At 68.9% G+C, this 57,008-nt stretch carries 51 protein-coding genes (2 of these 51 only partly in view); 18 read left to right on the forward strand and 33 right to left on the reverse strand.

The window, feature by feature from the left end; genetic code table 11:
- From EDF69_RS04320 to EDF69_RS04345, 6 genes are all read right to left on the reverse strand, one after another.
- Positions 1–211 carry the 5' portion of an argininosuccinate synthase gene (locus EDF69_RS04320; RefSeq protein WP_132882334.1) on the reverse strand. Its footprint begins 1,007 nt before the window's first position, so 211 of the gene's 1,218 nt are visible here — the first part of the coding sequence; its start codon is at positions 209–211; its stop codon lies off the left edge, out of view.
- A 91-nt stretch (positions 212–302) separates the two neighbouring features.
- The gene (locus tag EDF69_RS04325; protein WP_239555290.1) at positions 303–1,646 is read right to left on the reverse strand and encodes an MATE family efflux transporter; all 1,344 of its coding nucleotides are present in this window, start codon (positions 1,644–1,646) and stop codon (positions 303–305) included.
- Between the two features lie 281 nt (positions 1,647–1,927).
- The gene (locus EDF69_RS04330) at positions 1,928–3,166 is read right to left on the reverse strand and encodes a class I SAM-dependent methyltransferase (RefSeq protein ID WP_132882335.1); all 1,239 of its coding nucleotides are present in this window, start codon (positions 3,164–3,166) and stop codon (positions 1,928–1,930) included.
- A 62-nt stretch (positions 3,167–3,228) separates the two neighbouring features.
- Positions 3,229–4,590, reverse strand: a complete 1,362-nt coding sequence (locus EDF69_RS04335; RefSeq protein WP_132882336.1) for a dihydrolipoamide acetyltransferase family protein — start codon at positions 4,588–4,590, stop codon at positions 3,229–3,231.
- Positions 4,590–5,594 carry an alpha-ketoacid dehydrogenase subunit beta gene (locus EDF69_RS04340; RefSeq protein ID WP_132882481.1) on the reverse strand — a complete coding sequence of 335 codons (1,005 nt, stop codon included), beginning with the start codon at positions 5,592–5,594 and terminating at the stop codon, positions 4,590–4,592. The genes EDF69_RS04335 and EDF69_RS04340 overlap by 1 nt, the downstream gene beginning before the upstream one ends.
- Before the next feature lie 50 nt (positions 5,595–5,644).
- Positions 5,645–6,931 carry a thiamine pyrophosphate-dependent enzyme gene (locus tag EDF69_RS04345; RefSeq protein WP_132882337.1) on the reverse strand — a complete coding sequence of 429 codons (1,287 nt, stop codon included), beginning with the start codon at positions 6,929–6,931 and terminating at the stop codon, positions 5,645–5,647.
- Positions 6,932–7,124: 193 nt separating this feature from the next.
- On the opposite strand from EDF69_RS04345, the gene EDF69_RS04350 reads away from it, so the two are divergent.
- Positions 7,125–7,694 (forward strand): lysozyme inhibitor LprI family protein, encoded by a 570-nt coding sequence (locus EDF69_RS04350; RefSeq protein ID WP_132882338.1) that lies wholly within the window; start codon positions 7,125–7,127, stop codon positions 7,692–7,694.
- Positions 7,637–7,939, forward strand: a complete 303-nt coding sequence (locus tag EDF69_RS04355; RefSeq protein ID WP_132882339.1) for a hypothetical protein — start codon at positions 7,637–7,639, stop codon at positions 7,937–7,939. The genes EDF69_RS04350 and EDF69_RS04355 overlap by 58 nt, the downstream gene beginning before the upstream one ends.
- 4 nt (positions 7,940–7,943) lie before the next feature.
- Here the strand turns inward: EDF69_RS04355 and EDF69_RS04360 are convergent, their stop codons facing one another.
- The 7 genes from EDF69_RS04360 to rpmI all read right to left on the reverse strand — a co-directional run bounded on the left by EDF69_RS04360 (position 7,944) and on the right by rpmI (position 14,740).
- Entirely contained in the window at positions 7,944–8,918 is a 975-nt protein-coding gene (locus tag EDF69_RS04360) for a glycosyl hydrolase family 43 (protein ID WP_132882340.1), read from the reverse strand.
- A 124-nt stretch (positions 8,919–9,042) separates the two neighbouring features.
- The gene (locus tag EDF69_RS04365) at positions 9,043–9,915 is read right to left on the reverse strand and encodes an aldose 1-epimerase family protein (protein ID WP_339538004.1); all 873 of its coding nucleotides are present in this window, start codon (positions 9,913–9,915) and stop codon (positions 9,043–9,045) included.
- The gene (pheT, locus tag EDF69_RS04370; protein WP_132882342.1) at positions 9,908–12,286 is read right to left on the reverse strand and encodes a phenylalanine--tRNA ligase subunit beta; all 2,379 of its coding nucleotides are present in this window, start codon (positions 12,284–12,286) and stop codon (positions 9,908–9,910) included. The genes EDF69_RS04365 and pheT overlap by 8 nt, the downstream gene beginning before the upstream one ends.
- Positions 12,283–13,359: a phenylalanine--tRNA ligase subunit alpha gene (gene pheS / locus EDF69_RS04375; protein WP_132882343.1), complete on the reverse strand. Its 1,077-nt coding sequence runs from the start codon at positions 13,357–13,359 to the stop codon at positions 12,283–12,285. The genes pheT and pheS overlap by 4 nt, the downstream gene beginning before the upstream one ends.
- A gap of 73 nt (positions 13,360–13,432) precedes the next feature.
- Positions 13,433–14,053: a LysE family translocator gene (locus EDF69_RS04380; RefSeq protein WP_132882344.1), complete on the reverse strand. Its 621-nt coding sequence runs from the start codon at positions 14,051–14,053 to the stop codon at positions 13,433–13,435.
- Positions 14,054–14,157: 104 nt separating this feature from the next.
- A complete protein-coding gene (rplT, locus tag EDF69_RS04385) occupies positions 14,158–14,523 on the reverse strand; it encodes a 50S ribosomal protein L20 (RefSeq protein WP_125961809.1) in 366 nt (121 codons plus the stop codon).
- 13 nt (positions 14,524–14,536) lie between these two features.
- Complete coding sequence (gene rpmI / locus EDF69_RS04390) at positions 14,537–14,740, reverse strand: 50S ribosomal protein L35 (RefSeq protein ID WP_125961808.1); 204 nt, start codon at positions 14,738–14,740, stop codon at positions 14,537–14,539.
- Between the two features lie 184 nt (positions 14,741–14,924).
- Between rpmI and EDF69_RS04395 the strand changes: the two genes are divergently transcribed.
- From EDF69_RS04395 to EDF69_RS04405, 3 genes are all read left to right on the forward strand, one after another.
- Positions 14,925–17,081, forward strand: a complete 2,157-nt coding sequence (locus EDF69_RS04395) for an AsmA family protein (protein ID WP_132882345.1) — start codon at positions 14,925–14,927, stop codon at positions 17,079–17,081.
- A 124-nt stretch (positions 17,082–17,205) separates the two neighbouring features.
- A complete protein-coding gene (locus EDF69_RS04400; protein ID WP_165889971.1) occupies positions 17,206–17,346 on the forward strand; it encodes a hypothetical protein in 141 nt (46 codons plus the stop codon).
- A gap of 90 nt (positions 17,347–17,436) precedes the next feature.
- Positions 17,437–18,546 (forward strand): lactonase family protein, encoded by a 1,110-nt coding sequence (locus EDF69_RS04405; RefSeq protein ID WP_132882346.1) that lies wholly within the window; start codon positions 17,437–17,439, stop codon positions 18,544–18,546.
- 136 nt (positions 18,547–18,682) lie between these two features.
- Here EDF69_RS04405 and EDF69_RS04410 read toward each other — a convergent pair whose 3' ends face one another.
- The 3 genes from EDF69_RS04410 to groES all read right to left on the reverse strand — a co-directional run bounded on the left by EDF69_RS04410 (position 18,683) and on the right by groES (position 22,827).
- On the reverse strand, positions 18,683–20,557 hold the full coding sequence (locus tag EDF69_RS04410) for a M3 family oligoendopeptidase (protein WP_132882347.1): 1,875 nt from the start codon (positions 20,555–20,557) through the stop codon (positions 18,683–18,685).
- A gap of 237 nt (positions 20,558–20,794) precedes the next feature.
- Entirely contained in the window at positions 20,795–22,432 is a 1,638-nt protein-coding gene (groL, locus tag EDF69_RS04415; RefSeq protein ID WP_125961799.1) for a chaperonin GroEL, read from the reverse strand.
- Between the two features lie 107 nt (positions 22,433–22,539).
- Positions 22,540–22,827: a co-chaperone GroES gene (gene groES, locus EDF69_RS04420; protein ID WP_125961798.1), complete on the reverse strand. Its 288-nt coding sequence runs from the start codon at positions 22,825–22,827 to the stop codon at positions 22,540–22,542.
- Between the two features lie 256 nt (positions 22,828–23,083).
- On the opposite strand from groES, the gene sppA reads away from it, so the two are divergent.
- Both sppA and EDF69_RS04430 read left to right on the forward strand, forming a co-directional pair.
- Entirely contained in the window at positions 23,084–24,976 is a 1,893-nt protein-coding gene (gene sppA / locus EDF69_RS04425) for a signal peptide peptidase SppA (protein WP_132882348.1), read from the forward strand.
- The gene (locus EDF69_RS04430) at positions 24,973–25,548 is read left to right on the forward strand and encodes a GNAT family N-acetyltransferase (RefSeq protein WP_132882349.1); all 576 of its coding nucleotides are present in this window, start codon (positions 24,973–24,975) and stop codon (positions 25,546–25,548) included. Before sppA ends, EDF69_RS04430 begins: the two co-directional genes overlap by 4 nt.
- A gap of 69 nt (positions 25,549–25,617) precedes the next feature.
- Here the strand turns inward: EDF69_RS04430 and EDF69_RS04435 are convergent, their stop codons facing one another.
- Complete coding sequence (locus EDF69_RS04435) at positions 25,618–26,241, reverse strand: trimeric intracellular cation channel family protein (protein WP_125961858.1); 624 nt, start codon at positions 26,239–26,241, stop codon at positions 25,618–25,620.
- A gap of 87 nt (positions 26,242–26,328) precedes the next feature.
- On the opposite strand from EDF69_RS04435, the gene EDF69_RS04440 reads away from it, so the two are divergent.
- Positions 26,329–26,973 (forward strand): DUF1275 family protein, encoded by a 645-nt coding sequence (locus EDF69_RS04440; protein WP_132882350.1) that lies wholly within the window; start codon positions 26,329–26,331, stop codon positions 26,971–26,973.
- A gap of 341 nt (positions 26,974–27,314) precedes the next feature.
- Here EDF69_RS04440 and lpdA read toward each other — a convergent pair whose 3' ends face one another.
- From lpdA to sdhC, 12 genes are all read right to left on the reverse strand, one after another.
- Positions 27,315–28,709, reverse strand: coding sequence for a dihydrolipoyl dehydrogenase (lpdA, locus tag EDF69_RS04445; protein WP_132882351.1), 1,395 nt, complete (start codon positions 28,707–28,709; stop codon positions 27,315–27,317).
- Positions 28,710–28,838: 129 nt separating this feature from the next.
- On the reverse strand, positions 28,839–30,071 hold the full coding sequence (gene odhB / locus EDF69_RS04450) for a 2-oxoglutarate dehydrogenase complex dihydrolipoyllysine-residue succinyltransferase (RefSeq protein WP_132882352.1): 1,233 nt from the start codon (positions 30,069–30,071) through the stop codon (positions 28,839–28,841).
- Positions 30,072–30,120: 49 nt separating this feature from the next.
- On the reverse strand, positions 30,121–33,096 hold the full coding sequence (locus tag EDF69_RS04455) for a 2-oxoglutarate dehydrogenase E1 component (protein WP_132882353.1): 2,976 nt from the start codon (positions 33,094–33,096) through the stop codon (positions 30,121–30,123).
- 105 nt (positions 33,097–33,201) lie between these two features.
- Complete coding sequence (gene sucD / locus EDF69_RS04460; RefSeq protein ID WP_132882354.1) at positions 33,202–34,086, reverse strand: succinate--CoA ligase subunit alpha; 885 nt, start codon at positions 34,084–34,086, stop codon at positions 33,202–33,204.
- A complete protein-coding gene (locus EDF69_RS04465; RefSeq protein ID WP_132882355.1) occupies positions 34,083–34,565 on the reverse strand; it encodes a hypothetical protein in 483 nt (160 codons plus the stop codon). The genes sucD and EDF69_RS04465 overlap by 4 nt, the downstream gene beginning before the upstream one ends.
- Complete coding sequence (gene mdh / locus EDF69_RS04470) at positions 34,558–35,520, reverse strand: malate dehydrogenase (RefSeq protein WP_132882356.1); 963 nt, start codon at positions 35,518–35,520, stop codon at positions 34,558–34,560. The genes EDF69_RS04465 and mdh overlap by 8 nt, the downstream gene beginning before the upstream one ends.
- Positions 35,521–35,769: 249 nt before the next feature.
- Positions 35,770–36,894, reverse strand: coding sequence for a cell division protein ZapE (zapE, locus tag EDF69_RS04475; RefSeq protein WP_132882357.1), 1,125 nt, complete (start codon positions 36,892–36,894; stop codon positions 35,770–35,772).
- Positions 36,895–37,024: 130 nt separating this feature from the next.
- The gene (locus EDF69_RS04480; protein WP_125961780.1) at positions 37,025–37,810 is read right to left on the reverse strand and encodes a succinate dehydrogenase iron-sulfur subunit; all 786 of its coding nucleotides are present in this window, start codon (positions 37,808–37,810) and stop codon (positions 37,025–37,027) included.
- 245 nt (positions 37,811–38,055) lie between these two features.
- Positions 38,056–38,619, reverse strand: coding sequence for an ATP-dependent Clp protease proteolytic subunit (locus EDF69_RS04485; protein ID WP_125961778.1), 564 nt, complete (start codon positions 38,617–38,619; stop codon positions 38,056–38,058).
- Between the two features lie 114 nt (positions 38,620–38,733).
- Complete coding sequence (gene sdhA / locus EDF69_RS04490) at positions 38,734–40,536, reverse strand: succinate dehydrogenase flavoprotein subunit (protein WP_125961776.1); 1,803 nt, start codon at positions 40,534–40,536, stop codon at positions 38,734–38,736.
- Positions 40,536–40,922 carry a succinate dehydrogenase, hydrophobic membrane anchor protein gene (gene sdhD, locus EDF69_RS04495; RefSeq protein WP_132882358.1) on the reverse strand — a complete coding sequence of 129 codons (387 nt, stop codon included), beginning with the start codon at positions 40,920–40,922 and terminating at the stop codon, positions 40,536–40,538. Before sdhD ends, sdhA begins: the two co-directional genes overlap by 1 nt.
- Positions 40,922–41,335 (reverse strand): succinate dehydrogenase, cytochrome b556 subunit, encoded by a 414-nt coding sequence (gene sdhC / locus EDF69_RS04500; protein WP_125961772.1) that lies wholly within the window; start codon positions 41,333–41,335, stop codon positions 40,922–40,924. Before sdhC ends, sdhD begins: the two co-directional genes overlap by 1 nt.
- 210 nt (positions 41,336–41,545) lie before the next feature.
- On the opposite strand from sdhC, the gene EDF69_RS04505 reads away from it, so the two are divergent.
- The 4 genes from EDF69_RS04505 to EDF69_RS04520 are packed head-to-tail and all read left to right on the forward strand — an operon-like array spanning position 41,546 to position 44,630.
- Positions 41,546–42,244 carry an SDR family NAD(P)-dependent oxidoreductase gene (locus tag EDF69_RS04505; RefSeq protein WP_132882359.1) on the forward strand — a complete coding sequence of 233 codons (699 nt, stop codon included), beginning with the start codon at positions 41,546–41,548 and terminating at the stop codon, positions 42,242–42,244.
- 54 nt (positions 42,245–42,298) lie between these two features.
- Positions 42,299–43,237 carry a 50S ribosomal protein L11 methyltransferase gene (locus tag EDF69_RS04510; RefSeq protein ID WP_132882360.1) on the forward strand — a complete coding sequence of 313 codons (939 nt, stop codon included), beginning with the start codon at positions 42,299–42,301 and terminating at the stop codon, positions 43,235–43,237.
- A 59-nt stretch (positions 43,238–43,296) separates the two neighbouring features.
- Complete coding sequence (locus EDF69_RS04515) at positions 43,297–43,926, forward strand: TIGR02117 family protein (protein WP_204991313.1); 630 nt, start codon at positions 43,297–43,299, stop codon at positions 43,924–43,926.
- Entirely contained in the window at positions 43,914–44,630 is a 717-nt protein-coding gene (locus EDF69_RS04520) for an esterase/lipase family protein (protein WP_132882361.1), read from the forward strand. Before EDF69_RS04515 ends, EDF69_RS04520 begins: the two co-directional genes overlap by 13 nt.
- On the opposite strand, the gene EDF69_RS04525 is transcribed toward EDF69_RS04520, so the two are convergent.
- From EDF69_RS04525 to EDF69_RS04540, 4 genes are all read right to left on the reverse strand, one after another.
- Entirely contained in the window at positions 44,624–44,917 is a 294-nt protein-coding gene (locus EDF69_RS04525) for a hypothetical protein (protein WP_132882362.1), read from the reverse strand. The two genes, EDF69_RS04520 and EDF69_RS04525, sit on opposite strands and share 7 nt — an antisense overlap.
- Before the next feature lie 86 nt (positions 44,918–45,003).
- Entirely contained in the window at positions 45,004–45,732 is a 729-nt protein-coding gene (locus EDF69_RS04530) for a DsbA family protein (RefSeq protein ID WP_132882363.1), read from the reverse strand.
- A gap of 8 nt (positions 45,733–45,740) precedes the next feature.
- Positions 45,741–47,102, reverse strand: a complete 1,362-nt coding sequence (locus EDF69_RS04535) for a M48 family metalloprotease (RefSeq protein WP_132882364.1) — start codon at positions 47,100–47,102, stop codon at positions 45,741–45,743.
- Positions 47,103–47,226: 124 nt separating this feature from the next.
- Positions 47,227–50,016, reverse strand: a complete 2,790-nt coding sequence (locus tag EDF69_RS04540; RefSeq protein ID WP_239555294.1) for an Rne/Rng family ribonuclease — start codon at positions 50,014–50,016, stop codon at positions 47,227–47,229.
- A 478-nt stretch (positions 50,017–50,494) separates the two neighbouring features.
- On the opposite strand from EDF69_RS04540, the gene EDF69_RS04545 reads away from it, so the two are divergent.
- The 6 genes from EDF69_RS04545 to EDF69_RS04570 form a co-directional block, all read left to right on the forward strand.
- A complete protein-coding gene (locus EDF69_RS04545) occupies positions 50,495–51,382 on the forward strand; it encodes an N-acetylmuramoyl-L-alanine amidase family protein (protein ID WP_132882365.1) in 888 nt (295 codons plus the stop codon).
- Positions 51,383–51,463: 81 nt separating this feature from the next.
- Entirely contained in the window at positions 51,464–53,974 is a 2,511-nt protein-coding gene (locus tag EDF69_RS04550) for a penicillin-binding protein 1A (RefSeq protein ID WP_132882366.1), read from the forward strand.
- 122 nt (positions 53,975–54,096) lie between these two features.
- On the forward strand, positions 54,097–55,224 hold the full coding sequence (gene prfB, locus EDF69_RS04555) for a peptide chain release factor 2 (RefSeq protein ID WP_125961761.1): 1,128 nt from the start codon (positions 54,097–54,099) through the stop codon (positions 55,222–55,224).
- Between the two features lie 23 nt (positions 55,225–55,247).
- Positions 55,248–56,009, forward strand: coding sequence for a class I SAM-dependent methyltransferase (locus tag EDF69_RS04560; RefSeq protein WP_132882484.1), 762 nt, complete (start codon positions 55,248–55,250; stop codon positions 56,007–56,009).
- 32 nt (positions 56,010–56,041) lie between these two features.
- Complete coding sequence (locus tag EDF69_RS04565) at positions 56,042–56,836, forward strand: thymidylate synthase (RefSeq protein WP_132882485.1); 795 nt, start codon at positions 56,042–56,044, stop codon at positions 56,834–56,836.
- Positions 56,833–57,008: the start of a dihydrofolate reductase gene (locus EDF69_RS04570; protein ID WP_132882367.1), read on the forward strand. Its footprint extends 292 nt past the window's final position; only the first 176 of its 468 coding nucleotides appear in the window; the start codon lies at positions 56,833–56,835; the stop codon falls past the right edge of the window. The genes EDF69_RS04565 and EDF69_RS04570 overlap by 4 nt, the downstream gene beginning before the upstream one ends.

Below are 57,008 nucleotides of genomic sequence, written 5' to 3' on the forward strand. Positions count from 1 at the left end.
CTTCGCGCAGGTCGTCGATGAAGATGTGCTCGGGCTTCACGCCCATCAGCTCGGCCTTCTTGCGGGCGGGCTCGAGCTCCTCGCCCTGGCCGAGGTCGGCGGTGAAGGTCACCACCTCGCACTGATATTCGGTCTGCAGCCATTTCAGGATCACGCTCGTGTCGAGGCCGCCCGAATAGGCGAGCACCACGCGATTGATCTTGTCGGCCATCAGCTCATTCTCCGAAATGCCCTCACCGGGGCCCGCGTGCCGGTGGCAGGGCGGGCCGGCGCTTCTCACGCGGGCAGGTTGCGCGCGCGCTCTATGCCTCGCGCGGCGCTTCCGCAAGCGGCTGGCCGACGGATTGCACCAGCCGCGGGAGCGCGAGGCCGAGGCCGGCGGCGCGATAGAGGTAGCTGGCGAGCAGCGCGACCCACATGCCGACCGCGCCCAACGGCCTCAGCAGCAGATCGGTCGCGAGGTAGAGCAGGGTGGCGGCGACGGCGGCGTCGCGCAGGCTCTTGCCGGCGGTGGCGCCGATGAACACGCCGTCGAGCAGCCAGGCGGGGGCGCCGACCAAGGGCACCAGCGCGGCGAAGGGCAGGAGCGCGATCGCGTGGGCGCGGACCTCGGCATTGTCGGTGACGGCGGCGATCAGCGGCACGCCGGCGACGTGGATCAGGAGCGCGAAGGCGGCGCCGGCGGCGAGCGTGAACTCGCCCGTCAAGCGGGTGGCGCGCAGAAGCTCCGCACGCGCGCCGCGGCCGATCGCCTCGCCGATCCGCGACTCGGCGGTGAAGGCGAAGCCGTCGAGCACGAAGGCGGAGACGGAGACGAACTGCATCAGCACGTGGTTGGCCGCGAGCGGGACTGCCCCCAGCCGCGCGCCCGCATTGGCGAACCAGCCGAACAGCACCAGCAGGGCGACGGTGCGGACCATGATGTCGGCGTTGACCGCGAACAGCCGGCGCAGCTTGTCGCGATCGAACAGCCGCGCGCCGAGGCCAGTGAGGGCGCCGGGGCCGAGGATGCGCAGCGCGAGGAAGATGCCGAGCAGCAGCGCGCTCCACTCGGCGCAGGCGGTGCCGAGGCCGACGCCCCGTGCGCCGAGGCCGATCCCCCAGACGAACCAGATGTCCAGCACGGCATTGACGAGGTTCATCGCGATCTGGAGCAGCAGCGCCGCGCGCGTGCGGCCGAGCCCGAGCAGCCAGCCGTTGAGCGCGAAGACGCCGAGGCTGGCGGGCGCCCCCACGAAGCGGCCGCTGACATAGCCGCTCGCCGCCGCATCGAGCGCGCCGCCGCCTGCCAAGAGCGCGAAGGCGAGCGGGACCAGCAGCAGCTGGAGCGCGAACAGCGCGACGCCGAGCCCGAAGCCGAGCGCCAGGCCGCGCAGCAGCATCGCGCGGACCTCCTCGGTATCGCCCGCCCCCTGGGCCTGGGCGGTCATGCCGGTCATGCCCATGCGCAGGAAGCCGAAACTCCAGAACAGGAAGTTGATGACGGTGGTGCCGAGCGCGACGCCTGCCAAGGCGGCGGCGTCGCCGGTGCGGCCAATGACGACCGTGTCGACCATGCCGACCAGCGGCACGGTGGTCTGGCCGAGCATGATCGGCCACGCCTGTTGGAAGATCGAGGTACGGGTGAGCGGGGTGGGCGTGGTCATGGGGCTGCCCCTGCTATGGTCGAGCGGCCGGGTGCAAGCGGTGTGAGGCACAGGCCGATGTTCTGCTCCTCCCCGTTTGTCTCGAGTAGGGATCGAGCTTGTCGAGAGCCCGTATCGAGAGAGGTGCGGCAACCGCTTTCTCGATACGCCGTCTCGACAAGCTCGACGGCTACTCGAAACAAACGGGAAGGCTTGGGGGGGGGGGGCTTCGATACGGGGCTTCGACGGGCTCAGCCCCTACTCAGCACGAACGGATGTGGGGGTTGGCATCATCGTCTGCATCAGGCCTCCACCACCTCGTGCAGGCGCCGCTCCTCCTCCAGCATATAGTCGCGGGTGAGTGGCAGCGCGTCGCGGGAGCGGGCGAACTGGAGCTGGTAGTTGACCATGCCGCCATAGTCGAAGCTGACCTGCGACCCGGCGAGATAGAAGGTCCACATGCGGAAGAAGCGCTCGTCGTAGAGGTCGACGATCGCCTGCTTGGCCGCAACCGCGCGGTCGTACCAATGGGCGAGGGTGAAGCCATAGTGGCGGCGCAGCACCTCCACGTCGGTGAGGAACATCTTGTTCCCCTCGTGCGCGCGGACGATCTCCGACAGCGCCGGGATGTAGCCGCCGGGGAAGATGTACTTGGCGGTGAAATGGTCGGTGACGCCGGGCCCGCCGGCGCGGCCGATGGTGTGGAGGAGCATCACGCCGTCGGGGGTGAGCAGCTCGCGGCACTTGGCGAAGAAGGTGCGGTATTGCGGCGGGCCGACATGCTCGAACATGCCGACCGAGACGATGCGGTCGAACTGGCCCTGGACCGCGCGATAGTCGATCAGCTCGAAGCGGACCTTGTCGGCGACGCCCGCTTCCTCCGCGCGGCGGCGGGCGACCTTGAGCTGTTCCTCCGACAAAGTGACGCCCAGCACCTCGGCACCGGTCTTGCGGTGGAGGTAGAGCGCCATGCCGCCCCAGCCGCAGCCGATGTCGAGCACGCGCATGCCCGGGCGCAGCGCGAGCTTGGCGGCGATGTGCGCCTTTTTGTCGACCTGCGCCTGTTCGAGGCTGACCGCGGGATCGGTGAAATAGGCGCAGCTGTACTGGCGGTCGACGTCGAGGAAGAGGTCGTAGAGCCGGTCCGACAGGTCGTAGTGATGGGCGACGTTGCGCTTCGACTGGCGGGCCTGGTTGTAGCGATCGAGCCGGTGGAGCACGGCGTTGGCGACGAGGCGCATGCCGCGCGCCTTGAGCTTGCTTTCCCCCGCCTCCCAGAGGTTGTTCTTCTTGAACAGGACCAACAGGTCGCGGATGTCGCCCTGCTCGATCACTAGGCGCCCGTCCATGAAGGCTTCCGCCGCCCCGAGGCTCGGGTCCCGCACGATCGAGGTGAGGACCTTGCGATCGGTGAAGCGGATCGTGACGTCGGGGAAGCCGGGGTCCGGCGTGCCGAAGCGGCCGGTACTCCCGTTGGCATGGTGGACGGTCAGCTGGCCCTTTTGAACGGCCCGCGCGAAGAACATGTCGATCAGTGCCATGGCGGCGAGGCTAATCGTTTCGGGGGCGGAAAGCTACCGCTCGGTTCGATTATACCTCCCGCTCAGTCGGCGAACAGCAGCACGGGCGTTTCCAAGAGCTTCTTGAGTGCCTGGACGAAGCTCGCCGCATCCCAGCCGTCCACCACGCGGTGGTCGCACGAGATCGACACGTTCATGAGCTTGGCGCGCCGGATCATGTCCCCGCCGCGCCCGTCGTCGACGAACACGGGGCGCTCGACGATGCGGTTGGGACCGACGATCGCGACTTCCGGCCGGTTGATGACAGGAGTGGTGGCGACGCCGCCCAGGGGCCCCAATGAGGTGACGGTGATGGTGCCACCCGACAGCTCCTCCGAGCGCGCCTTGCCGGTGCGGGCGGCCTCGGCCAGGCGGGTGATCTCGGCCGCGAGCTGCCAGACGTTCTTGTCCTGCGCGTCACGGAGGACGGGTACCATCAGGCCGGCATCGGTCTGCGTTGCCATGCCCATGTGCACGCGCCCGTGGCGGGTGACTACCCCGGCCTCGTCGTCATAGCGGGCGTTGAGCATCGGGAAGTCGGGAAGCGTGCGGCAGAGCGCGGCGATGAACAGCGGCAGCAGGGTGAGCTTGGGCCGGTCGCCGCGGTTGGCGTTGAGGTCGGCGCGCATGGCTTCGAGCGCGGTGACCTCCACCTCCTCCACATAGGTGAAGTGGGGGATGTGGCGCTTGGACGCGGCCATGTTGTCGGCGATGCGGCGGCGCATGCCGATGACCTTCACCGGCTGGTCGTCGCGGGCGCGGCTGGCGTTGGGCGCGTGATAGCCCTGGGCCTGGCCGTAGCGGAGGTGCGCGTCGAGGTCCGAGTGGCGGACGCGGTCGGATTCGGTGCGAACCTGGGACAGGTCGATGCCGAGGTCGCGGGCGCGGGCGCGGACTGCGGGGGAGGCGAGGATGGGATGCTTGTGCCCTTGCCCCTCTTCGTACCCCGGCGAAGGCCGGGGCCCAGCATCGTTGGTCTTAGTGGCGGGTGCTGCGCTTTCCTCGCGGGCGTCTCCCAACTGGGCCCCGGCCTCCGCCGGGGTACTGTCGGGGAGCGTGGACGCGGCGCCGTCCGCCTCGGGCGGAGTGAGACAGGCGGGGGTGGCGTCCGTCGCGACTTCCACGCCGGGGTTTTCCGCGACGACGGTGTCGCTTTCGGTCTCCGCCTCGGTTTCGATCACCACCAGCGTCGAGCCGATCGGGATCGAGTCGCCGGGTTCGCCAGCGAGTTCGATCACGATGCCGGCGACGGGGCTCTCCATCTCGACCGTCGCCTTGTCGGTCATCATGTCGGCGATGCGGCCGTCTTCCTCGACGCGATCGCCGATGGCCACGTGCCAGGCGACGATCTCCGCCTCGGAAATGCCTTCGCCGATGTCGGGCAGGCGGAAGCTGAAGCGTGCCATCAGGTCCTCATCACTTTCTTGAGCGCTTCGCCGATGCGAACGGGGCCGGGGAAATAGGCCCATTCCAGGCTGTGCGGGTACGGCGTGTCGAAGCCGGTGACGCGTTCGATCGGCGCCTCCAGGTGGTAGAAACAGCGCTCCTGCACCAGCGCCGACAGCTCGGCGCCGAAGCCGGAGGTGCGGGTCGCCTCGTGCACGATCATGCAGCGGCCAGTCTTCTTCACCGACGCCTCGATCGCCTCGATATCGAGGGGGACGAGGGTGCGCAGGTCCAGGATCTCGGCGTCGACGCCGGCTTCCTCGACCACGGCCTGGCAGACATGGACCATGGTGCCATAAGCGAGGATGGTGAGCGCCTCGCCCGGGCGGACCACCGCCGCCTTGCCGAGCGGGACGCGGTAGTAGCCGGTGGGAACGGTGGCGGCGGAATGCCCCGCCCAGCTTTTCGCCGGGCGGTCCCAATGGCCGTCGAACGGGCCGTTGTAGATGCGCTTGGGCTCGAAGAAGAGGACCGGATCGTTGTCCTCGATCGCGGCGATCAGCAGGCCCTTGGCGTCATAGGGCGTCGACGGGATCACCGTCTTGATGCCGGAGACATGGGTGAAGATGCCTTCCGGGCTCTGGCTGTGGGTCTGGCCGCCGAAGATGCCGCCGCCGAACGGGGAGCGCACTGTCATCGGCGCGATGAACTCCCCGGCCGAGCGGTAGCGCAGGCGGGCCGCTTCCGACACGAGCTGGTCGAGCGCGGGATAGATGTAATCGGCGAACTGGATCTCCGGCACGGGGCGCAGGCCGTAGGCGCCCATGCCGATCGCGACGCCGACGATGCCGGTCTCGGTGATCGGCGTGTCGAAGACGCGAGTCTTGCCGTATTTCTTCTGGAGACCGGCGGTCGCGCGGAACACGCCGCCGAAATAGCCGACGTCCTCGCCCATCACGATCACGTCCGGATCGCGTGCCATCATGACGTCGAGCGCGGAGTTGATCGCCTGGATCATGTTCATGGGCGCGGTTTCGCCCGGAGCGGCGGTGTCCGCCATCGCTGCTTCCTCGCTCACTTGCGCGCCCACGGCCGGCCGGAGGCGGCCTCTTCGGCGAGCATCTGCGCCTGCTGCTCGCGCAGGTGCCAGGGCATCTCCTCGAACACGCCGTCGAACAGGCTGTCGAGCGGCTGGTGCAGGCCGTGGCCGAGCACGCCGTTCTTCTCGGCCTCCTTCTGCGCGGCGCGGACTTCCTCGGCGACCTCGCGGTCCATCGCGGCGTGGCGTTCGTCATCCCATTCGCCGATCGCGACGAGGTGCGCCTTCAGGCGGGCGATCGGATCGCCGAGCGGCCAGGCGGTCGCTTCCTCGGCGGAGCGGTACTGCGAGGGATCGTCGGAGGTGGAGTGCCCCTCGGCGCGATAGGTGAAATGCTCGATCAGCGTCGGCCCCTGGTTGGTGCGGGCGCGCTCGGCCGCCCATTTGGTGGCGGCGTAAACCGCGAGCGCGTCGTTACCATCGACGCGCAGGCCGGCGATGCCATAGCCGATCGCGCGCGCGGCAAAGGTCGTCGCCTCGGCGCCCGCGAACCCTGAGAAGCTGGAGATCGCCCACTGGTTGTTGACGACGTTGAAGATGACGGGCGCGCGATAGACGGCGGCAAAGGTGCAGGCGGAGTGGAAGTCGCCCTCCGCGGTCGATCCTTCCCCGCACCAGGCGGCGGCGATGCGGGTGTCGCCCTTGGCCGCCGATGCCATCGCCCAGCCCACAGCCTGCGGATATTGGGTGGTGAGGTTGCCCGAGATCGAGAAGAAGCCGGTGTCGCGTGCCGAATACATGATCGGCAGCTGCTTGCCGTGGAGCTTGTCGCCGCTGTTCGAGTAGATCTGGTTCATCATCTCGACCAGCGGATAGTCGCGGGTGATGAGGATCCCCTGCTGGCGATAGCTGGGGAAGCACATGTCCTCATAGTCGAGCGCCAGCGTCGCGGCGACGGCGACCGCCTCCTCGCCGGTGCACTTCATGTAGAAGCTGGTCTTACCTTGGCGCTGGGCGCGGAACATGCGCTCGTCGAAGGCGCGGGTGCGGGCCATCGAGCGCAGCATGCGGCGCAGCACCTCTGGCGCGAGGCGCGGGTTCCAGGCGCCGACAGCCTGGTTGTCCTCGTCCAGCACGCGCACCAGCGTGTAGGCGAGCTCGTGGAACTCGGCCGCAGGCGCGCTGGTGTCGGGGCGGCGGGCCGCGTCGGCGGGGGGGATGGCGACCTCCGCGAAATCGACGGGATCGCCGGGGCGGAAGCGGGGCTCCGGCACGTGCAGCGCCAGGGGCGGCAGATTGGGTCGCAGCGACTCTTCGCTCACTCGTCTCTCCTAGGCCTGCCGTCCGGAGCCGGAACCCCGCGCAGACTCGTTTCAAGCGAGTGTTATAAAATTTCAAAGCCCGGCGGAAGCCAGGATCGTCGCTGCGGTGCAGCGTCGCGGCGATCGGGTGGTTTCCGGCGGCAGGTGCACCCGCTTCGCTCGCGCTGGCGGCCATGGCGGCCTATGGAGCGGCATGGCCATGCTCTCCACCCCCCTCCCGACGCGCGGCTTCGGCCTGGCGCTGATCCTGCTCGCCACTGCCTGCAACGGCGGGGGTACGGCCGCACCCGACAATGCGGCGACGGAGCCTGTTCCCGAAGCGATGGCGACGGTCGCGCCGGTACCGACAGCCACCGCGCCCGTCGCTTCGCCCGAGCCGACCGCGACGGCCCTGCCGCAGAAGCTGCCGGCACTCGACATCACCGAGGCGGACGTCGAGGCGCAGCTTTCGCCCGCGTTGGAGGCGTGCCTGAACTCCGGCGATGCGGCCAAGGGCGTGTCGGTGGCGATGGGGGCGTGCGTGCGGGACGAACTGGCGGTGCAGGACGCGCGGCTGAACGCGGCCTACAAGTCGGCGATGGCCAAGCGTGGGCCGGCGGAGCAGGCGAAGCTGCGGGTCGAAGAGCGGGCCTGGATCAAGCGCCGTGACGCGGAGTGCGAAGAGCAGCGGACCGGCGGGACGATCGACATGGTCGAGGTGCCGATGTGCCTGCTGCACGAGACGGTGCGGCGGCGGATCACGCTGCAGCCGATGGCGGGCTGATCGCGGTGCGCGCGCTGTCGAACCTGCTGTTCGTGCTCGCCGCCGGGATCGCGGCCCTGGCGTTCCTGGTCTCGAGCTTCGCGCGTTCGATGGCGTGCGGCTATGCACCCAATTCCACCGGGTGCCGGGCGGCCTGGCCCTGGGAGATGAACGGCGACGACCGATGGTGGCTGTTCGAACTGCCGTTGTTGCTGGTGCTGGGGCTGGTGGCCGGCGCGGTCCTCTTGCGGCGCAAGTCGCGCTGACGCCTCAGCTTGCGGGGAAGGCGGCGCGCAGGGCGTCATACTGCCTGCGGCTGATCGGCAACATCGATCCGTGGCGGGTGCCGGCGGGCATTTCGTAGCGGTTCCATTCGGGAACGCCGCTGTTGCCGGACACCTGGTACCACGGCCCCTGCAGCGTCGGCGCCATCGAGAGGCCGTAGCTGGTGCCGGCATATTGTTCGTAGAAGAGCAGCCAGTCCTTGTCGTCGGGCGAACGGATCAGCGTCGGCGCCTCGCGGAAATTGGGGCTGAGCGGCGCGCCGGGGAGCGGATAGGGGCCGAGCAGGCTCGCGGCGCAGCTGATGCGGATCGTCTTGCCGGTGGTCCATTCATAGGACGGGTAGCGTTCGTCCTTGAGGACCGCGCAGTATCCGCCGCGGGGATCGGGCTGGAGGATGGTGTCGATGGTCGCCATGTCCCAGCTGAACAGGCGCCGGGGCCTGGCGGCGAAGGTCTTGAGGTCCGGGGACTGGACGTAGAGCGTGCGCTGGCTGGCCCAATAGCGTTCCGGATCCTCACGGTTGCCGTCCTCATTTGGGGTGTGCCAGGTCAGCAGGAACTGGCGCGACGGCTTGTCGAACAGGAGCTTGGGCGCGCCGATGCGCTGCATGGCGTGCGGGTGGCCGGGGATGTTCTTCAGGTCGGGGCGGTAGGTGCCGAACGGCTTCCAGCGGACGAGGTCGTCGGAGACCCAGAAGCGGATCAGGGGGTCCTCGTCGCTGTTGTTGCCGACCAGATAGTAGCGCCCGTCGGGGCCCTGGGCGATCGAGGCGTGGCCGTGATAGTCGGCAGAGACGGGCTTGCCGCCGTTGAGGCGGGTCCAGTGGAAACCGTCGAGGCTGACCGAGTAATAGAGGACGCCGTAGCGTTCCTTGGTCATGTGGGCGAAGAGATATGCCTTCGCCGGATCGACGTATGGCGTCACGGGGCCGCCGGGCGCCACCTGCGCGGTTGCGGGCATGGCTGCCGCAAGGACAACTAGCGCCGCGACGACACCGCGCTTCCAGAGGACTCGCATGGCTCTCTCCCGATGATCTTTTGATCATACAAATAGGAGAGGGCCGGCTTTGTCCAGCGTCGCCCGGTCAGGGCAGCAGCGTCACCGACATGACGGCACTGCGGGTAGCGCCGGGGGCCACGCGCATCATGCCGGGCTTGTCCCAGATCTCGCCGGTGAAGCCGACGGGATCGGCGATGCCGTGCCAGGGCTCGACGCAGACGAAAGCGGCGCCGGGCTTGGTCCAGATGCCGAGCATGGGGGTGTCGGGGAAGCCGATTTCGAGCGCAGGGCCTTCGCCGGCGTCGTAGCGGAGCGACTGGCTTTCGAGCTGCTGCCAGACGAGCGCATCCTCGGTGAAGAGGTCGTCGGAGAGGGGCAGCAGGCGGTCCTGGAGCGGGCTCGGGCGTGGGGCGGGGGCGATCAGACCTTCCTCGATTGAGGCGAGGCTTGCCGGCTCGTGCTCCGGGAAGGTGAGGCGGTGGGCGTCGCGCGGGCGGCCATAGGGAAGCGGCCAGGCGAAGGCGTGGTGGAAACCGATGCTGGCCGGCAGGTCGCGGGTGTCGCGGTTGGTGACCGTGACGGTGGTGGTGAGCGTCGCGCCGTCGAGCGCGTGGGTGACGTCGAGGGCGAAGGCGAAGGGGTAGACTTCGCGGCTCTCGGCATCGTCCTCAAGCCGGAAGCGGACGCGGTCGGCTGCCTGCTCCGCGAGCGTGAAGCTGCGGCGGCGGGCGAAGCCGTGCTGGGGCAGCGGATAGTCGCGGCCGTCGAGCCGGTAGCGGTCGCCCGCCAGCCGGCCCACGATCGGAAACAGGATCGGCGCGTGGCCGGTCCAATAGGCGGGATCGGCATCGGTCATCAGCTCACGGCCTTGCGCATCGCGCAGCGACACGAGCTCGGCACCCAGCGGGTGGATCGCCGCCGTGAGCGTGCCGTTGCCGATCTCCACCCGATCAGCCACGCAAGGTGGCTCCCAGCTTGGCGGCGGCGGCGACGACCTTGTCGGCCACGCCCTTGATCTCCGCATCGGTGAAGCTCTTGTCGCCCGGCTGGAGCGTGACTTCGATCGCGAGCGACTTCATGCCTTCGTCGACCCCGGCGCCGGTGAAGACGTCGAACAGGCGCGCGTCGACGATCGCGGCCTTGTCCGCACCGCGCACGGCGCGCACCAGCGCGTCGCCGCTCACGGTGGCGGGGACCAGGAAGGCGAAGTCGCGCGTCACCGCCTGCAAGGCTGGCGGCGCATAGGCCGGGCGCATGAAGCCGGTGCCGCGCTTGCCCGGCAGCGCGTCCAGGAACAGCTCGACTGCGACGACGGAGCCCGAGAGGTCGAATGCCTTCGCGATGCGCGGGTGGAGCGTGCCGAAGGCGGCGAGCACCGTCTTCGGCCCGAGCCGCAGCGTCGCGGACTGGCCGGGGTGATAGGCATCGCCCGCACCGTCCATGACCTGGAGGTTGGCGACCGGCGCACCGGCGGCCTCCAGCAGCGCGAGCGCTTCGGCCTTGGCATCGAACGCGTCGAAGGCGGCTGCCTTGCCCGCCTGCCAGCCGCGGCTGCGCTGCTCGCCGGCGAGGACGACGCCGAGCGTCAGGCGTTCGCCTTCGCCCAGGTAGCGGCGGCCGATCTCGAACAGCCGTACGCCGGTGGCGCCGCGCTTGAGGTTGCGGTTCGCAGCCGACAGCAGCCCCGGGAGCAGCGAGGGGCGCATGACCTTCATGTCCTCGCTGATCGGGTTTGCGAGGCTCCAGGCGCCGCCGCCGAAGGGTGCGGCCGCATCCTCGGCGATGAAGCTCCAGGTGATCGCCTCGTTGAGCCCGCGCGCAGCGGCCGAGCGGCGCAGGCGACGCTCCAGCTTCTGCTCGGGCGTGGCTGTCGGGCGGGCGACGCCGGCGGGGCGGGGCAGCGGCGTCGAGGGGACCTTGTCGATGCCCTCGATGCGGATCACTTCCTCGACCAGGTCGGCCGGGCCGTCGATGTCGCGGCGCCAGCTCGGCACCACCACGTTCCATTCCAGATCCACCACGAAGCCGAGGCGTTCGAGGATCTCCTGCTGACGCTCGGGCGCGACCGCGAGACCGCCGAGCGTCTCGGCGAGGTTCGGGTTATAGGCGACGAGGCGCGGCGCAACCGGCGGCTCGCCGGCGCGGGTGACTTCGCTCGGGGTGCCGCCGCAAAGGGCGAGCACCAGGCGGGTGGCGATCGCCAGCCCCTCGTCGAGGAAGGCGGGATCGACGCCGCGCTCGAAGCGCTGGCGCGCGTCGGAGGTGAGCGCGAGCTTCTGGCCGGTGCGGGCGATCGTCTCCGGCGTGAAATAGGCGCACTCGATCAGCACGTCGGTGGTCGTCTCCGACACGCCCGAATGCTCGCCGCCCATGATGCCGCCGATGTCGTGCACGGCGGCATTGTCGGCGATCACGGTCTCGCCGCCGTCGAGCGTGTAGGTCTTGCCGTTAAGCGCCAGCACCTGCTCGCCCGCGGTCGCATGCCGAGCGACCAGACCGCCCTCGAGCTTGGCGCGGTCATAGACGTGCAGCGGGCGGCCGAGGCCGAGCATGACGAAGTTGGTGATGTCGACCAGCGCCGAGATCGGCTTCTGGCCGACTGCGGTCAGCCGGCGCTGCAGCCAGTCGGGCGAGGGGCCGTTGGTGACGCCGGCGACGGTCTGGGCGAAGAAGGCGGGGCAGCCCTCTGCGTCCTGGGTGGACACGTCGGGGCCGGCGCCCTGCGGCACGATCGCGGGCAGTCCGCCGATCACCGCGTCGAGCGGGCGCAGCGTGCCGAGGCCGGCGGCGGCGAGGTCGCGGGCGATGCCGCGCACGCCCATGCAATCCTGGCGGTTGGGCGTGATCGCCACGTCGATGACGGGATCGTCAAGGCCGGCATAGTCGGCAAAGGTCGTGCCCACCGGCGCATCGGCCGGCAGCTCGATGATGCCGTCATGGTCCTCGCCGAGCTCGAGCTCGCGCGTCGAGCACATCATGCCGTTGGATTCGACACCGCGGATGGCGGCGACGCGCAGCTCCATGCCGTTGGCGGGGACCACCGCGCCCGGCATGCCGAACACGCCCACCAGGCCGGCGCGCGCGTTGGGCGCGCCGCAGACGACCTGGAGCGGGCCGTCGCCGGCATCGACCGACAGCACCTGGAGCTTGTCGGCCTGGGGATGGCGCTCGGCGGTGAGGACGCGGGCGACGCGGAAGCCGTTGAGGCGCGCGGCCGGGTTCTCGACGCCTTCGACCTCAAGCCCGACGCGGGTCAGGCCGTCGAGGATCGCGTCGAGCGCGGCGTCGGTGTCGAGGTGCTCGCGCAGCCAGGAAAGGGTGAACTTCATGCGCCCACTCCCCCCGACAGCGTGGGCACGTCAAGCGCCGAGAAGCCATAGTGCTTCAGCCAGCGCAGGTCGCCGTCGAAGAACGGGCGCAGGTCGTCCATGCCGTATTTGAGCATCGTCAGCCGGTCGACGCCGGTGCCGAAGGCGAAGCCCTGGTATTCGTCCGGGTCGAGGCCGCAGGCGGCGATCACCTTGGGATGGACCATGCCGGAGCCCAGCACCTCCATCCAGCCTTCCGATCCGCCGACCACGCGCTTGCCCTTCTGCATGGTGTAGCCGATGTCGACCTCCGCCGAAGGCTCGGTGAAGGGGAAGTAGCTGGGGCGCAGGCGCAGGACGATGTCCTCGCGCTCGAAGAACGCCTTGAGGAAGGTCTCCAGCGTCCATTTGAGGTGGGCAAGCGTGATGCCCTTGTCGATCACCAGTCCTTCGATCTGGTGGAACATCGGCGTGTGGGTGGCGTCGCTGTCCGAGCGATAGACGCGGCCGGGCGCGATGATGCGGATCGGCGGCTTCTGCGACAGCATGGTGCGGATCTGCACGGGCGAGGTATGCGTGCGCAGCACCATCGGCCGTTCGTGCTCGCCGGCGAGGTAGAAGGTGTCGTGCATCGCGCGCGCCGGATGCGTCTCCGGAATGTTGAGCGCGGTGAAATTGTGCCAGTCGTCCTCGATCTCGGGACCGGTCGCGACCGCGAAGCCGAGGTCGGCGAAGATCTCGGCGAGCTCGTCCATGACCTGGCTGACCGGGTGGACGCTGCCGGGAGCAACGCGGTCGACCGGCAGGGTCATGTCGAGCGTCTCGGAGGCGAGGCGGGCGTCGAGGGCGGCCTGCTCCAGCCCGGCCTTGCGGGTGGCGATCGCCTCCGTCACCGACTCGCGCAAGCTATGGATGCGCGGGCCTTCGGCCTGGCGCTGCTCGGGGGTCATGCCACCGAGCGTCTTGAGGAGGCCGGTGACGGCGCCCTGCTTGCCGAGCGCGTGAACGCGCACCGCCTCCAGCGCGTCGAGCCCGGCGGCCGCGTCGATCGCCGCCAGCAGGTCGGCTCGCAATTGTTCGAGATCGGTGGTCATCAGAATTCCGTTCGCAAGATTGGAAGGTCCGAACCTTAGTCGGCGGCTCAGGTCAAGCCGTTCCGGGCCGGCATCAGGCTCGGGCGGCGAGCAGAAGGCCACCGAAGCCGATGAACAGCGACCCCGTCGCACGGTTGAACAGCCGCTGCCGCCGCGGCGGCGCCAGCCAGCGGGCGAGCGAGCGGCCGCCCAGCGCATAGGCGGCGTACCAGCCGCCCTCGATCACCACGAAGGTCGCGACGAGAATCGCGAGCTGCAGCCAGAAGGGGCGTGTCGGGTCGAGGAACTGCGGGAACAGGGCCGCGGCGAAGACAATCAGCTTCGGATTGGAGAGACCGGTGCCGAGGCCGGCGACATAGAGCCCGCCCGGGCGACTGCGGGGGAAGCCTTCCGCCTTCGCGGCACCGGACACGGGGGCCCGCCAGGCCTTGATCCCCAGCCAGATCAGATAGGCGGCGCCGGCGAAGCGCAGCGCACCATAGAGCCGCGGCGAGGCCTGGAGCAGCGCGCCCAGCCCGAGCGCCGAGGCGACCAGGCACAGCAGCACTGCGCTCATCAGCCCGGCCATCGAGAAGACTGCGCGGCGCGGGCCGTGGTGGATGCTCTGCACCATGACGTGCAGCATGTTGGGACCGGGGGTGCCCGCGATCAGGAACACGGCGGTGACGTAGAGCCACCAGAGGTGCATCGCCATTCGTGCCTCCTCACTTGCCCTGGCCGCCGAATGGCCGCGGGCGAAAACGAAAAGGGCGCCGGTGTTGCCACCGACGCCCCATGTTCGTGCGTGCTGCAGGTCGCTTAGGCGGCCTGGGGCAGCGCCGCCTTCGCCTGAGCGACGATGGCGGTAAATGCCTCACCTTCGTGCATCGCGATATCCGCCAGGACCTTGCGGTCCAGCTGGATGCCGGCGAGCTTCAGGCCGTGCATGAACTGCGAATAGGTCAGGCCCTCGGCCCGGACGCCGGCGTTGATGCGCTGGATCCAGAGGCCGCGGAACGTCCGCTTCTTAACCTTGCGGTCGCGGTAGGCGTACTGACCGGCCTTTTCGACGGCCTGACGTGCGATGCGGATCGTGTTCTTGCGACGGCCATAATAGCCCTTCGCCTGATCCAGAATACGCTTGTGCTTGGTGCGGGTCGTGGTGCCGCGCTTGATACGTGCCATGTGTCAGACCTCCTTAGCGCAGACCGTAGGGCGCCCACGCCTTGACGTGTGCGACGTCGGCGTCGGCGAGCACCGAGGTGCCGCGGTTCTGGCGGATGTACTTGGCATTGTGGCTGATCAGGCGGTGGCGCTTGCCGGCGACGCCGTGCTTCACCTTGCCGGTGGCGGTAAACTTGAAGCGCTTCTTCACGCCGCTCTTGGTCTTGAGCTTGGGCATTTTTTTCTCCTTGTTTGACACGACCCAACAGAATCGCCGCGGCAGCCCTTTTGGCCGGGCGATCCCTCGAGACGGGCTCGAAGAGTCGTGGAAAGACGGCGCGCTTAGCGCAATGGTGGTGCATGCGCAACCGCAGCGGAGGGTGCGCGGGAACTCGTTACGCCGGCGGCGAGTTTTTGGCCGCATGGCTGATCGCGAACTGCCCCCCGTCGCGGACCAAGCGCCGCCCCCGCCCGCCGGAACTCCGGCGGCGCCGCCGCGACGCGGGCGGCCGCGCTGGCTCACCATCCTGCTGCGGGTGGTGCTCGGCATCTTCATCGCCTTGTTCCTGGTGTGGGCGATCCTGTTCATCACCAAGGGACGCTTCCTGAAGGGGACCTTCGAGAAGATCGCGTCGAGCTCGGCCGAGCGGCAGGTACGGGTAGCGGGCGATTTCCAGTTCTATTTCAATCCGATCAACCTGAAGTTCCTGGCGGAGGGGCTGACCGTCTCCAATCCCGCCTGGGCGGGCGGCGGCAATTTCCTGGAGGCGCGCAAGTTCGACGCGCAGATCGCGACCTTCACCTTCCTGTTTGGGCAGAGGCGGATCAACTGGCTGGGGCTGGACGGCGCGCGCGTCGATCTCGCCTGGGACGCCGACCACCGCCGCAACACCTGGACCTTCGGCGACCCCAACGCCAAGGGCGAGCCGTTCGACATGCCGGTGATCCGCCAGGCGGCGGTGAGCAACTCGGGACTGCGCTACAGCGATCCGTCGATGCGGATCCTCGCCAACGTTCGCTTCCGCACGGTGGAGGCGCGCGACAGCAAGGTCGCGAACGCCGTGCGGTTCGACGGCGATGGGCGTGCGCGCGGCATTCCGTTCACGCTGACCGGCGCGCTTCTGTCGCCGAATGCGGCGCTGGCGGGTGGGCAGACGCAGCTGGCGCTGACCGTGCGGGCGGTCGATGCGGTGGGCACCGTCACCGGTACGCTGCCCGAGCCGACCGTGATCGAGGGATCGGACCTGAAGGTCGACCTGCGCGGCCGCAACCTGGCGAACCTGTTCGAGGTGTTCGGGCTGACCGTGCCCGACACGCGGCGCTACCATCTCGCCTCCGCGCTCACCAAGCGAGGCGAGGAGTGGCGCTTCACGGGGCTGCGCGGCACGTTCGGCGACAGTGATCTGAGCGGCGCGTTCAGCGTGTTCCAGCGCGAGCCGCGCATGTATTTGACCGCCGACCTCGCCACCCGCCGGCTGGACATGATCGATGTCGCGCCCTTCATCGGCTACAATCCCGACCGGCTGGACAAGCAGGGCAAGGCGGGCACAGTGACGCGGGTCGGCGGCACGCCTCGGCTGCTGCCGGACACGCCGCTCAACGTCGACGCGCTCAAGAACTTCGACGCCAAGGTCAACTGGACGGTGCGGCAGGTGCGGTCGGAGAACGTGCCGATCTCCAACATCAAGCTGGGGCTGTCGCTCGACGACCGGCTGCTCAAGCTCTCGCCGCTCAACTTCACCATGGCGCGCGGCACGGTGCTGTCGGACATCAGCATCAACGCGCGCCGGGCGCCGGTCTTCACCGACTATGACATCCGCCTGACGCCGACGCCGATGGGCAGGCTGCTCGCGGGCTTCGGCGTGGCGGAGGCGGGCACCAGCGGCACGATTTCGGCGCGCGTGAAGATGACGGGCAGCGGCAACAGCGTGCACGACTCGCTGGCGAGCTCCAACGGGCGCATCGCCTTCATCATGCCCAAGGGCAGCTTCTGGACGCGCAACATCCAGCTGTCGGAAATCGACGTCGGCACGTTCATCCAGAAGATGTTCGAGGACAAACTGAAGGAGCCGGTGCAGATCAACTGCGGGCTGATCGGCTTCACGGTGCGCAACGGCGTGGCGGCGGCCGACCCAATCCTGATCGACACGCAGAAGAACGTCATGCTCGGCCGCGGTGGCTTCAGCTTCAAAACCGAGGCGATCGACCTGGCGTTCCGGGCGGACTCCAAGAAGTTCTCGCTGTTCGCGGGCCAGTCGCCGGTCGGGATCAACGGCTATTTCGCGGAGCCGGGCTTCGACGTGATCAGCCCGGAGCTGGTCGGGCGCGCGGGCATCGGCCTGGGGCTGGCGGCGGTGGCGACCCCGATCGGCGGGCTGCTCGCCTTTGTCGACGTGGGCGATGCCAAGTCCGCCGCGTGCGGGCCCATCCTCGCCGGCGCCACTGCCAAGGCGCAGCGTACCACCAAGGGCAAGCCGCGCGACGACGTCGGCGCGGGCACCACGTCGAAGGACGAGGACGGCAAGGCCTCGGGCGAGGAGAAGAAGAAGCAGCGCAAGAAGTTCCTGGGGATCTTCTGAGGCTGGCCGGGGCTACTCTTCTCCGCCGCTTGACAGTTGGGCTTCACTGCCACGAGAACATGCGAAGAGATCGGATCCTCTTCGAGGACGTTTCTCGAGCGTGACATCGAAAGGCGCGGTTCTCATGAAAAAGCCGCAACCGGCGCAGGCGGTGCTGCTGGGCTTCCTGATCGTCGGGCTGGTCGCGTTCCTGTTCGCGTCGGGGTACGGCATCGGCAGGAACATCGCCACACGGGAGCAGGCGGCCGGGGCAGGCGCCCGCTAAGCCGGCAAGAGGCGTCAGCGGACAGCAATTTCGGATCGAGGCGGTGCAGGGGCTTTGACCTTGCGCATGAACCTGCGCCATCAAGCGGGCATGGCTTCCTCCACGCTTTCCCTGTCGCGACGGACGCTCGTCGCCGCCGCTGCCGCTGCTGCGGCGTTTCCGACCCGGCTTCTGGCGCAGCAAAGCCGCAGGGTGCTTGCCGGCACCTATGTGCAGGAGGGCGGCGCCGGGCTTGTGCCGCTGGAGCCGTCGAACGGCGGCTGGACGGCGGGCCGGGCGCTGCCGGAAATCGCCAATGCCTCGTTCGGCGTACGGAGCGAGGCCCACGGCCTGCGTTATCTGGTGGATGAGCAGGCGGAGGGTGCGCTCGGCATCTATGGGCGCGACTTCCGGCGGCTGGCGCGGGTGTCGACGCTGGGCGCCGATCCTTGCCATCTCGCGCTGAGCCCGGACGGTCGTGCGCTGGCGGTGGCGAATTATTCGAGCGGGAGCGTGGCCGTCTGGAAGCTCGACCCCGCGACCGGGCTGCCGATAGACGAGGCGGCGCGCATCGTCCATGCGGGCAGCGGCCCGGACCGGGAGCGGCAGGCGGGGGCCCATGCGCACTGGGTCGGCTTTGCGCCGGGAGCGCCGCTGCTGCATTCGGTGGACCTGGGCGCCGACGCGATCTTTGCCCACCACCTCGATCCGCGATCGGGCGCGCTGGCGAAGACGACGGTCGCCTATCGTGCCGAACCGGGATCGGGGCCCCGCCACCTGGCGCGGCATCCGCGGCTGCCGGTCGCGTATCTGGTGGCGGAGCTCGCCAACACGGTGACCATCCTCGGTGCGGAGGGGGACGGGAGCTTTCGTCGGCGGGGCGTGGTGTCGACGCTGCCGGCGGGGTTCGCCGGGTCTTCGGCGGCGGGGCACATCGCCCTCAATCGCAAGGGCGACCGGCTCTATGTCTCCAATCGCGGGCACAACAGCATCGCGGTGTTCGCCGTCGCCCGGGACGGCGGGCTGTCGCTGCTCCAGCATGTCGGGTGCGGCGGGGACTGGCCGCGGATGTTCCTGCTGCTGGAAGAGCGGGGCGAGATGCTGGTGGCGAACCAGCGTTCCGGCACGGTGGCGAGCCTGCGGGTCGGGAGCGACGGGAGGTTGCGGGCGGCGGCATCCCAGGGCGTTCCGGTGCCGGGTGTTGCGTATCTGACGGTCTGAAACCGCGAAGCGATAGCGAGGACCCGATCGGAGCTTCTCGCAACTGGGCCCCGGCCTTCGCCGGGGTACTGGTTGGGTCTGGCGTCGAGGCCGCGCCAAAGCGGGCAGGGGAGGCGTCGCCGCCTCCCCTCTAGCCTCAGCCCAGCAGAGCCTCGGCCTGGTCGAGCGTTTCCTTGAAGCTCTGGACGAGCTGGCGGTACGGCTCCGGGCTCGTCATATCGAGGCCGGCGCGCTTGAGGATATCGATCGGATAGTCCGATCCGCCTGCCTTCAGCACCGTCAGGTAACGATCGCGCTCCGCCGCGCTGCCGGTGAGCACCGAGCGGGCGAAATACTCGGCCGCGGTGATCGAGGTAGCGTACTGGTAGACGTAGAAGTTGGAGTAGAAGTGGGGGATGTACGCCCACTCGATCGCATAGGCCGGATCGATCGCGACCTTGGGGCCGTGGTAGCGCTTGAGCAGGTCGAGGTAGAGCGCGGTGAAGCGCGCGCCGGAGACACCCTCGCCCTTTTCGGCCAGCTCGTGCGCCTCCAGCTCGAACTCGGCGAACATCGCCTGGCGGAAGAAGGTGCCGCGGATGCTCTCCATGCGCTGGCCGAGGTAGAAGAGCTTCTCCTCGCGGGTCTTGGCGCGCTTGAGCATCATGTCGACCAACAACGCCTCGTTCGCGGTCGAGGCGATTTCCGCGAGGAAGATCGGATAGTCGGCCATGTCATAGGGCTGGGCGCGGTTGGAGAGCAGCGAGTGGATCGCATGGCCCCATTCGTGCGCATAGGTCGACAGCCCCTCGTAGTTCTCGCCGAGGTTGAGCAGCAGATAGGGGTGCACGTCATAGGCGCCGGGGTTCATATAGGCGCCCGAGCGCTTGCCGGTGCGGGGGAAGGGATCCATCCAGCGGGCGGCGGTACCCTGCGCGATCAGCTTGGCGTACTCGGGCCCTAGCGGCTTGGTCGCCTCCAGCGTCAGCGTGCGCATGTCCGACAGGGTGAAGCGGCGGTCGAGCGACACCAGCGGCGGGTAGATGTCGTAGTACGCCATGTCCGGAAGCTTGAGCATGCGACGGCGTAGCTCGAAGTAGCGGTGGAGCTGCGGCAGGCCGGCGTTGGTCTCCTGCACCAGCGTGCGATAGACGCCCTCGGGGATGTTGCCGCCCGACACCGCGGCTGCCAGCGAGCTCGGATATTTGCGCGCGCGGGCGTTGAAGATGTCGCCCTTGATCTTGGCGACATAGGCCGAGCCGAGCGAGCTTTCGAACGCGCCGTAGCTCTTCCAGAAGGCGTCGAACACCTGCTTGCGATCGGCGCGGTTGGGCGCGTCGCGGTTGAGCGAATAGCCCTGGTCGTCGAGCCGCACCGACTTGCCGGTCGAAAGCTGGACGGTCGGGCGCGGCATGTCGGAAGAGCGCAGCTGCTCGGCGGTCTCGCCCGGGCCCGACAGCGCGGCACCGGCGCTGGCGAGCAGTGCCTCGCCCTCGGGGCTGAGCGTGTGCTCGGCCTGACGCAGGACGTTTTTCAGCACCATGCCGAAGCGGGTGCGCAGCGTCGCGTTCTGGGCGGTGAACGCCTCGATCTTCGGGCGGCCGAGCGCGATCAGCTCCGGGCTGGTCCAGGCGGTCGCCTCGCCGAGCGCCATCCACAGGTCGGTCGCCTGGGCGCGGCGTTCCTGGTTGGCGGCGACGCGTACGTCCTCGTCGGCCTTGAGGCTGATGTAGGTGTAGATGCGCGACACGGTGCGGCCGACGTCGGACTGGGCCGAGAGGGCTTGGGCGAGCACGTCGGCGCTTTCGCCGAGCCGGCCCTTCCATTGGGCAAGCGCCTTGGCATCGGCGAGCGCCTTCACGCGGGCGGCGTCCCAGGCGGCATCGGTCGGGTAGAGCTCGGTCAGGTCCCAGGCGGCGGTGGTGCTGCCGGGCGCGGGGGCGGCGGGCTGCTGAGCCCAGGCGGGGGTGGCGGCGGCGAGCCCGGCAAGCGCAGAGGTGGCGAGGGCTTCGCGGCGGCTGAGATCGGTCATGCGGGTTCCCGTGGATGGCTGCGTCGGACGACGCCTGGCTCCGATCATCGGGATTCGCGGGGCGGAAGGAAAGAGGGCGAAAAGAAAAGGGCCGGAAGGTTTCCCCTCCGGCCCTTTCTTTGGGACGGCACCGGCAAAGCCGGTGCTGGCGTCGGACGGACTTCGGCGGGCCGAAGTCCGCCGGCCGATCCGGTGCGGGTCCCGGGCCAGCACAGGCTGACCCGGGCCGCAGCCGGATCAGAAGTCCATGCCGCCCATGCCGCCGCCGGGCATTGCCGGCATTGCGGGCTTGTCCTCGGGCAGCTCTGCCACGGTTGCTTCCGTGGTGATGAGCAGACCCGCGACCGACGCCGCGTTCTGGAGCGCGGTGCGGACGACCTTGGTCGGGTCGATCACGCCGGCCGCAACCAGGTTCTCATAGGTGTCGGTCGACGCGTTGAAGCCGAACGAGGTGTCGTCCTGGTCGAGCAGCTTGCCCGAGACGACCGCACCGTCGTGGCCGGCGTTCTGCGCGATCTGACGGACGAGCGCGGTCAGCGAGCGGCGAACGATGTCGATGCCGCGGGTCTGGTCCTCGTTCGCACCGGTCAGGCCGGCGAGTGCCTTGGTTGCGTACAGCAGCGCCGTACCGCCGCCCGGGACGATGCCCTCTTCGACGGCTGCGCGGGTCGCGTGCAGCGCGTCGTCGACGCGGTCCTTGCGCTCCTTCACCTCGACCTCGGTCGCACCGCCGACCTTGATCACGGCCACGCCGCCGGCGAGCTTGGCGAGACGCTCCTGGAGCTTCTCACGGTCATAGTCGCTGGTGGTGACTTCGATCTGCTGGCGGATCGCGTCGGTGCGGCCCTTGATCGCGTCGGCTTCACCCGCACCGTCGACGATGGTGGTGTTGTCCTTGTCGATCGTGACGCGCTTGGCGGTGCCGAGCATGCCGAGCGTGACGGACTCGAGCTTGATGCCCAGGTCTTCCGAGATGACTTCGCCCTTGGTCAGGATCGCGATGTCCTCGAGCATCGCCTTGCGGCGATCGCCGAAGCCCGGAGCCTTGACCGCTGCGACCTTCAGGCCGCCGCGCAGCTTGTTCACCACGAGCGTGGCAAGAGCCTCGCCCTCGATGTCCTCGGCGATGATCAGGAGCGGACGACCCGACTGAACGACGGCTTCCAGGATCGGGAGCATCGCCTGCAGGTTCGAGAGCTTCTTCTCGTGGATCAGGATGTACGGGTCGTTGAGCTCGACCGTCATCTTTTCCGGGTTGGTGATGAAGTAGGGCGACAGATAGCCGCGGTCGAACTGCATGCCTTCGACGACGTCGAGCTCGAATTCGAGACCCTTCGCCTCTTCGACGGTGATCACGCCTTCCTTGCCGACCTTCTCCATCGCTTCCGCGATCTTTTCGCCGACTTCACGGTCGCCGTTGGCGGAGATGATGCCGACCTGGGCCACTTCCTGCGTGCCTGCGACGGGCTTCGAGCGGGCCTTCACGTCCTCGACGACCTTGCCGACGGCGAGATCGATGCCGCGCTTGAGGTCCATCGGGTTCATGCCGGCTGCGACCGAGCGCATGCCTTCGCGAACGATCGCCTGGGCGAGGACGGTCGCGGTGGTGGTGCCATCACCGGCGACGTCGTTGGTCTTCGAGGCCACTTCGCGCACCATCTGGGCGCCCATGTTCTCGAACTTGTCCTTGAGTTCGATTTCCTTGGCGACCGAGACACCGTCCTTGGTGATGCGCGGTGCGCCGAAGGACTTGTCGATCACGACGTTGCGGCCCTTGGGGCCGAGCGTCACCTTGACCGCGTCGGCCAGGATGTCGACGCCCTTGAGGATGCGCTCACGCGCGTCGCGCGAAAACTTCACTTCCTTGGCTGCCATGTTGGCTATTCCTCTTGCTCAGGCTCCAGCAGACGCAGGAACCTAGGATTCTGGATGCTTGGCTCTGGGCTCCTGCCTGAGCAGGAGCACCGAACCGGGTCAGGAAATCAGCCGACGATCCCCAGGATGTCGCTTTCCTTCATGATCAGCAGGTCTTCGCCATTCACCTTGACCTCGGTGCCCGACCACTTGCCGAAGAGGATGCGGTCGCCGGCCTTGACGTCGAGCGGGGTGACCTTGCCGTCTTCAGCCTTGGTGCCGTTGCCAGCGGCGACGACTTCGCCTTCCTGCGGCTTTTCCTTGGCGGTGTCGGGGATGATGATCCCGCCGGCGGTCTTTTCCTCGGCTTCGACGCGGCGAACGAGCACGCGGTCGTGCAGCGGACGAAAGTTCATGCGCGCTTTCCTTTCTGTGAACAGTGATTGGCACTCACCCGCAGCGAGTGCCAGCAGCCCGCATATGCGATCGCCCTCGCACCTCGTCAACGGGTCGCCGACCCGAAAAAATGCGGTCCGCGCCAGTGCGTGGTGGAAACGCGAGCGGCACCTGCGGAGCGGCAGGTTCGTCCTCCCCCGAACTCGGGAGACGCGCGGTTTACTCGCCTCTGGCGCTGCTTTAGCACCGCCATGACCTGACAAGGGGAAGATGCGCGTGAGACTGGTTCGGGGTGCCTGGAAGTTGCTGGTCGCGGTCAAGGACGGGCTCGTCCTGCTGGCGATGCTGCTGTTCTTCGGCCTGCTGTTCGCGGCGCTGGCCGCCAAGCCCAACCCGGCGATCAAGCCCGGCGCGCTGCTGGTGGCGCTGGACGGCACCGTCGTCGAGCAGCCGAGCGAGATGGACCCGTTCGCGACGCTGAGCGGTGCGAGCGTGGCGCGCGAACACCGGCTGCGCGACGTGGTGCACGCGCTGGACAAGGCGCGCGACGACAAGCGGGTGACGGCGGTGGTGCTGGACCTGGACCGGTTCGTCGGCGGCTATCCCTCCGTGGTGGCGGAGGTCGCCGCCGCGGTCGGTCGCGTGCGGGCAAGCGGCAAGCCGGTGCTCGCCTATGCGACCGGCTACACCGACAGCAGCTATCTGGTGGCAGCGAACGCCAGCGAGATCTGGGTCAACCCGATGGGCGGCGCGATGTTCACCGGGCCGGGCGGGGCGCAGCTCTATTACAAGGGGCTGATCGACAAGCTGGGCATCAACGCCCACGTCTATCGCGTCGGCGAGTTCAAGTCGGCGGTGGAGCCCTATACCCGCGCCGACCAGTCCGAGCCGGCGCGCGCCGCCAACCAGGCGCTCTATGGCGCGATCTTCGGACAGTGGCGCGAGGCCGTGGCAAAGGCCCGTCCCAAGGCGAAGGTCGCCGACTTCCTGACCCAGCCGGACCGGCTGGTGGTCGCGGCCGGCGGCGACATCGCCAAGGCCAATCTGGCGGCGGGGCTGGTCGACCGCCTGGGCGACCGCGTCGCGTTCGGCAAGCGCGTGGCCGAGCTGGAGGGCGTCGGGATCGGCGACAAGAAGATCGCCGGAAGCTTCAAGGCGATCCCGCTCCGGAACTGGGTGGCGGCCAACCCGCTGCCCCAGACGGGCGACGCGATCGGCATCCTGACCATCGCGGGCGAGATCGTCGACGGCGACTCCGGCTCCGGCACCGCCGGCGGCGACACGGTGTCGAAGCTGCTGCTCAAGGGTCTGGCCGAGAAGGAGCTGAAGGCGCTGGTGGTGCGCGTCGATTCGCCCGGCGGCTCTGCGCTCGCGTCCGAGCAGATGCGCCAGGCGATCCTGCAGGCCAAGCAGAAGGGCCTGCCGGTGGTCGTCTCGATGGGCGGCCTGGCCGCCAGCGGCGGCTACTGGGTGTCGACGCCCGGCGACGTGGTGTTCGCCGAGCCGAACACCATCACCGGCTCGATCGGCATCTTCGGGCTGATCCCGACGTTCGAGAACACGCTCGCCAAGATCGGCGTGACGACGGACGGCGTGCACACGACGCCGCTGACCGGCCAGCCCAACGTGATGGGCGGCACCAACGCCACCTTCGACGCGCTGGTGCAGGCGACGATCGAGAACGGCTATCGCCGGTTCATCGGCCTGGTGTCGCAGGCGCGGCGGATGAGCCCGGAGCGGGTCGACCAGATCGGCCAGGGCCGGGTGTGGGACGGCGGCACCGCGCGACAGCTGGGGCTGGTCGACCGGTTCGGCACGCTTTCCGACGCGGTGGCCGAAGCCGCGCGCCGCGCCAAGCTCGACCCGGCCAAGGTCCATGCGGAGTATCTGGAGAAGGAGCCGGGTGCGCTGGAGCAGTTCCTGGCGGCGATGAACGCGGGCGAGGAGGACGAGGATCGCGTCGGATCGGCCTCCACCGACCTGGTCTCGCGTCTGGCGGGCGAGCGGCGTGCGCTGCTGGCGCAGGCGCTGGGCGACGCCCGGCGGCTGGTAAAGGGTGGCGCCGCGATGCAGGCACGCTGCCTGGAGTGCGCCGGATTGGGGCCGGTGGTGCCGGCGCGCGAAGACGTGCGGCTGATGGACCTGATGCTGGCGCGGTTCGGCCTGTGATCGCAATCCGCGCGGCGACTTCCGACGATGCCGAGGCGATCGCGCAGATCTACGCTGCCTATGTGACCGGCAGCACGATCAGCTTCGAGGAGCAGCCGCCCGATGCAGCCGCCATCGCCGAGCGGATGGCGGAGCACGACGGCTTCTATCCGTGGCTGGTCGCGGCCGGCACCGATCCGCTGGGCGAAACCGGCCCGGGCAAGATCCTGGGCTATGCCTATGCCGGGCCGTTCCGGTCGCGCGCCGCCTATCGGTTCTCGGTCGAGACGACGATCTACCTTGCGGGTGGCGCGCACGGGCAGGGCGCGGGGCGGCTGCTCTACGAGGCGCTGATCGTGACGCTGCGTGCGCAGGGCTTCACCCAGGCGATGGGGGTGATCGCGCTGCCGAACGGGCCGTCGATCTCGCTGCACGAGGCGGTGGGGTTCCGCCGCGCCGGCGTGATCCGCTCGATCGGCTACAAGCAGGGTCAGTGGGTCGACATCGGCCTGTGGCAGTGCGAGTTGGCGCACACCAGCATGCCGCCCGCCGAGCCGCGGCCGTTCCGCGATGTCGGCGTCGTGCGGGGCTAGGCTTCGTTCCAGGAGCAGAGGCCCGCGCCCGCGGCCCTGGGCTCCTGCCTTCGCAGGAGCACGGAGGCGTCAGTGTCGGCCGCGATAGGTCGGCAGGCCGAGCTTCCAGTGGATGGCGGCGGCGCGAAGCAGGAAGCCGGCGGCGGAGGCGCAGAGCGCCGAGGCGAAGCTCGGCAGTCCGAGCGAGACCAGCACCACGTAGAGGCCGGAGGCGAGCGCTGCGGCGGTGACGTAGAGCTCGGGGCGCATGAGGATCGACGGCTCGCCTGCCAGCATGTCGCGCAGGATGCCGCCTGCGCAAGCCGTCACCACGCCCATGATCGCGGCCGGGATCGGCGGTACGCCGAACTCCAGCGCCTTGGCGACGCCATAGACCGCATAGGCGGCGAGCCCTGCCGCATCGAGCCACTCCAGCGCCTGCTGGCGCCACCAGCGTTGCGGGGTGATCCAGATCAGCACCGCCACCGACAGGCACAGCGCCGCGGTCTGCGCGTCGCGGACCCAGAAAACGGGCGCGCCGATCAGCAGATCCCGGATCGTCCCGCCGCCGACGCCGGTGATGAGCGCGAAAAAGGTGGCGGTCACCAGCGTCTGCGCGCGCTGCGCCGCGGCGAGCGCGCCGGTGGCGGCGAAGACCGCGATGCCGAGCAGGTTGAGAACCTGCAGCACGGGCCCGAGCGAGAGGGTTTCCATCGGCACGACCTCCGCTCGCTAGCGGTTCGTCGCAGATTGCGGAAGCCCGGGGGTTGGCGATGGCGGACGAAGGAGGGAAAAGGGGCCATGCAACGTCTTCCGCTCTCCGTCCTGCTGGTCGCCGTGCTGCTCGCGGCGCTGGCCGGCTTCGTCGACGCCATCGCCTTTTCGGCGTTTGCGGGCTTCTTCGCCTCCTTCATGAGCGGCAACACCACCCGGCTCGGCGTGGCGATCGCATCCGGGCTCCAGGCCGAACTGCATACGGCGATCTCGCTGATCCTGGCGTTCGTCTCCGGCGTGATGGGGGGTGCGATCGTGGCGCGCGCGGGCGGCGTGCGGGGGCGCGAGGCGGTGATGCTGCTGGTGACGGCGCTGCTGGCGCTGGCGGCGCTGTGCCTGGGGTTCGGGCCGCGGCAGCTCGCGCTGGTGCTGCTGGCGGGTGCGATGGGGGCGGAGAATGCCGTGTTCAGCCGCAACGGCGAGGTGCAGGTGGGGCTCACCTACATGACGGGCACGCTGGTGCGCTTCGGCCAGCGGCTGGCGGACGCCCTGATGGGCGTGGGGCCGCGCACCGGCTGGTGGCGCGACCTGCTGTTCTGGGGCGGGTTCCTGTTCGGCACGCTGGGCGGCGCGGGGGCGTACCAGCTGGCAGGCGACGGTGCGGTGTGGATCGCGGCGGTGCTGGCGGGGCTGCTGACGCTGCTGGTGGGGCGGATGCCGGCGGGGGAGTGAGGGCGATTAGGCTGTTCGGGCGGGGACAGGGCAGGTTCGCTCCGGGCGCCGTTTTCCTTCTTCGTACCCCGGCGGAGGGCGGGGTACGGGTGGTCTGTAAGTATGCTTAGGCCGCCAGGATAGCGCTGGTGGCCCTGGGCTCCTGCCTGCGCAGGAGCACGCGAGAGAAAGCGGGCGGGCGTCTCCCCCAGCCGTGCTCCTGCGCAGGCAGGAGCCCAGGGCGGGGGGGCGGGGCGCTTGTTGTCTTGGACTGCTCCCCGCTCAACGGCACAGGGCCGGATTCGAAAACGGCGCCGGTGGGGTGCCACCGACGCCGTTTCGCTAGGCCAGAGGCCGGCCGATCACATGTGGATCGGCTTGCCCTGCACGGCCATCGCCGCTTCCTTGATCGCTTCCGAGTGCGTCGGGTGCGCGTGGCAGGTGTAGGCGATGTCCTCGCTGGTGGCGCCGAACTCCATCGCCTGCGCCGCCTGAGCGATCATGGTGCCGGCGACCGAGGTGATGATCCACACGCCCAGCACGCGGTCGCTCTTGGCATCCGCGATCACCTTCACGAAGCCGGCGGTGTCGTCGATCGCCTTGGCGCGGCTGTTGGCCATCATCGGGAACTTGCCGACCTTGATCTCGCCGCGTTCCTTGGCCTGCTCTTCGGTCAGGCCGACGCCGGCGATCTCCGGGTGGGTGTAGACGACGCCGGGGATGACGTCGTGGTTTACGATGCCGGTAAGGCCGGCGATGTTCTCGGCCACCGCGACGCCCTCGTCCTCGGCCTTGTGCGCGAGCATCGGGCCCGGGATCACGTCGCCAATCGCCCACACGCCGTCGACGGCGGTGCGGAAATCATGGTCGGTCTCGATCTGGCCGCGCTGGTTCAGCTGAAGCCCGATCTTGTCGAGGCCAAGCCCTTCCGTGTTCGGGCGACGGCCGATCGCGACGAGCACGGCGTCCGCTTCCAGGGTTTCGGCAGCGCCGCCGACTGCCGGCTCGACCGTCACGGTCGCGCGGCCGCCGTCGACGGCAACGCCGGTGACCTTGGTCGAGAGCTTCAGGTCCATGCCCTGCTTCTTGAAGATCTTGGCGGCTTCCTTGCGGACTTCGCCGTCCATGCCCGGCAGCAGCTGGTCGAGATATTCGACCACGGTCACCTTGGCGCCCAGGCGCTTCCACACCGAGCCGAGCTCCAGGCCGATTACGCCGCCGCCGATCACGACGAGGTGCTCGGGGACCTTCTCGAGGGTCAGCGCGCCGGTCGAGTCGACGACGACCTTCTGGTCGATCTGGACGCCCGGCAGCGGGGTCACCGACGAGCCGGTGGCGATGACGATGTTCTTGGCGGTGACGGTGCGGTCGCCGACCTGGACGGTGTGCGCGTCCTGGAAGGTGGCGAGGCCCTTCACCCACTCGACCTTGTTCTTCTTGAACAGATACTCGATGCCGCCGGTGAGGCCGCTCACGGCCTTGTCCTTGTCGGCCATCATCACGGAAAGGTCGAGCTCGACGCCCGAGAGCTTCACGCCATGCTTGGCGAGGACGCCCGAGACCGCTTCGTCGAACTTCTCGGACGCGTTCAGGAGCGCCTTGGAAGGGATGCAGCCGACGTTGAGGCAGGTGCCGCCCAGCGTCTCGCGGCTTTCCGCGCAGGCGGTCTTGAGACCGAGCTGTGCCGCGCGGATCGCGGCGACATAGCCGCCGGGCCCGGCACCGATCACGAGAACGTCGAAGTCGTATTCAGCCATTGTTCTCTTCCTTGTACCCCGGCGCCGGCCGGGGCCCAGTTTCGAGACGTATCTGGGGGCCGTCTCGTGTCGTTACAAACAGCGGCGCAACTGGACCCCGGCCTTCGCCGGGGTGCCGATTGCGTGTTCTTACAGGTCGATCAGCAGGCGGGTCGGGTCCTCGATCGCGTTCTTGAGCGCGGCGAGGAAGGTCACTGCCTCACGACCGTCGATGATGCGGTGGTCGTAGCTGAGGGCGAGGTACATCATCGGGCGGACGACGACCTGGCCGTTGCGGACGACCGGGCGCTCCTCGATGCGGTGGAGGCCCAGCACCGCCGACTGCGGCGGGTTGATGATCGGGGTCGACATCAGCGAGCCGAACACGCCGCCGTTGGAGATGGTGAAGGTGCCGCCCTTCATCTCGTCCATCTTGAGCGTGCCTTCCTTGGCGCGCTTGCCGAAGTCGCCGATCGTCTTTTCGACCTGCGCCACCGACATCTGGTCGGCCGAGCGGATCACCGGCACGACCAGGCCCTGCGGCGCGGAGACCGCGACCGAGATGTCGGCATAGTCGTGATAGACGATCTCATCGCCCTCGATATAGGCGTTGACCGAGGGGATGTCCTTCAGGGCCATGCACGCGGCCTTCACGAAGAAGCCCATGAAGCCCAGGCGCACGCCGTGCTTCTTTTCGAACAGGTCCTTGTACTTGGTCCGCGCCTCCATGACGGCGGTCATGTCGACGTCGTTGAAGGTGGTCAGCAGCGCGGCGGTGTCCTGCGCTTCCTTCAGGCGGCGGGCGATGGTCTGGCGCAGGCGCGTCATCTTGACGCGCTCCTCGCGACGCTCGCCACCGGCAGCGACGGGCGCCGCTGCAGGAGCGGCCGCCGGGGCCGCGGCGGGGGCTGCGGCCGGCTTGTTCGACGCGGCGGCGACGATGTCTTCCTTGGTCAGGCGACCGTCCTTGCCGCTGCCCTTCACGGTCGCCGGATCGACGCCATGCTCGAGGATCGCGCGGCGCACCGACGGCGACAGCGCAGCGGCGTCGACGTTGCCGCCGGCCTCCTGCGGGGCGGCTGCCGGAGCCGGAGCCGCGGCGGTGCTGCCGGCCTCGGGCGCGGCCGTCTTCGCCGGGGCGCCGTCGCCCGCGTCGATGGTGGCGATCATCGCGCCGACCGAGACGGTGTCGCCCGGCTGGACGGCATGCGCGCCCATCACGCCCGCGACGGGCGAGGGCACTTCGACCGAGACCTTGTCGGTCTCAAGGCTGGCGATGGGCTCGTCGGCCTTCACGGGGTCGCCCGGCTGCTTGAGCCATTCGCCCAGCGTCGCTTCGGTGATCGATTCGCCCAGTACGGGAACAAGGACTTCGGTTGCCATGGGTCTTCCTCTTGGTTCCCCGCCAGGGGACGCAGACATTGGGTTCGGATCAGGCGGTAGGCTTGCCGACGGGCGCGTCGTCGGTCTTGCGCGTGCGGCGGATTTCCTCGCGCACGTTGTGGCCGAGCGCATCGGCTACCAACGCACCCTGTTCCGCGGTGTGGCGCTTCATGAGGCCGGTCGCAGGCGAGGCGGCAGCGGCACGGCCCGCGTAGCGAGCGCGCGACACGCGGGTGCCCGCCTTTTCCAGCGCTTCCTCGATCAGCGGCTCGACGAAGAACCAGTAGCCGTTGTTCTTCGGCTCTTCCTGAGCCCAGACCACGTCCTGGAGGTTCGGCATGCGCTTCAGGCGCTCGACCAGCGGCTCGCCCGGGAAGGGATAGAGCTGCTCGACGCGCACGATCGCGGTGTTCTTGTCGCCGGCCGCATCGCGTGCCTCGATCAGGTCGTAAGCGACCTTGCCCGAGCACAGCACCAGGCGCGTGACCTCCGTGTCGGCCGGGGCCGAGGGATCGGAGAGCAGGCGGTGGAACTGGCTGTCACCCAGGAACTCCTCGGTCGTCGACACGGCCATCTTGTGGCGCAGCAGCGACTTCGGCGTCATGAGGATGAGCGGCTTGCGGAAGTTGCGATGCATCTGGCGACGCAGCAGGTGGAAATAGTTCGCCGGCGAGGTGACGTTGGCGACCTGCATGTTGTCCTGTGCGCACAGCTGCAGGAAGCGCTCGGGGCGTGCGGAGCTGTGCTCCGGACCCTGGCCTTCATAGCCGTGCGGCAGCAGCATCACGAGGCCGTTGGCACGCAGCCACTTGGCTTCGCCCGACGCGATGAACTGGTCGATCATGATCTGCGCGCCGTTCACGAAGTCGCCGAACTGCGCCTCCCACAGCACCAGCGTCTTGGGATCGGTCAGCGCATAGCCGTATTCGAAGCCGAGCACGCCATATTCGCTGAGCGGCGAGTCGAGCACCTCGAACCGGCCGTGCTCGACCTGCTGGAGCGGCACGTACTTGTGCTCGTCCTTCTGGTCGACCCAGACGGCGTGGCGCTGCGAGAAGGTGCCGCGGCCCGAGTCCTGGCCCGAAAGGCGGACGCCGAAGCCTTCCGACAGGAGCGAGCCGAACGCCAGCGCTTCCGCGGTCGCCCAGTCGAAGCCCTGGCCGGTCTTGAACATCTGCCGCTTGGCCTCGAGCACCCGGCCGAGCGTCTTGTGGATCTCGATGTCCGCCGGGATCTCGGTCAGCGTGCGGCCGAGCGAGTCGAACAGCTTGGCCTCGATGCCGGTATCGGCCGTGCGGCGCGCGGTCTCCGGGTCGGCCGGCATGTGCAGGCCCGACCAGCGGCCGGCGAACCAGTCCGCGCGATTGGCCTTGTAGCTCTTGGCGCTCTCGAACTCGCCTTCGAGCAGCGTGGTGAACTCGTGCGTCTTGCCGTCCACGAACGCCTGGTCGACTACGCCTTCCGTGATCAGGCGCTTGGAATAGATTTCCGAGACCGGCGGGTGGGTCTTGATCTTGGCGTACATCAGCGGCTGGGTGAACGAGGGCTCGTCGCCCTCGTTGTGGCCGAAGCGGCGGTAGCACCACATGTCGATCACGACGTCGCGCTTGAACGTCTGGCGGAACTCGATCGCGACCTTGCAGGCGAAGGTAACGGCTTCGGGATCGTCGCCGTTGACGTGCAGGATCGGCGCCTGGACGCCCTTGGCGACGTCCGACGGATAGGGGGAGGAGCGCGCGAACTGCGGGCTCGTCGTGAAGCCGACCTGGTTGTTGATGACGAAGTGGACGCAGCCGCCTGTGTTGTAGCCGCGGATGCCGGAGAAGCCGAGGCACTCCCAGACGATACCCTGGCCGGCAAAAGCCGCGTCGCCGTGGATCAGCACCGGCAGCACCTGCTCATGATCGGCGAGGTCGTTGCGCACCGTCTGGATCGCGCGCGACTTGCCGAGCACGACCGGGTTCACCGCCTCGAGGTGCGAGGGGTTGGCGACCAGCGACATGTGGACGGTGATGTCGTCGAAGCTGCGGTCGGTGGAGGTGCCGAGGTGATACTTCACGTCGCCCGAGCCGCCGACGTCCTCCGGGTTGGCCGAGCCGCCCGAGAATTCGTGGAAGATCACGCGGAAGGGCTTTGCCATCACGTTGGCGAGAACGTTCAGGCGGCCGCGGTGGGCCATGCCGTAGACGATCTCGCGGACGCCCATCTGGCCGCCGTACTTGATGACCGACTCGAGCGCCGGGATCATCGATTCACCGCCGTCCAGGCCGAAGCGCTTGGTGCCGACGTACTTGCGGCCCAGGAACTTCTCCCACTGCTCGGCCTCGATGACCTTGGAGAGGATCGCCTTCTTGCCGTCGACCGTGAACTGGATGGCCTTGTCCTTGCCCTCCATGCGGTCCTGAAGGAAGCGGCGCTCCTCCACGTCGGCGATGTGCATGTATTCGAGACCGACGTTGCCGCAATAGTTGGCGCGAAGGATCGTCACCAGCTCGCGGATGGTCGCGGTCTCGAGGCCCAGCGTCCCGCCCAGATAGACCGGACGGTCGATCTCGGCATCGCTGAAGCCGTAATATTCGGTGGTGAGATCGGCCGGCAGCTCGCGATGGGGCGAGAGGCCGAGCGGATCGAGATTGGCGGCCAGGTGACCGCGCACGCGATAGGTGCGGATCAGCATCTGCGCGCGGATCGCGTCGCCGGCTGCCTTGGCGATGTCGGCGGTGGAGGCCTGCGCGGGGGCCGCGGCCGGTGCCGGCGCGGGCTTGCCGCCGCCCTTTGCGGGCTTGAGCGCGGGCTCCATCTGGGTCGGGTCGAGCGCCGCGGTGAGCGCGTCGGTTTCGGTCAGCGGCCAGCGCTTGCTCTGCCAGCTGGGGCCGGAGACCGCACCCTCGAGCCCGTCGAACCACTGGCGCCAGCCAGCGTCGACGCTGGCGGGATCCGCCTTGTAGCGGGTGTAGAGCGTCTCCACGAACGCCGGGCTGACGCCGGCTGCGATATCGGAGAAATCCTGGCCTTCGTAGCCCATGGTGCGTCCTGTCCGTCCGTTCGTCCCGAGAAACCGTCGAGGGACGTGCCGCGCGCTCCGGCGTGTCGCGGGCGACACGCAAGATGGGAACGCGCGGCGGTGTCTTTAACCCTTCAGCACTTCCAGCAGCGTCGAGCCGAGCTCGCTGGGTGAAGCGGCGACCTTGATGCCGGCTGCTTCCATCGCCGCGATCTTGTCCTCGGCGCCGCCCTGGCCGCCGGAGACGATCGCACCGGCGTGGCCCATGCGGCGGCCCGGAGGCGCCGTGCGGCCGGCGATGAAGCCTGCCATCGGCTTCTTGCGGCCGCGCTTCGCCTCGTCCTTGAGGAACTGGGCTGCTTCTTCCTCGGCCGAGCCGCCGATCTCGCCGATCATGATGATCGACTCGGTCGCGTCGTCGGCCAGGAACAGCTCGAGCACGTCGATGAAGTTGGTGCCGTTGACCGGATCGCCGCCGATGCCGACCGCGGTGGTCTGGCCAAGGCCCGCGTTCGAGGTCTGAAACACCGCCTCATAGGTGAGGGTGCCCGAACGCGACACGACGCCGACCGAACCCTTCTTGAAGATCGAGCCCGGCATGATGCCGATCTTGCACTCGCCCGGCGTCAGCACGCCCGGGCAGTTCGGGCCGATCAGGCGCGACTTGGAACCCGACAGCGCGCGCTTCACGCGGACCATGTCGAGCACGGGAATGCCCTCGGTGATGGCGACGATCAGCGGGATCTCCGCGTCGATCGCTTCCAGGATCGAGTCGGCCGCGAAGGGCGGCGGCACGTAGATGACCGAGGCGTCGGCACCGGTCTTCGACTTGGCTTCGGCGACGGTGTTGTAGACCGGCAGGCCGAGGTGCTCGGTGCCGCCCTTGCCCGGCGTCACGCCGCCGACCATCTGGGTGCCGTATTCCAGCGCCGCCTTGGTATGGAAGCTGCCGGTCTCGCCGGTCATCCCCTGGGTGATGACCTTGGTGTTCTTGTCGACAAGGATGCTCATTTCATTCCCTCGGCAATAGGGACGATCGTGGCGCGCACGCCCGTCCTCTTGGTATCTTCTTCGCCGGCGAGCATGACGCCCTTGTCGCCGACGATCCACAGGGTCGCCTCCGAACCGCTTTCGGTCGGTCGTGCCCCAAGTTCCTTGGTGATCCCGTCGACGGTCGCCGCGAGGCTGTCGGTCGATCCGCGCGAAGCGAGGACGTGACAGCCCGATTCCTTCGCAGCGGCGCCGGTGCCGGTCATCAGGATCGGCCCGCGTCCGCGGGCGTAGATCCGAAGCGGCGGTCCGTCGCCGTCGATGTCATACGCATTCCACCCGGCTGCCTTCAGCTGTGCTTCGTCGATCCCGGAGGGAATCGTCGCCTGGAGGCAGGCACGGACCCCGGCGGGGAACGTATCTACCGTGCCCGGCGCCGCAGCGGGAAGCTGCGGCGCCAGCGCCAGGGTCAGTGCAGCGAGGCTGCCGAGATCAGGCAAGGGAGCCGTCGATGCCCTTGCACGCGACCAGCAGTTCCTTGACCGCGTCGACCGACACGGTGAGGTTGGCCTGCGCCTCCTCGGAGAGCTTGATCTCAACGATCTTCTCGACGCCGTCCTTGCCGATGACGATCGGCACGCCGACGTAGAGGTTGTCCACGCCATACTGGCCGGTGAGGTGGGCTGCCGCCGGCAGGACGCGCTTCTTGTCGTAGAGATAGCTCTCGGCCATCGCGATCGCCGAAGTCGCGGGCGCGTAGAAGGCGGAGCCGGTCTTCAGGAGGCCGACGATCTCGCCGCCGCCCGAACGGGTACGCTGAACGATCGCGTCGATGCGCTCCTTGGTCGAGAAGCCCATGTCGATCAGGTCGCTGACCGGGATGCCCGACACGGTCGAATATTCGAGCACGGGCACCATGGTGTCGCCGTGGCCGCCGAGCACGAAGCTGTTCACGTCCTTGACCGAGACGTTGAACTCTTCGGCGAGGAAGTGGCTGAAGCGCGCGGAGTCCAGCACGCCGGCCATGCCGACGACCTTGTTGTGCGGCAGGCCAGAGAATTCGCGCAGCGCCCACACCATCGCGTCGAGCGGGTTGGTGATGCAGATCACGAATGCGTCGGGGGCGTTGGCAGCAATGCCCTCACCAACGGCCTTCATGACCTTGAGGTTGATGCCCAGCAGGTCGTCGCGGCTCATGCCCGGCTTGCGAGCGACGCCGGCGGTGACGATGATCACGTCCGCGCCTGCGATGTCGGCATAGTCGTTGGAGCCGGTGATCTTGGCGTCGAAGCCTTCGACCGGGCCGCACTGGCTGAGGTCGAGCGCCTTGCCCTGGGGAACGCCCTCAACCACGTCGAACAGGACGATGTCGCCAAGGTTCTTGAGCGCTGCGAGGTGGGCGAGCGTGCCGCCAATGTTACCGGCGCCGATGAGCGCGATCTTCTTGCGGGCCATGAATCCTCCCGTGTGGATGCCGCGGTTCATTGGGAACCGCAATCGGGCGGGCATTACTCCCTTTGCGGAGCCCGAACAACCCGGGAAACCCACTATCTTTGCAGCTGCGAAGCAATTGCAATAAGGATCGGGCGCCGCGGAAAACCGAAGCTTGCAGCGGGATGAATAACGCGCTCAAGCGCAAACGGTTGCCCCATTCACGGCACCGCTGGCCGGGTTGGGGAGGCGGCCGGACGCCCCCCGGTCGGGTCAGGCGCCGTCCGCCGCTGCCTCGCCATGGCCGGCGGCGAGATAGTCTTCCGACCGCATCTCGTTGAGGCGCGACACGGTGCGTTCGAACTCGAACGCGCCGTCGCCCTGCTCGTAGAGGTGCTCGGGAAGCGCGTCGGCGGCAGCGAGCAGCTTCACCTTGTGCTCGTAGAGCGCGTCGATGAGGGTGACGAAGCGGGCGGCTTCGTTGCGGTTCTCCGGCCCCAGGCGCGGGATGCCGACCAGGATGACGGTGTGATAGTGGCGCGCGATGGCGAGATAGTCGGGCGCGCCGCGTGCCTCGCGGCACAGCCGCTTGAAGCTGAAGACGGCGACGCCCTTCAGCGACTTGGGCACGTGGAGCGTGCGGCCGCCGTGGACGGCGAGCTCTTCGCTCGGCACATGGTCGCGATCCTCGACCGGATAGTCGGTGAGGCGGAAGAAGGCGGCGGAAAGCTTGGCGGTCGCCTCCGGCCCGTTGGGCACCAGCCAGGTGTCCATCACGCCCAGGCGGTCGCGGCGATAGTCGACGGGCCCGTTGAGCGGCATCACGTCGAGCCGCTCCTTGAGCAGCGCGATGAAGGGCAGGAAGCTCTGCCGCTGGAGGCCGTTCTTGTAGAGGTCGTCGGGCGGGCGGTTGGAGGTTGCGACGACCGTCAGGCCGTGCGTCATCATCTCGCTGAACAGGCGCGAGAGCACCATCGCGTCGGCGGTGTTGTTGATGACCATCTCGTCGAAGGCGAGCAGGCGCAGGCCCTCCGCCATCGCGGCGGCGACGGGCGGCACGGGATTGCCTGCTTCGCGCTTACGCTCGACGTTCAGGCGGTCATGCACCTCCAGCATGAACTCGTGGAAGTGGACGCGGCGCTTCTCGGGAATCGCAACGCAGTGGAACAGCAGGTCCATCAGCATCGACTTGCCGCGGCCGACCCCGCCCCAGAGGTAGACGCCGCGTGGGCTGGGTGCCTGCCGCCCGGTGAGGCGCGCGAGCAGCCCGCGGGACGGCGGTGCCTCAAGTTCTGTGGCGAGGCGGTCGAGGCGGACGGCGGCGGCGCGCTGGTCGGGATCGGCGCGCAGTTCGCCGGCGGCAATTAGCGAGTCGTAACGGGCGAGAACCTGGGACAAGCGGGACACTCCCGCACCGCCGGTTCGCGCAGTCGGCAACGGTGCGTCGGGCGCCGCAGAGGGGCGCTAGGTGTCGCGACTGCGACCGACAAAAAGGAAAGGGGCCGCCCACAGGCGGCCCCGGAAAGGATCAGAGCGTGCGCTCGAGCTCCAGCTTCTTAACCTCGGCGATCGCCTTGGCCGGGTTCAGGCCCTTGGGGCAGACGTTCGCGCAGTTCATGATCGTGTGGCAGCGATAGAGGCGGAAGGGATCTTCCAGCTCGTCGAGTCGCTCGCCGGTCATCTCGTCGCGGCTGTCGGCGAGCCAGCGATAGGCCTGGAGCAGGATCGCCGGGCCCAGGAACTTGTCGCTGTTCCACCAGTAGCTGGGGCAGGACGTCGAGCAGCAGGCGCACAGGATGCACTCGTAGAGGCCGTCGAGCTTCGCGCGGTCCTCCGGCGACTGCAGCCGCTCCTTGCCCGAGGGGGCCGGGGTGACGGTCTGCAGCCACGGCTTGATCGAGCTGTACTGCGCGTAGAAATGGGTAAAGTCGGGGACCAGGTCCTTGATCACATCCATGTGGGGGAGCGGCGTGATGCGCACCTCACCCTTGATGTCCTCGATCGCGGTCGTGCAGGCGAGGCCGTTGCGGCCGTCGATGTTCATCGCGCAGGAGCCGCAGATGCCCTCGCGGCACGAGCGGCGGAAGGTGAGCGAGGGATCCTGCTCGCTCTTCATCTTGATGAGCGCGTCGAGCACCATCGGGCCGCATTCGTCGAGGTCGATCTCGAACTTGTCGTAGCGCGGGTTCTCGCCCGTATCGGGGTCGTAGCGATAGACCTTGAACTTCTTGACCCGGCCGGCGTCAGCCGCCGCCTTGTGCTCGCGGGACTTGCCGGTGATCTTGCTGTTCTTGGGCAGGGAAAATTCGGCCATTGCGCGGATTCCGTCAGCTCTGGATGCGGTGGGGCGACGCAGGCCCCGGGGCGATTTGGGCTTCCGATACATGACCCCTGCCGCTGTCGCAAACGGCAAGCGCGCTTTTCTGGGGGGAGGGCGTTTGCGGCCCCCTCCTTCCGTCATGCTGAACTTGTTTCAGCATCCATCGTGCCGCCAGGACCCCCGTCGCCAATGGAGAGATGGACCCTGAAACAAGTTCAGGGTGACGAAGGCCCCGCGCCTCAGATGACGTCGAGCACCAGGCGGCGGCGCTTGGCTTCCTCCGCCTCGATGTACCAGTTGGAGGGGGCCTTTTCGACCAGCTCCTCGAACGGCACGTCGGAGCCGGCGACGAGATCGCGGAAGCCCTCTTCCTCGATGCGGATCGAATGCTCGATCTCGTGGAGCTTGGCCTTGAGCGTGTAGCTGAGCGTCTTGAGCGGCCCGGAAAGCTCGACGGAGCTGGACATGAGTCGCTCGTGCAGCATCAGGCGCGTGCCCTTGGTGAGGAAGCGCGTCTCGACCGGGAACGCGGCCATGAAGGTAGCGCCGGCCGAATAGACGGCGACCTTGCCGAGGAACAGGATCTCGCGCCCGGAATATTCGCGCAGCAGGCGTACGTCGTCGCCCATCGCGCGCGCGACCTCCGGATCGCCACCCAGGGTGGAGATCGAGATCACCAGCGAGCCTTCGGCAGGGGCGTTGGCCATCTGCTGCCGGAAGTTGGTGTACATGGAATGATCCACCGGCCCGGCAAGGTGGACATGCGGGGCGGCGAGGAGCGGGTACTGGGTGGCGTCGGTCATGGCGCGCTAACCGAGGCGCTGTCCGATGGTTCCGGCGAGGCGCGAGTCGCGCCCAAAGAAAAAGGGGCAGACGTTGCCGTCCACCCCTTTGTCGAGTTCGTCGTTTCGACGGGATCAGTACACGCGCTTCTTGGGCTTGATGTAGTCGATCTCGTCGGTGAGCGTGTAGTCGTGCACCGGACGCGTATCGAGGCTGGTCGAGCCGCCCTTGCCGCCCCAGCCATCGAAGGTCGCGATGGTGTGCTTCATCCAGTTGGCGTCGTCGCGCTCCGGGAAATCCTCGTGCATGTGCGCGCCGCGGCTTTCCTTGCGGTTGATCGCGCCGCGGATCGTCACCAGCGCCTGGCCCACCAGGTTGTCGAGCTCCATGGTCTCGACCAAGTCGGTGTTCCAGATCAGCGAGCGATCGGTGATGCCGATGTCCTGCATGCCCGCATAGATGCCCTCCATCTTGGTGACACCCTCGGCCATCAGCTCGTCGGTGCGGAACACGGCGCAGTGGCGCTGCATCGTCTTCTGCATGTCGAGGCGCAGCTGCGCGGTGGGCGTGCCGCCCTTGGCATTGCGGAAGTGGTCGAGGCGGCCGAGCGCCATTTCTTCCGAGCCCTTGGGCAGCGGGTTGTGCGCGGTGCCGGGCTTGATCGTCTCCTTGATGCGCAGGCCGGTCGCGCGGCCGAACACCACGAGGTCGATCAGCGAGTTGGAGCCGAGGCGGTTGGCGCCGTGCACCGACACGCAGGCCGCTTCGCCCACCGCGAACAGGCCGGGGACGACCGCATCCGGGTTGCCGTCGCGCTTGTGCACGACCTCACCGTGGAAGTTCGTCGGGATGCCGCCCATGTTGTAGTGGACGGTCGGGACGACCGGCAGCGGCTGGCGCGTCAGGTCGACGCCGGCAAAGATCTTGCCGGTCTCGGTGATGCCCGGAAGCCGCTCGGCCAGCACCTTGGGATCGATGTGATCGAGGTGCAGGAAGATGTGGTCGCCTTCCTTGCCGACGCCGCGACCCTCGCGGATCTCCATCGCCATCGAGCGCGACACGACGTCGCGCGACGCCAGGTCCTTGGCCGACGGGGCATAGCGCTCCATGAAGCGCTCACCCTCGGAGTTGGTGAGGTAGCCGCCTTCGCCGCGCGCACCCTCGGTGATGAGGACGCCGGCACCATAGATGCCGGTCGGGTGGAACTGCACGAACTCCATGTCCTGGAGCGGCAGCCCTGCGCGCAGCACCATGCCGCCGCCGTCGCCGGTGCAGGTGTGGGCCGAGGTCGCCGAGAAATAGCAGCGGCCGTAGCCGCCGGTCGCGAGCACCGTCGCATGGCTGCGGAAGCGGTGGATCGAGCCGTCTTCCATGCACAGCGCGATCACGCCGCGGCACTGACCATTCTCCATGATCAGGTCGAGCGCGAAATACTCGATGAAGAAGTCGGCGTCGTACTTCAGGCTCTGCTGGTAGAGCGCGTGGAGCATGGCATGGCCGGTGCGGTCCGCCGCGGCGCAGGTGCGCTGCGCGGGCGGGCCTTCGCCCATGTTCTGCATCATGCCGCCGAACGGGCGCTGGTAGATCTTGCCTTCCTGCGTGCGGCTGAACGGCACGCCGGCGTGCTCCAGCTCGTACACGGCGGCAGGCGCCTCGCGGCAGAGATATTCGATCGCGTCCTGGTCACCGAGCCAGTCGGAACCCTTGACGGTGTCGTACATGTGCCAGGTCCAGTGGTCCGGACCCATGTTGCCGAGCGAGGCGGCGATGCCGCCCTGCGCCGCGACGGTGTGGCTGCGGGTCGGGAACACCTTGGTAATGCAGGCGGTCTTCAGGCCCGACTCGGCGATGCCCATGGTGGCGCGCAGGCCGGAGCCGCCGGCGCCGACCACCACCGCGTCATAGGTGTGGTCGATGATCTTGTAGGCTTCAGACATCAGGCGGGCGTCCCCGTGAAAGCGATGCGCAGGATCGAGAAGATGGCGAGGCCGGCCCCGAGCGCAGTGAGCAGGTTGAGCACGACGAGCAGAACGACTCGCGTCTCGTCATGCTGATAGTCCTCGATCACGACCTGGAGGCCGAGTCGCGCATGATAGAAGAGGGTGGCGATCAGCAGCGCCATCGGCAGCGCCGCCCAGCCCGAGCTCAGCCACTTCGTGAGGCTGGCGAAGTCGTAAGACGGCAGCATCGCGATCGAGAAGAGGAACCACAGGAGCAGCAGCAGGTTCGAACCTGCTGTCAGCCGCTGGTGCCACCAGTGATGGGTGCCCTGCTTGGCGGATCCCAGGCCGCGGACGCGACCGATGCTCGTACCGTTACCCATCAGTGCTTCCCCACCAGCAGCCAGGCCCAGAAGGCGATCGTCGCGAGCGGCGAGAAGACCATGGTGGCCATTGCCGTCATCTTGCCCTTGCGCAGCTCATAGCCGGCGCCGATGTCGAGCACGAGGTGGCGGACGCCGCTCGCCATGTGCTGGAACACGGTCAGGGTCAGGCCGATGCCGACCACATAGCCGATCACGTTCAGCCCGCCGCCCGACACCGTGAAGACGTCGACAAAGGTGGCATAGCTGTCTTCGCCGCCGGCGATCGCCGCCAGCCACCAGACCAGCAGGCCGAGACCCACGGAATTGGCGACGCCGGTGGCGCGGTGCAGAATCGAGACCAGCATGTGCGGGCCCCAGCGCCAGATGCCGAGGTGTGGCGACAGCGGGCGCGCATATGGTTTGGAAGCCAAGTCAGTTCCTTTCGCGAACCGCGCCTATCTACCCGGGGGGCGGTGTGATGCAAGACGCAAGAGCCCGGGTAGGCCGACGTAACCGGCCTGACGGCGAATATCGTGATGCGCCAGTTCTGTACGGCAAGTTGCGCCGGCGCCAAAGCGCCGATGTGGATCGGCGAATTCGCGGCTCTGGCGTGGCGGCCGGCCAGCCTCTATCGCCGGGGCATGACGCACATCCTCCTTACCGGCAGCTCGCGCGGCATCGGCGCCGCGATCGCGGGGGCGCTCGATGCGCCGGGCCTGCGCGTGGTCGGCCACGGCACCGCGAGCGGCATCCCGGCCGACTTCTCCGATCCTGCGGCGCCCGCGCGCCTGTGGGAGCAGGCGCTCGACGCGCTCGACGGGCGCATCGACGTGCTGGTCAACAACGCCGGCGTGTTCGAGGCGACGCCGCTCGACCTGCCGCACGACGACTGGGTCGCCGGCTGGGAGCGGACGATGCGCATCAACCTGACGGCGGCGGCCGAGCTCTGCCGGCTGGCGGTGCGTCACTGGCAGGCGCGCGGCACGGGCGGCCGCATCGTCAACGTCGCCAGCCGCGCCGCCTATCGCGGCGACAGCCCGGCGCACTGGCATTATGCCGCCGCCAAGGCGGGCATGGTGGCGATGACCAAGACCATCGCGCGCGGCTATGCGGCGCAAGGCATTCTGGCGTTCGCGATCTGCCCGGGCTTCACCATGACCGGCATGGCCGACGATTATCTGGAGAGCCGCGGCGGCGACACGCTGCTGGCCGACATTCCGCTGGGCCGAGTCGCGATGCCGGAAGAGGTGGCGACCGCCGCGCGATTCCTGGCGCTGGAGGCGCCGCCGTCGATGACGGGCGCGGTGCTCGACATCAACGGCGCGAGCTACGTGCGTTGAATTTGTTCGGTGCCGCCATGGTCCGGCACCGCCGGACCGCCAAGAAGGACTCCCATGCCTAGCTGGAAGCTTACCCTGCCGTGCACCCGCGCCGAGGCCGAGGCGATCGACGCCGCCGAGGACCTGGGGCTCGACTCCGCGCCCGTGCTGATGACCACCGAGGACGTCGAGGACGATGCCGAGCGCTGGCACCTGGACGCCTATTTCGAGGTCGAGCCCAATGACGCGGCGATCGCGGCGCTGCAGGCGCTGGTGCCGAGCGCGCGCGGGCGTGCGCCCGCGATCGAGCAGCTGGACGACGAGGACTGGGTGACGATGAGCCAGGCCGGGCTCGAGCCGCTCCACGTCGGCCGCTTCTATGTCCACACCGCCGCCCAGGACGCGCCGCCGCCGGAGGGCGCCCGCGTGTTCCGGATCGAGGCGGGGCGTGCGTTCGGGACCGGGCATCACGAGACCACCAGCGGGTGCCTGGCGATGCTCGACGGGCTGGCAGGCGAGCGTTTCACCGACGTGATCGACATCGGCACGGGTACGGGCCTGCTCGCCTTTGCCGCGCGCGAGCTCTGGCCCGAGGCGCGGGTGCTGGCGACCGACATCGATCCGGTCGCGGTCGATGTCACGCGCGAGAATGCCGAGGTGAACGCGGTTCCGGGGATCGACCTGGTGGTCGCGGACGGGGCGCTTGCCGATGCGATCACCGAGCGCGCGCCCTATGACCTGCTGATCGCCAACATCCTGGCGGGACCGCTGGTGTCGATGGCGCCGGAGGTGGCGGCGATCGCTGCCCCGCACGCGACGGTGGTGCTGGCGGGACTGCTCGGCCGGCAGGCGAGCGAGGTGATCGGCGCGTACTCGGCATGCGGCTGCACGCTGGAGGCGCGCGACGATCGCGGCGACTGGACGATCCTGCGGCTGCGCGCGGGCGCGGAACGCTATGTCCCCACTGCGCCGATCGATCCGGCCGGGCGCGACGGCTGGGCGCTGGACATCTGACCGCCAGCCGGCCTCTGCTCGGCCGCACCGGGCGCGGCCTGCTGCTCCTGCTGGCAGGGGTGGGCGCGCTGGTCGTCGCCTATGGCGTCGCGGGGCTGGTCGGCGGCGCCTTTGCGCTCAACCGCGGCTGGTCGCCGCCGGAGGCGGGCGTGCGCGTCTGGGTCGAGGACAATGGCATCCACACCAGCATCATCGTGCCGGTGGCGGCGGAGGGCGTGGACTGGCGCGACCTGGTGCAGCCGCAGGACCTGCGCGACCCGCGCTTTGCCGGGCACAGCCACCTGTCGATCGGCTGGGGGGATCGCGGCTTCTACGTCGGTACGCCGACCTGGGGTGAGCTGAATCCGAAGACGGTGCTGCGGGCGGCAGTCGGCAGCGAGGACACGGTGATGCACGTCGGCCATCTGGCCGAGCCGGTGGAGGAGGCGAGCGTCCGGTCCGTGCTGCTGCGCCCGGAGGAGTATCGCCGGCTCGCCGGCTTCATCCGCGCGAGTTTCGCAGTGGGCCCGGATGGGCGGGCGGGAAGCGTGCCGGGCTATGGGCGGTCGGACGCCTTTTACGCGGCGCACGGCCGCTACAGCGCGATCCGCACCTGCAACAGCTGGACCGGCGAGGCGCTGCGCCATGCGGGCGTGCGCATGGGGGCGTGGACGCCGTTTTCCGCAACGGTGATGGCATGGCTGCGGTGAGACCGCCGCTGGGGCCGCCGCCGCTTCGCCACACATTGGTCGAATGGCCGCGCGCCGCCTGGGGCGTGGCGCAGCTGGCGATCGAATGGCGGGCGCTGGTGACCAGTCCGGCCGGCGACGGCCGGCCCGTGATGGTCTTGCCCGGGCTGTTCAACTCCGATCGATCGAACCTGGTGATGGTCCGCTACCTCACCGCGCTCGGCTACCGGGCGAGCGGCTGGGGGCTGGGGCGCAACCTGGGCCGCCGGACCATCGGTGCGGAGGGCGAGCGGCTGTTCGCGCGCGTGGACGAACTGGCCGAAAAGGCAGGTGCGCCCGTCACGCTGATCGGCGTCAGCCTGGGCGGGATCATGGCGCGGCTGTCCGCGCACCGCATGCCGGGCCGGGTGCGGGAGGTGATCACCGTCTCCTCCCCCTATGCAGGGCCCGCGCGTGCGACGCGGGTGTGGCGCGCCTATCAACGGATCACCGGCGACCGTATCGATGCGGCGGAGACGCTGGCGCTGGCGGAGCTGGTGCGAAGCCCGCTGCCGGTTCCCGCCACCGCGATCTGGAGCCGGAGCGATGGGCTGGTGAACGGGCTCGCGTGCCGGAGCGACGACTGCCGCGCGATCGAGATCCGCAGCAGCCACCTGGGCGTTCAGCTGCGGCCCGACGTGCTCCGTGTGATCGCCAGCATTCTGGCGGAGGGCGCCGATCAGTAGGGCTGGTCGCGCTGGATGCGCTCGGCGTCCTTGCGGGCGCGCTTTTCCTCCTCGCGGGCGCGCTTTTCTTCCTTGCGGCGCTGGCGTTCTTCCTCGGCCTGCTGCTTGCGCAGCTTGCGGCCCGCGTTGCGATCGGCCTCGTCCTGGCTGGTGGTGGTCCAGTCGACCACTTGCGACCCCGCGCGCACCGGCGCGGTGGCGACATCCCAGGCGGTCTTGGCGACGCAGCCGCCGGCCAGCAGCGGCACCAGGGCCAGGGGAAGGATCAGGCGCGGGGACAAACGCATGGGAACAGCTCCTCGTGGGGCCGCGGCGCGGCGAGGCGACCCTAGCAGCATAACGCCCGGGTGGCAGGGGCGATGCGGCGGATGGATCAGGCGGCCGCGCGCGCCTTTGCGACTGCCGCGGAAAGCCCTTCATAGCCGACCGCGCCGCTCAGCATCTGGTCGCCGACCACCCAGGTGGGCGTGCCGGTGACGCCGAGTTGCCCCGCCTGCTGCAGGTTGCGGGCGATCTCCTGCGCGATCGCCGGCGAGGCGATGGCGGCGCGCGCGCGTGCGACATCGAGCCCGGCCTTGGCCGCGGCGCGCGCGATCGCATCCTCGCCGAGATCCTGCTCGGCATAGAGCGCGGCGTGGAAGGGGCGGAACTTGCCCTGTTCGGCGGCGGCGAGCGCCCATTCGGCGGCGGTGCGGCTGCCGGGGCTCAGGATCGGCAGCTCGCGATAGACGACGCGGACCTTGGGATCGTCCGCGAGGAGCTTTTCGATGGCCGGCAGGCTCGCGCGGCAATAGCCGCAGGCATAGTCCATATAGGCGACCAGCGTGACGTCGCCCTGCGGGTTGCCGGCCCAGGCGCCGGCGAACGGGGTCTCGATGCCGCTGCGGTTGGCGGCGACGGCCTTGCCGACCTCGCGCTCCTGGAGCTTCTGCATCGCTTCCGGCAGGATTTCGGGATGCGAGAGCACATAGTCGCGGACGATCGCCTCGGTACGGGCGCGGTCGCTGCCGGGAAGGAGCGGCTGCAGCAGGGCGAAGGCGGCGGCGCCCAGCAGCGCGGCGAGCAGCAGCGCGCCGAAGGCGAGGATAGGATTACGCGGCATCGGGGTCCTTATTGCGCGGAAAGGCGCCGGCGGTTGTGCTTGCGCTCGTCGAGTTCGTTCTGCGCGATCATCTGGATGTCCTGGGCGCGGAGCCGCTCGGAGCTTCCCTCGGGCAGGCCCGCGACCGCCGCGCGGGCGCTGGCGAGCGCCATCTGCGGCTCCCCGATCAGGCTCGCCCGCTCTGCCATCGCAAGCGCCACGCGCGGCTGATCGCCCTTGCGCTCGTAGATGGTGGCAAGCTGGGTCCAGGCGAACGGGTTTTCGCGATCCCGGCCGACCGCCTGGCGCAGCACCTTCTCGGCCTCCGCCAGGTGGGCGGGATCCTCGGTGGCGATCAGCGCGTGGCCGAAGGTGGCGGCGATCAGCGGTTGCGCATTGGTGCGCTGGGTGGCTTCGCGCAGCGGCGCGAGCGCGTCGGCGGGACGGCCGGACTCCAGGAGGATCTGGCCCTGGAGCTCCAGAAAATAGGGGTCGTGGGGCTTGGCCTTGACCAGGGCGGCGGTCTCCTGCTGCGCCTGATCGGGATAGCCCGTCAGATGATAGGCATAGGCGCGGGCGTAATGGGCCGGGATGCTGTTGTCGCTCGCCGGATAGCGCCGCAGCGTTTCCTTGGGATCGTTGACGTAGCCGCGCAGCTTCGCCTGGACGCGCAGGAAGCGTTCCTGGAGCGCGGGATCGGTCGGCTTGCCCCAGGCGGGCTGCGCCTGAAGATCTGCGGTCAGCGCACTGATGCGCTCGCCGCTCAAGGGATGGGTGCGGTTGTAGCTGTTCTCCTGCGGGATCGCGAGGCGGTACTCCATGTTCTGGAGCTTCTTGAAGAAGGACAGCATGCCCGCGCCATTGACCCCGGCCGCGCCGAGATAGCGTGCGCCGGCGGCGTCCGCCGAGGTTTCCTGCGTGCGGCTGAAGGCGAGATAATTGCCGAGCGCGGCCTGCTGGCCGGCGGCGAGGATGCCGGCTCCAGCCGAGCCCGCGCCCGCGGCCACGGCGGCGACGCCGAGCAGCAGGCTGAGGATCGAAATGCTCGTGGCAGGGCCGGCCCCGCGGCCGGCGAGCGCGACATGGCCGCCGACGATGTGGCCGACCTCGTGCGCGACGACGCCCTGCACTTCGTTGATGTTGTCGGCTTCGTCGATGAGGCCGGAGTGCAGATAGACCGCCTGGCCGCCCGCTACGAAGGCGTTGACGCTGGGATCGTTGAGCAAGACGACGGTGAAGTTCTTCGGGTCGAGCCCGGCGGCGACGGCGATCGGCCGCGCCATGTCGGCGAGCAGCGACTCGGTTTCCGCATCGCGCAGGATCGACTGGGCGGCGGCCGGCTGCGCGCAGACGAGGAGCGCGGTGGCGAGGCCTGCGAGGATGCGCTTCATGGCAGTCCTTATCGGCAATGCCGGCGCTAGGTTCAATGCCGGCAACGCGCTGCTGGCGATGTGCGGATGAACCGATGGTGAAGCGAGCCCCTCCCGCCCGGGCAGGCGGGAGGGGTCACGTGGCTTATGCGCCGAAGGTACGCTGCCACCAGCCGCGGCGCGGCGTGGCGCCCTCGGTCGCCTCGGACGACGCGTCGCCCTGGGCGGTGTCGGCGTCCGTGTCCGCCGGTGCTGCTTCCGGCTGCGCGGCAGGTTCGAGCGCGGCCTCGGCTGCAGGCGCTGCCGCTTCCGGTGCCGCCTCGGCTGCCGGCTCTGCCTTGCGGCGACGGGTGCGCTTGGGCTTTGCCGGTGCTTCCTCGGCCGGAGCCGGGGTGGCGGCCTCGACCGGTGCCGGGGCCTCAGCCTCGACGGCAGGCTCCGCTGCCTTGCGGCGGCGGGTGCGCTTGGGCTTGGGCGCTTCCTCGGCGGCGGGAGCCTCGGCCTCGGGAGCGGGAGCCTCGACGGCCGGGGCGGGAGCCGCCTCGACCGCTGCCGCCTCGGCAGGGCGTGCCGACGGACGGCGACGCGTGCGCTTGGGCTTGGCAGGTGCCTCTTCCGCAACCGGTGCCGGAGCCTCGGCGACTGGCTCGGCGGGGGCTTCGGCCGGAGCCGGTTCCGCCGCGGCCTCTACCGGCGCTTCCTCGGCAGGCGCGCCGGTCTCGACCGGAGCCTCGTCCTGCGCGGTCTCGGTTTCGCCCGCTGCCGCCGGTGCATCGCTGCGGCGGCCGCCACGGCGGCCACGGCGACGACGGCGACGGCCTTCGCCACCGGCTTCGCTCTCGCCTGCGGGAGCTGCCTCGGCTTCGTCGAGTGCCTCGACCTCGACGACCTCGGTTTCCTCGTCGGCGTCCGCGGCGTCGGCACCGGCGTCCTCGGCCTCGCCGCTGTCGCCTTCCTCGCGGTTGCGACCGCGGCGACCGCGACGGCGACGGCGGCGCTTGCGGCCTTCGCCTTCGTCCTCGTCGCGGCGACGCTGCGGCTGTTCCTCGCGCGCCTCAGTCGCCTCCTCGGCTTCGTCGAGCTCCTCCTCGTCCTCGATCTCGTCGAGGAACTCGTCCTCGGGCAGCTCGAGCAGGGGCGCGATCTTGGGCGGATAGGCCGGGGGCGGGCCGGCGGCCTCGACCGTCATGCGCGCACCTTCGAGCGTGCCGTCCGCCGCGACCTCGACGCTCACGCCGTAGCGATCCTCGATCTCGGCGATGTCGGCGCGCTTCTTGTTGAGGACGTAGAAGGCCGCTTCCTGGCTGCAGCGCAGCAGCAGTTCGGAGCCGCGGCCGCGGGCGGCCTCGTCCTCGATCATCCGCAGTGCCGACAGGCCGGCGGACGACGCGGTGCGGACCAGGCCCGAGCCTTCGCAATGCGGGCAGGTGCGGGTCGACGCCTCAAGCACGCCGGTGCGCAGGCGCTGGCGGCTCATTTCCATCAGGCCGAAGGCGGAGATGCGGCCGACCTGGATGCGGGCGCGGTCGTTCTTGAGCGCCTCCTTCATCGCCTTCTCGACCTTCCGGACGTTGGACCCGTGGTCCATGTCGATGAAGTCGATGACGACGAGGCCGGCCATGTCGCGCAGGCGCAGCTGGCGGGCGATTTCCTGTGCCGCTTCCAGGTTGGTGGCGGTCGCGGTCTGCTCGATGTTGTGCTCGCGCGTCGACCGGCCGGAGTTGATGTCGATCGAGACCAGCGCCTCGGTCGGGTTGATGACCAGGTAGCCGCCCGACTTCAGCTGGACGACAGGGTTGTACATGGCCGCCAGCTGATCCTCGACCCCTGCGCGCTGGAACAGCGGCACCGCGTCGGCGTACTGCTTCACCTTGCGCGCGTGGCTGGGCATCAGAAGCTTCATGAACTCGCGGGCCTGGCGATAGCCGTCCTCGCCCTCGACGATCACTTCCTCGATGTCGCGGTTGTAGATGTCGCGGATCGCGCGCTTCAGCAGATCGCTGTCGCCATAGACCAGCGCGGGCGCGGTCGAGTGCAGCGTCTGTTCGCGGATGCCGTCCCACACGCGGGCGAGATAGTCGAAGTCGCGCTTGATCTCGGTCTTGGTGCGCTGGAGCCCGGCGGTGCGCACGATGCACCCCATCGAGGGCGGCAGCTGCAGCTCCGACATGATCGACTTCAGCCGCTTGCGGTCCGACGACGAGCTGATCTTGCGGCTGATGCCACCGCCGTGCGCGGTGTTGGGCATGAGCACGCAATAACGGCCGGCGAGCGACAGATAGGTGGTGAGGGCGGCGCCCTTGTTGCCGCGCTCTTCCTTGACGACCTGGACCAGCAGCACCTGGCGGCGGCGGATCACGTCCTGGATCTTGTAGCGGCGGCGCAGGTTCATGCGGCGCTGGCGCAGCGCGTCCACGGCGGCATCGTCGCCACCGCCGCGGCGCTTGCGCTTGCGGCTGGAGGGCGCAGGCGCGCCTTCCTCGTCGCCGGCATCTTCGCCCGCGTCGTCGTCGTGCTCGTCCTCGTCGTGCTCCAGCACGTCGACGTCGCCGTCCGCGTCCAGCGCGATCGCGTCTTCGTCGTCGTAGCCTTCCTCGTCCTCGTCCTCGTCGTCCTCACGGGCGCGCAGGGCGGCTTCCTCGGCGGCGTGCTCCGCCTCCTCGCGCAGCAGCGCCTCGCGATCCTCCTTGGGGATCTGGTAATAGTCGGGGTGGATTTCGGAAAAGGCCAGGAAGCCGTGGCGGTTGCCGCCGTACTCGACGAACGCGGCCTGGAGCGACGGCTCGACGCGCGTCACCTTGGCGAGATAGATATTGCCCTTGAGCTGCTTGCGCTCAGCGGATTCGAAGTCGAACTCCTCGATCCGGTTCCCTTTGACGACAGCCACGCGGGTTTCCTCCCGGTGGCGTGCGTCGATCAGCATACGCGTGGTCATTGAAAAGTCTCCGGGCGCGGCGGGCGGCCTGTGGCCGGCGCGGCGCGCCATGGGCGGCGCTGCCGGGCGGATCGGGATCCGCGGCGGCGCTGCATGGGTCGATGAATGCCTCTGCCGCACGGGCATGGCCGGACCGGTGGTCCGGGCCAAACGTCACCGACCAGCGTCCGCCTGTCGCGGTGCTGCTGGAACGGGACGGAACATGCCTCATGCGAGCGTCAACCTGGTTTCCCCGCTGGTCGGCGCAGATGCGGCGGGCGGGTGTGAGAGCGCCGGCCGTCCAGCGGACGACAAACGGCGTATCCGTTGCGTAGCATTGCCGTTGCGATGCGGCAACAGCGCGCTACGGCACCTGACGGCCGCACGTGGCTTGCATCGGCAGACAGGCTTAGGAAGACTTTAACCCGATGCTTTCACCATCGCTCGGGCAAAGGGGGTGCGCCCCCGGCAAGACTGCACGCGGACAACGAGTAGGCTTATGATTTCACGCTGGGCCGGGTTCGGACCCACCCTTCGCACCGCTGGGCTCTGCGCCGCCGCGCTGGCGATGCTGGCGTCGCCACTGGCCGCGACCGCAGCGCCGCCGCCGGGAGGCGATGCGGCCCGGGCGCGGATGACCGTGCCCGCCGCCCGCAAGGCCGGGCGCCTGCCGCGCATCGAGGGCGTGGCGGGGCGGCCGCTGGTGGTGATCGATGCGGGCCATGGCGGGCATGATCCCGGCGCGCTGGCGTCCTGGGACGGGGGCCTGCGCGAAAAGGACCTGACGCTCAAGCTCGCGCGCGAAATGCGCGACCGGCTGCTGGCCTCCGGCCGGGTGCGCGTGGCGCTGACCCGCGACCGCGACGAGTTCCTGATCCTGCAGGAGCGATTCGGCATCGCCCGCCGGTTGGGCGCGGACCTGTTCATTTCGGTGCATTGCGACAGTGCGGAGAACCAGGGCGCATCGGGGGCGTCGATCTACACGCTGTCCGAAGTCGCGTCCGATCGCGAGGCGGCACGCCTGGCGGCGCGCGAGAACAAGGCGGACATTCTCGCGGGCGTCGACCTGGCGGATGCCTCGGCCGACATTTCGTCGATCCTGATCGATCTCACCCAGCGCGAGACCATGAACGCCTCGGCCGGGTTCGCCCGTCTTCTCGGCCGTGAGGCGAAGCCGCTGGTGCCGCTGAAGCCCAACTACCATCGCATGGCATCGCTGATGGTGCTGAAGGCACCGGACATGCCGTCGATCCTGTTCGAGACGGGATACATCTCCAACGAAGACGACGCCAAGCGGCTGAATTCGGACTCGGGCAGGCGCGCCCTTGCCGAGAGCGTGCGCCGTGCGGTGGAGGTGCATTTCGCGCGCCGGCTCGCCGCGCGCTGACGCCCGGGTGGGACGGGTCGACCGTCGCCCCGCGGCCAAGCTGCTGGCACGGCGGTCCAAACCTGCTACATCGCGCGGCCGATGAGTGCCGCTTTCGATCCCGCGACCGCCCGCCCAGAACCCGCGCCCGAGGGTCGGCGCGCCCGTTTCCGCCGCATCCGGCGCCGCTGGTGGTTCCGCCTGCTCGCCTGGGCCGCGCTGCTGGCGGGGCTGGCGATGGTGGTGATCTGGTTCTTCCTGATCCGCACCCTGCCGTCGGTGGAGGCGCTGCGCAGCTACGAGCCGCCGCTGCCCACCAACGTGCGCGGGATCGAGGGAACGCCGATCCACAGCTATGCCCGAGAGCGTCGGGTCGAGCTGTCCTATCCCGAATATCCGCCGCTGCTGGTGAAGGCATTCCTGGCCGCGGAGGACCGCACCTTCTTCGAGCATCACGGCGTCGACTATCCCGGCATCGCCAGCGCGATGCTGACCAACCTGCGCAACGACGGCCGCCCGATCGGCGCCTCGACCATCACCCAGCAGGTGGCCAAGAACCTGCTGCTGAGCAACGAGGTGAGCTACGTCCGCAAGGCGAAGGAGGCGTTTCTCGCCTATCGCATCGAAGACGTGCTGACCAAGCAGCAGATCCTGGAGCTCTACCTCAACCAGATCGCGCTCGGCCGGAACGCGTTCGGCGTCGAGGCGGCGAGCCACGCCTATTTCGACAAGGACCTGGAGCAGCTGTCGCTGGCGCAGATGGCGTATCTGGCGATCCTGCCGAAGGGTCCGTCCAACTACACGCCCGAGCGCGGGTACGATCGCGCGATCGCCCGGCGCAACTGGGTGCTGGGCGAGATGCTCCGCAACGGCTTCATCACCCAGGGGCAGCATGACGGTGCAGTCGCCCAGCCGCTCGGCACCACGCCCCGCCAGACGCCGCGGTTCGAACGCGTCGGCGGCTATTTCATCGAGGAAGTGCGCCGCCAGCTGCTCGGCCGCTTCGGCGAGAACGACAAGGACGGGCCGCACAGCGTCTATGCGGGCGGCCTGTGGGTGCGCACCTCGCTCGACCCGCGGCTGCAGGGCTTTGCCCAGGACGCGCTGCGGCGCGGGCTGATCCGCTACGAGTCGGGTCGCGGCTGGTCCGGGCCGGTACGGCAGGTCGAGATCGACGGCGACCGCTGGCAGCAGGCGCTGCTCAACACCAACATCGGGCTGGACTATAGCGACTGGCGCGCCGGCATCGTGGTGTCGCGCGACAGCGGTTCGGCGGTGATCGGCTTTGCCGACGGCAGCACGGGCACGCTGCCGCGCTCGGCCGCACAGATGCCGGTGCGAGGCAAGGGCGGCGCTGCCTTTGGCGCGCTCAAGGCCGGTGACATTATCGCGGTGGCGCCCGAGGGCGGCCATTTCGCGCTCCGCTCCGTGCCCCGTATTTCGGGCGGCATGGTGGTCGAGGAGCCGCGGACCGGGCGCATCCTGGCGATGCAGGGCGGGTTCGATTCGCGGCTGCAGGCGTTCAACCGCGCCACCCAGGCCAAGCGCCAGCCGGGATCGACCATCAAGCCGATCGTCTATTCGGCCGCGCTGGAAAAGGGGATGACTCCGGCGACCATCATCACCGACGCACCCTATTGCGTGGACCAGGGCGGACGGCTGGGCACCAAGTGCTTCCGCAACTTCTCCGGCTCCTATGCCGGGCCGCACACCATGCGCTGGGGCATCGAGCAGTCCCGCAACCTGATGACGGTGCGCGCGGCGGCGGCGACGGGCATGAAGAACGTCACCGACCTGATCCAGCGGCTGGGCGTGAGCGAGGGGCGCTATCCGTCCTACCTCTCCTATGCGCTGGGCGCGGGCGAGACGACGGTCGCGCGGATGGTCAACGCCTATTCGATCCTGGTGAACCATGGCCGCGCGCTGAAGCCGAGCGTCATCGACTTCGTGCAGGACCGCCATGGCAAGGTGATCTGGCCGCAGGACTGGCGCGCGTGCGACCGGTGCAACGCACGCGATTGGGACGGCAAGGCGATGCCGCGGCCGGTGATCCGGTCGCGCCAGCTGCTCGATCCGCTCACCGCCTACCAGATGGTCCATATCACCGAGGGCGTCGTCCAGCGCGGCACCGCCGTCACGCTGCGCGACCTCGACCGGCCGATGATGGGCAAGACCGGCACCAACAACGGGCCGACCGACGTGTGGTTCGTGGGCGGCACGCCGCAGATGATCGGCGGGCTCTACATCGGCTATGACACGCCCCGGAACCTGGGCGGCTATGCGCAGGGCGGGACGCTGGCGGCGCCGATCTTCAAGGCGTTTGCGGTCAAGGCGTTCGAGGGGATGGAGAAGCTGCCGTTCACCGCGCCCGCCGGCATCCGCATGGTGCGCGTCGACCGGGGGAGCGGCAAGCCGGTCTATGGCGCCTGGCCGACGACCGATCCCAAGGCGTCGGTGATCTGGGAAGCGTTCAAGCCGGAGAGCGAGCCGCGCCGCCGCGCGCGCCGTTCGCGCGAGGGCGAAGATGCGGCACCGGTCCAGAAGGCCGCACCGCGCGCGCAGACGGCCCCGCAGGACGGCGATTTCTTGCAAAGGGAGGGCGGCATTTACTAGGGGCGGGGACGACCATCCTGCCCGAGCCGGCAGTTCCTTTTCTGACGATACATTGAAGCGCCGCCCTTGCGGCCCGAGATTCCCGGGTTCATCCGGGATCTTCGAAGGTGGAGAGAATTTCGATGCGCGCCGAAGCGCAAGCCCATGTCGACAAGATCAACGACGCGCTGGCGCTGTTGCGCCGCTTCCTCGACTGGGACCGCGCGCTGCGCCGCCTGGACGAGCTGAACGCGCGCGTCGAGGACCAGAGCCTGTGGAACGACCCCAAGGCCGCGCAGGAAGTGATGCGCGAGCGGCGGCGGCTGGACGAGGCGATCACCGCGACCCGTGCGATCGAGGCGGAGCTGTCCGACACGGTCGAGCTGATCGAGATGGCGGATGCCGAGGGCGACGCCGAGATGGCGGACGAGGGCACGCAGAGCCTGGCCCAGCTGGCGGAACGCGCCGAGCAGGACAAGGTAAAGGCGCTGCTGTCGGGCGAGGCCGACGCCAACGACACCTATATCGAGATCAACTCGGGCGCCGGCGGTACCGAAAGCCAGGACTGGGCGGGCATGCTGCAGCGCATGTACACGCGCTGGGCCGAGCGGCGCGGCATGAAGGTCGAGCTGATCGACTATCACGCCGGCGAGCAGGCGGGCATCAAGTCGGCGACGCTGCTGGTGAAGGGCGAGAACGCCTATGGCTATGCCAAGACCGAGAGCGGCGTGCACCGGTTGGTGCGCATCAGTCCGTACGACAGCGCGGCACGGCGCCACACCAGCTTTTCGAGCGTGTGGGTCTATCCGGTGATCGACGACAACATCGACATCGAGATCAATGAGAGCGAGCTGCGCATCGACACGTATCGCGCGTCGGGCGCGGGCGGTCAGCACATCAACACGACCGATTCGGCCGTGCGCATCACCCACCTGCCGACCGGTATCGTCGTGCAGTGCCAGAATCAGCGTTCACAGCACAAGAACAAGGCCGAGGCGTACAACCAGCTGCGCGCGCGCCTGTACGAGCGGGAACTCGCCGAGCGCGAGGCGGTGGCGAACGCGCAGAACGCCACCAAGACGGACATCGGCTGGGGCCACCAGATCCGCTCCTATGTCCTCCAGCCGTACCAGCTGGTGAAGGACCTGCGCACGGGCGTGACCTCGACTGCGCCGGGCGACGTGCTCGACGGTGCGCTCGACCCGTTCATGGCAGCGGCGCTGTCGCAGCGCGTGACCGGCGAGACGGTCGAGGTGGAGGACGTCGACTGATCGTGGGGCGGGTCCTGCCTGGGCTGGATGGGGGACGCGCGGCATGGGCCGGGGCGGCGGCGGTGGCGTGCGCCCTGCTGCTCGGCGCCTGCGATGCGACCGAGCCCAAGCTGCCCGAGCGCAAGTCCGAGGCGAAGGCCTCCGACTTCCCGGCGGCCGACCGGCCGGTGGCGACCATCGTGTCGGCGCGCTGGTCGACCGAGGAAGCGCGCGACCGGCTGAACGAGGCCGAGGAAGTGATGGACGGCGCCGGCATCGCCAAGGGGATGACGGTCGCCGACATCGGCGCGGGCGAGGGCTATTACACGATCCGCCTGACCCAGCGCGTCGGCCCGGACGGCCGGGTGCTGGCCGAGGACATCGTGCCGGAGGTACGCGACGCGCTGGCCCAACGCGTGGCGCGCGAGCGGCTCGACAATGTCAGCGTGCGGCTGGGCAAGGCCGACGACCCGCGGCTGCCCGAGGCGAGCTTCGACCGGGTGCTGATGGTGCACATGTACCATGAGATCGCCGAGCCCTATGCGTTCCTGTGGCACCTGCGCCCGTCGCTGCGCCCGGATGGGCTGGTCGTGGTGGTGGATGCCAACCGTGCAACGCAGAACCACGGCACGCCGCCGGCGCTGCTGCGCTGCGAGTTCGAGGCGGTCGGCTATCGCCAGGTGTCGATGCGGCCGATGCCGTCCGCGGGCGGCTATCTGGCGACCTTCCAGGCGGTGGGGCCGCGGCCGGAGCCCAGCGCGATCCGCCCGTGCCGGCTGAACCCGCCGGCGCCCAAGGCAGGCTAGGCTTCCGCACGCGCAGCCGCTACGCCGGCGGCATGCAGCAATATCTCGACCTGATGCAGCGCGCGCTCGACACGGGCGTGGAGACGATGGACCGCACCGGCGTCGGCACCCGTTCGGTCTTCGGCCACCAGATGCGCTTCGACCTTTCGGCGGGCTTTCCGGTGCTCACCACCAAGAAGCTGCACCTGCGCTCGATCATCGTCGAGCTGCTGTGGTTCCTACGCGGCGACACCAACGTCCGCTGGCTGCAGGAGCGCAAGGTGAGCATTTGGGACGAGTGGACCGACGAATCGGGCGACCTCGGCCCCGTCTATGGCAAGCAGTGGCGCGACTGGGAGACGGCCGATGGGCGTCACCTGGACCAGATCGCCGAGCTGATCGCCACGCTGAAAAGCAATCCGGCGTCCCGGCGGATGGTGGTCTCCGCCTGGAACCCGGGCGACCTGCCGGCGATGGCGCTGGCGCCGTGCCACTGCCTGTTCCAGTGCCATGTCGCGAACGGCAAGCTGTCGCTGCAGCTCTACCAGCGCTCGGCCGACATTTTCCTGGGCGTGCCGTTCAACATCGCGAGCTATGCGCTGCTGACCCATATCCTGGCGGACCAGTGCGGGCTGGAGGTCGGCGAGTTCGTGTGGACGGGCGGGGACTGCCACCTCTACCTCAACCACCTGGACCAGGCGCGCGAGCAGCTGTCGCGCACGGCCACCGCGCTGCCGCGGCTGAAGATCCTGCGCCGGCCGGACGGCATCGACGGCTATGAACTGGAGGATTTCGTGCTCCACGACTACCACGCGCAACCGCATATCAAGGCGCCGGTGGCGGTATGATCGTCTTCCACCTGGCGCGGGCCGACAATGGCGTGATCGGACGCGACGGGCAGCTGCCCTGGCACCTGCCGGCCGACCTCAAGCGGTTCAAGGCGGGCACCATGGGCAAGCCGATGGTGATGGGCAGGAAGACGTTCGAGAGCTTCCCGAGCCCGCTGCCGGGGCGGCGGCA

This window comes from Sphingomonas sp. JUb134, from assembly GCF_004341505.2.
Lineage (GTDB): Bacteria > Pseudomonadota > Alphaproteobacteria > Sphingomonadales > Sphingomonadaceae > Sphingomonas.

Coding starts and splice junctions, on each gene's coding strand:
- EDF69_RS04325 (WP_239555290.1), bottom strand. CDS start 1,646: ATGACCACGCCCACCCCGCTCACCCGTACCTCGATCTTCCAACAGGCG.
- EDF69_RS04330 (WP_132882335.1), bottom strand. CDS start 3,166: ATGGCACTGATCGACATGTTCTTCGCGCGGGCCGTTCAAAAGGGCCAG.
- EDF69_RS04335 (WP_132882336.1), bottom strand. CDS start 4,590: ATGGCACGCTTCAGCTTCCGCCTGCCCGACATCGGCGAAGGCATTTCC.
- EDF69_RS04340 (WP_132882481.1), bottom strand. CDS start 5,594: ATGAACATGATCCAGGCGATCAACTCCGCGCTCGACGTCATGATGGCA.
- EDF69_RS04350 (WP_132882338.1), top strand. CDS start 7,125: ATGGCCATGCTCTCCACCCCCCTCCCGACGCGCGGCTTCGGCCTGGCG.
- EDF69_RS04360 (WP_132882340.1), bottom strand. CDS start 8,918: ATGCCCGCAACCGCGCAGGTGGCGCCCGGCGGCCCCGTGACGCCATAC.
- pheT (WP_132882342.1), bottom strand. CDS start 12,286: ATGAAGTTCACCCTTTCCTGGCTGCGCGAGCACCTCGACACCGACGCC.
- pheS (WP_132882343.1), bottom strand. CDS start 13,359: ATGACCACCGATCTCGAACAATTGCGAGCCGACCTGCTGGCGGCGATC.
- EDF69_RS04380 (WP_132882344.1), bottom strand. CDS start 14,053: ATGGCGATGCACCTCTGGTGGCTCTACGTCACCGCCGTGTTCCTGATC.
- rplT (WP_125961809.1), bottom strand. CDS start 14,523: ATGGCACGTATCAAGCGCGGCACCACGACCCGCACCAAGCACAAGCGT.
- rpmI (WP_125961808.1), bottom strand. CDS start 14,740: ATGCCCAAGCTCAAGACCAAGAGCGGCGTGAAGAAGCGCTTCAAGTTT.
- EDF69_RS04395 (WP_132882345.1), top strand. CDS start 14,925: ATGGCTGATCGCGAACTGCCCCCCGTCGCGGACCAAGCGCCGCCCCCG.
- EDF69_RS04400 (WP_165889971.1), top strand. CDS start 17,206: ATGAAAAAGCCGCAACCGGCGCAGGCGGTGCTGCTGGGCTTCCTGATC.
- EDF69_RS04405 (WP_132882346.1), top strand. CDS start 17,437: ATGGCTTCCTCCACGCTTTCCCTGTCGCGACGGACGCTCGTCGCCGCC.
- EDF69_RS04410 (WP_132882347.1), bottom strand. CDS start 20,557: ATGACCGATCTCAGCCGCCGCGAAGCCCTCGCCACCTCTGCGCTTGCC.
- groL (WP_125961799.1), bottom strand. CDS start 22,432: ATGGCAGCCAAGGAAGTGAAGTTTTCGCGCGACGCGCGTGAGCGCATC.
- groES (WP_125961798.1), bottom strand. CDS start 22,827: ATGAACTTTCGTCCGCTGCACGACCGCGTGCTCGTTCGCCGCGTCGAA.
- EDF69_RS04435 (WP_125961858.1), bottom strand. CDS start 26,241: ATGGAAACCCTCTCGCTCGGGCCCGTGCTGCAGGTTCTCAACCTGCTC.
- EDF69_RS04440 (WP_132882350.1), top strand. CDS start 26,329: ATGCAACGTCTTCCGCTCTCCGTCCTGCTGGTCGCCGTGCTGCTCGCG.
- lpdA (WP_132882351.1), bottom strand. CDS start 28,709: ATGGCTGAATACGACTTCGACGTTCTCGTGATCGGTGCCGGGCCCGGC.
- odhB (WP_132882352.1), bottom strand. CDS start 30,071: ATGGCAACCGAAGTCCTTGTTCCCGTACTGGGCGAATCGATCACCGAA.
- EDF69_RS04455 (WP_132882353.1), bottom strand. CDS start 33,096: ATGGGCTACGAAGGCCAGGATTTCTCCGATATCGCAGCCGGCGTCAGC.
- sucD (WP_132882354.1), bottom strand. CDS start 34,086: ATGAGCATCCTTGTCGACAAGAACACCAAGGTCATCACCCAGGGGATG.
- mdh (WP_132882356.1), bottom strand. CDS start 35,520: ATGGCCCGCAAGAAGATCGCGCTCATCGGCGCCGGTAACATTGGCGGC.
- EDF69_RS04480 (WP_125961780.1), bottom strand. CDS start 37,810: ATGGCCGAATTTTCCCTGCCCAAGAACAGCAAGATCACCGGCAAGTCC.
- EDF69_RS04485 (WP_125961778.1), bottom strand. CDS start 38,619: ATGACCGACGCCACCCAGTACCCGCTCCTCGCCGCCCCGCATGTCCAC.
- sdhA (WP_125961776.1), bottom strand. CDS start 40,536: ATGTCTGAAGCCTACAAGATCATCGACCACACCTATGACGCGGTGGTG.
- sdhD (WP_132882358.1), bottom strand. CDS start 40,922: ATGGGTAACGGTACGAGCATCGGTCGCGTCCGCGGCCTGGGATCCGCC.
- EDF69_RS04505 (WP_132882359.1), top strand. CDS start 41,546: ATGACGCACATCCTCCTTACCGGCAGCTCGCGCGGCATCGGCGCCGCG.
- EDF69_RS04510 (WP_132882360.1), top strand. CDS start 42,299: ATGCCTAGCTGGAAGCTTACCCTGCCGTGCACCCGCGCCGAGGCCGAG.
- EDF69_RS04520 (WP_132882361.1), top strand. CDS start 43,914: ATGGCTGCGGTGAGACCGCCGCTGGGGCCGCCGCCGCTTCGCCACACA.
- EDF69_RS04525 (WP_132882362.1), bottom strand. CDS start 44,917: ATGCGTTTGTCCCCGCGCCTGATCCTTCCCCTGGCCCTGGTGCCGCTG.
- EDF69_RS04530 (WP_132882363.1), bottom strand. CDS start 45,732: ATGCCGCGTAATCCTATCCTCGCCTTCGGCGCGCTGCTGCTCGCCGCG.
- EDF69_RS04535 (WP_132882364.1), bottom strand. CDS start 47,102: ATGAAGCGCATCCTCGCAGGCCTCGCCACCGCGCTCCTCGTCTGCGCG.
- EDF69_RS04540 (WP_239555294.1), bottom strand. CDS start 50,016: ATGACCACGCGTATGCTGATCGACGCACGCCACCGGGAGGAAACCCGC.
- EDF69_RS04545 (WP_132882365.1), top strand. CDS start 50,495: ATGATTTCACGCTGGGCCGGGTTCGGACCCACCCTTCGCACCGCTGGG.
- EDF69_RS04550 (WP_132882366.1), top strand. CDS start 51,464: ATGAGTGCCGCTTTCGATCCCGCGACCGCCCGCCCAGAACCCGCGCCC.
- prfB (WP_125961761.1), top strand. CDS start 54,097: ATGCGCGCCGAAGCGCAAGCCCATGTCGACAAGATCAACGACGCGCTG.
- EDF69_RS04565 (WP_132882485.1), top strand. CDS start 56,042: ATGCAGCAATATCTCGACCTGATGCAGCGCGCGCTCGACACGGGCGTG.